Below are 57,671 nucleotides of genomic sequence, written 5' to 3' on the forward strand. Positions count from 1 at the left end.
TGCTTGTTGATAATGACCTTCTTGCAATAATAACTGTGCAACATGCCAGTGATATTTAGCGTCTTTTTTCGCCGCTAAACGCCAAGTGATAATCGCCTTATCCCACTCTTTCGCGCGTTGCCAGTAGATGGCTCGCTCAGTAATAAGCTGCTGATTGCTCTGTGCCTCATCTAGGCTTTCCATCACTTGTGCAGCACGCTCTGGAATGCCATTTTGTGCATAGAGCTGAGCAAGCAAACGCAAATCTTGTTGGTTAAGTGCCACTTTTTGCATCTTCGCCAATGCCAGTGTGCTGAGCGCCTCTTTCTTCTGGCCAACTCGCAGCTCTAGGCTGACTAACTGACGCCACCACTCGGTTTTTTGTGGCTCCAATACCAATAAGCGTTGTAGGGTGAGAATTCCCGGCTTCCACTGTTCCAAATTAAGCTGTGCGCCTAATTGTAACGAAAGTGGCAATACCGCATCCTTGTTTTGGAACTGAGCATACTGTTGCAGCCCATTCAGTACTGCCTTCCACTCTTGCATTTGGAAGTGCAACTGACTAATGCGCAACCAGAGCTCATCCCCTTTTTGATCGGCGGGAATGGCTTGCGCTAGCGTGTGGTAATGTTTGAGTGCAGAACGATACTCTTGTTGGCTTATCAAAAGATCCGCCAACATTTTGCGTGTTGTCCACGCTTGATCATCTTGTAACTCGTTGCTCTCTACCGCCAACTTCAAGGATGCTATCGCCGCAGGGATTTGCTCATTCTGCCAATAAAACACCCCAAGCATACGCGCCACATAAGCGCGATCATAACTGCGGCTGAGTTCTGCTTGTTTTAGGATCTGAATCGCTTCTTTCACCTTATTCTCTTGTGCTAGCTGATTCGCTTTCACCACTTTACTGGCCGTGTACGGTGTCAGCTCCGCGGCGTAAGTCGTCACGGATAGGCAAGAGAGCAAGAGATAACTTAAGATTCGTCGTTTCATTTGTTCAGTTTAAACTCCAGTCGAACCGTTTGTCCTGGTTGGCTCACGGGTTGACCATCCACTATCTTAGGCTGGTATTTCCAGTTACGCAGAGCCAGCATCGCCTCACGCTCAAAATAGCGTTTCGGGTTAGCATCCACCACTTCGATATCGCGCGTTTTTCCCAACTCATCGATGGTAAAACGCAAGATAACGTAACCTTCCACTCCCCGTTGCAGAGCTTTCGCTGGATAGTTGGGCTCAACCCTGTGTAGCGGCATCACCTGCTGGTTAACCGCGAAATCACCAAACTGAGGTGCGTTAACGGCGACCCCTTCCATAGCGGTACTGAGGTTTAAGTCCATCACCGGATTGAGGTCTGAAACATCCAGTGCCGCCGTTTGTTCCGCTTTTGCAGGCGCTTGTGTCGGCACCTGCGGGACTTGTGGCTGCTCTGGTACACTACGTTGTCTGCGTTGTACATCTTGCTCCTGCTCAGCCATGACCATAGTAAAGCTGAGCGCAGCGGTCGGTTTAGGAATGCTCTTTCCGCCGTTATCCACCATCCAAGCCATCAAGCTAAACAGTGCCAGTGTCACTAACAACGCAATCGGACTGGCTAAGATCAAGCGTCCCATTAGGGTTTCTCCGCCGCTAATGCAATGCTTTTAACTCCAGCGCCTTTCGCCGCATCCATTACTTTGACCACGGTGCCGTTAAAGGCATGCTCATCAGCTTGAATCACTAAGGAAGCATCCGGTTGGTCTAACAACAGATGCTCTAAAGTCGCTTGCACACGCTCCACGTCTACCTGACGCTTATCAATGTAGATGTCATTGGCCGCGGTAATCGCCACAAAAATCCCAGCCTGTTTTTGGCTTACTGCATGCGCTGCTGTCGGGCGATTGACTTCCACACCCGATTCGCGCACAAAGGAGCTGGTCACAATGAAGAAAATTAACATGATAAAGACGATGTCGAGCATCGAAGTCAGATCGATCTGCGCTTCTTCTTGCTTTGACGTTCTGCGCCCTAGCCTCATGATTGGCTCCTTAACGCTTGTTCTAATTTCATTTCAAGTCCACGACAGGTTTTGCTCAAACGTGCGTGGACGAAGAGTCCCGCTAATGCGGCCACCATGCCCGCCATGGTGGGTAAGGTGGCGAGTGAAATGCCCGAAGCCATCAACTTTGGATCACTGCTGCCTTGTGTGGCCATCACATCAAACACGGAAATCATTCCGGTGACGGTTCCAAGTAAGCCAAGCATAGGACAAATGGCCACCAGAACCTTAATTAAGTTGAGATTCTGATTGAGCGCATTGTGCGCTTCGCCCAGCCATTGTTCACGAATGGAGCGAGCAAACCAGCTGTGTTGATCAACACGTTGCAACCAGAGGTCAACCCAATGTCGGCGCTGTTTAGGAAACGTCACGCTCAAAAACAACAGACGCTCAATCACTAACAGCCAACAGAGTAAAACAACCACCGCTAACCACCAGAGCACAGCGCCGCCTTGAGCCATAAACTCATCCAGCGGTTGCCAGTAATCCAGTAGGAAAGAGAATGCTGAATTCATCACTCGCCCTTATGCTGCTTGTTCAACACGAGATTGAGTAGCCGCGGCACCACAATCACGTTCTGCTTGCTGTGCCACAAGACCAATCCCTTGTTTCTCGAGGATGTTGCGAATCGCTTCCGCTTGCGCGCTCAAAATATTATGCGCCAGTAGCAATGGGATCGCCGCAATCAAGCCTTCCACTGTAGTGACCAGGGCCATCGAGATCCCGCCTGCCATCACTTTCGGGTCGCCATTACCAAACTGGGTGATCACCTGGAAGGTTTCAATCATCCCGGTCACGGTGCCGAGTAATCCAAGCATAGGAGCCAGCGCGGCCAGCAATTTCAGCATCGACAGGCCAGTCTCAAGATGATTTTGCTCATCCACAACAGCTTCCAGCAAACGCAGCTCAAGCGCTTCGACACTGCGTTGCTGCTCTTTGTTGTAAACCGCCAAAATGCGTCCGAGTGGGTTATCCCCCGGCTGCTCTGGATTTTTGAGTTGCGCTTTGATCTTTTGACGCAGAGTGGCCAATATCGCGCCACGGTACAAAGCAATAATTAATCCCACGCCCAGTAACACGAGGATCACGTTACCAATCACACCACCCGCTTGTAGGCGTTGGCTAAGTGTTGGGGTAAGCGCCAGTTGCTCGAGCAACACACCGCGTGATGGGTCGACTTTCATAGTGACAACGTCACCATCAACTAAAGTACGAATATGACTGAAGGTTGGGAAATCGGATGGTAACTGCTGATAGCTCAATGCTTGCTGACGTGCATTATCCCACTTCACATAGCCTTGCTCGGAAATTAATCCAAGGGAACCTAAACGTAACGCAGGTACGGTCTGCGTTTCACCCTGCCCGTTGAGCCACTGAATTTCGGTGGTTTGGACTTGTCCACTCGCACGGATCTCTTCACTCATGGCTTGCCATAAACCGCGCAGTTGAGCCATTGACGGTAAGGTTTTGGCGGCCACCACGTCATCAATGCTCTGCTGATAAGCACGAGGCTCAACGCCAGTCACTGATTGATCCAGTTCACTTTGTAGCTCTTTCGCGTTTTGACGTACTACGCCAAACATCTCACCTAAGCTACCGGTTTCCAAACGCAGTGTTTCTTCAAGACGCGCGAGCGTATTTTCGTTATCACTGAACTGGCTAGATAGCTGATCCGCCTCTTTCTGTAAGCGATTACGCTCAGCCAGTAACTCGGCTTTCGCGGCTTGTAATTCTTGCGCCGTTTGTACAAAACCCGCTTCACGCTGCTGGTTGTGTTGTTGCTGTTGCGCTTTTTCCTGCGTCGCTTGTTGGACGAGGCTATTTGATGCGTTAGCAACACTTGCAAAGGCGAATGGCAGACTTAATGCCAGTGCTAAGGTGGTCTTTTTAAGTGTCATTATTTAGCCTCCGCAGCGGTCAACGAAACAGGCAAGTTCAACAGTGTCGGCGCAATCTGTTGCTGAGCCAATTGGTAAGCGGCTGTAAGATCGCTTTTGTTGGCATCCGTGATTGCTTGCCATGCGTTCTGCTTGGAATTCCAAGTCCAGAACTGCTCGCCATCCAAACTGCGTGCTAATAGCGACAGACGACCTAAATAAAGCACATCTGCTTCCACTTCTTGTGCAGATGGAAGAGTGATTTTGGCTTGATAAGTGCCAAGCTTATTGCCGTAGTCGAGTTCAATCTGATATGCCTCAAGAATACGGCGGTACTTTTCAGCATCACTGACATCTGCCCGAGGCATCAGTTCTTTGAGTTTCTCAATGCGTTCTTGACGTGCCGCAAGACGAATCGGCTTATCTTGCGCAACCCACTCCTCCAGTCCCTCAATCATGTCATACATCAAAGGAACTATGCCTTGGCGCGTGCGTTTGATCTCTTCGGTTTGCTGTTCAAGACTGGCCATCTCTTGCTGTTGATTGGCCACCAAAGATTGTAAGTGATTACGGTAGACCTGAAGATTTTTGACTTCTTCGTTCAACTGTTCGATTTCCGCACGCAGTAACAAACTCTGCTCGGCACTGCGGTCAATTTTTTGCTGGCTCTGTGCAGAAGATTGGTTGGTACTGTTTTGAATCGCTTGCGCTTGATCGAGCGAAGCGGCATGCGCAGGCAAAAGTGCCGATACGCAAAGAAGTGAGAGACATCTTTTCATGAGTTGTGATTAGCCGTTTAAGGAATGGTTGGGATTCTATTGAGAAACGCTCTCATTATCAACCAAGTTCAACCATTGTTTTCCATTCATACCGTTTTAATTCGCGCTTCGTAACCGTCTTAAGTCTATTCTGGCGGCCAAATCGCGCACGCCATCGTCTTATTCGCGGTGAAATGCCCCCGTGTATCTGTCATACCTTTTCCATAAATCTTTCATATTTTTGCCATTTTTCAGCCACGGCGCTGTAACTTTTGCTCGCCACTATACCTTCTAACGAAACACAAATAGTCTCGTTCGAAACTTACAAGGAATGAATCAATGAATAAGGTATGGTTAACCGGTTTGCTGACAGCAACCGCTTCTGGCGTTTTTTCAGCCTCAACATTAGCGGCAACCGAAATTACTTGGTGGCATGCCATGGGTGGTCAACTGGGTGAAACGGTCAATCAGTTGGCAACTGACTTTAATGCCTCACAAAGCGACTATAAGCTCACTCCCGTTTATAAAGGTTCGTACACAGAAACACTGACCGCAGGTATTGCGGCGTTTCGTGCTGGCCAAGCACCCAATATTTTGCAAGTGTTTGATGCCGGTGCCGCCACCATTATGAGCAGCAAAGGCGTTGCCAAACCCGTGCAAGATCTGATGATCGAGTCAGGCTATCCGTTCACCGCGCAAGATTACATTGCTGGGGTACGTAACTTTTATGCCGATAACACGGGAAAAATGGTCGGCATGCCATTCAACAGCTCAACGCCTGTGCTGTACTACAACAAAGACATGTTGGCTTCCGTTAACGCGCAAGCGCCACAAACTTATGAGCAGCTAGAACAAGTTGCTGCTAAGTTAGCCGAAAAAGGTCAAGCGGGATTTGCCCAATCCTTAACACCGTGGATCATGTTTGAGAACTTCAAATCTCGCCACAACCTACCGCTTTCTGATAAGCAAAATGGCTATCAAGATCTCTCGACGAAAATCATGTTTAACTCTGACGATATGCTGATGCATGTGAAAAAACTCAAAGAGTGGTCAGATAAAGGTTATTACAAGTATTACGGCAGTGATTGGGATGCCAACCAAACTCCATTCGAGCGTGGTGAAGTGGCAATGTGGATGGGCTCATCTGGCTCATTCGGTGGCCTACGTAACCGCGTGAAATTCAATCTCGGTACGACCTACCTGCCTTACTGGGAATCAGTCACCAAAAACCCAACCCATACCTTTATTGGTGGTGCGGCGCTGTTTGCACTGCAGGGTCACACTCCAGCGCAGGATAAAGGTGTCGCGGCCTTCTTCGCTTACCTGACCAAGCCAGAAACGCAAATGAGCTGGCATAAAACCACAGGTTATGTGCCCGTCACTAATGCAGCCTACGACCTGACCAAGCAATCGGGCTACTACCAAGAAAACCCGGATGCAGAAGTAGGCGTAAAACAGCTTAGTTTACCTGAGGGTGAATGGACAAAAGGCTATCGCCTCGGTTACTACCCACAAGTGCGTGAGGTGATGCATCGCGAGTTCGATAACATTTTCTCTGGCCGCTCAACCGTCGAGAGCAGCTTGAACAAAGTGGAAGATGAAAGCGCTAGGTTACTGAATCGCTTTGCTCGTACCGTGCAATAACCCCAAACGCCGCCAGCATTATCCTGAGATCTTGCTGGCGGCTTGTTATTTTTACTGTCTAATTTGAGTTTTCCTGTGCAACGTCGACAACATTTCGCTCACACTCCGCTGCCCTATTTGCTGCTTGCGCCGCAAATCGTGATCATCGCAGTGTTCTTTATTTATCCTGCCGCACAAGCGATTTATCTCTCTTTTATGTTGGAAGATCCTTGGGGGCTCTCCTCGACTTTTGTTTGGTTTGAAAACTATCAGGTGCTGTTTAGCTCAGCCGACTATCTTGACTCACTGGGCTTTACTCTGCTGTTTTCGGTGATTGTCTCTTTTCTTTCGCTGGCGCTCGCGCTGTTACTCGCGGTAAAAGCCGACAACATCATTCATGGCCAAGGTTCGTATCGTGTCACGTTGACCTGGGTGTATGCCGTCGCGCCTGCCGTCGCAGGCATCATTGGCGGTTTTCTGTTTAATCCACACATTGGTGTCCTGACTGACTTTTTCCAATACATCGGCTGGCAATTTAGCTTTCAAACCAACCCTGTGGATGCCACGATTGCGCTGATTTTGGTCTCAGTCTGGAAACAGGTTTCGGTCAACTTCCTCTATTTTCTGGCCGGTTTGCAGTCGATTTCCTACGCGGTACGGGAGGCGGCGCTGCTCGATTGCCAAAGTGACAGCAAACGTTTTTGGAGCATCACCTTTCCACTACTCGCCCCGACGGGATTTTTCCTGCTGGTGATCAACCTCACTTACGCTTTTTTCGACACTTTCGGCGTGATTGACACCATGACCAATGGTGGCCCAGGAGGCAGTACAACCTCACTGGTGTACAAGGTGTATCGCGATGGTTTTGTTGGTGCAGATCTTGGCGGCAGCTCGGCGCAATCGGTGGTGTTACTCGTGTTGGTGCTGGCGCTGACTTGGTTGCAGTTCCGTTTTGTTGAAAAACGTGTTCATTACTAAGGAGTTACGATGAAAAGTAATCGACTCTCCGATCATTTGATCCTTATCGCTGGCGCACTGTTTATGCTAGTGCCGCTATGGCTAATTTTCGCAAGCTCAACCCATCAGCCAAACACCATTGTCTCGGAAGGTTTGCAATGGACTCTTGGTGATAACCTGAGCGCTGTTTATCGCGAAGCATGGAATAAAAGCCTCGGTTTCTCAGGTCATGTCACCGCGCAAACCATGATCGTTAACTCGATGATCATGGGCTTGGGTTTTGCGATTGGCAAAATCGTGATTTCGATGATCGCCGCTTACGCTTTGGTCTACTTTCGTTTGCCTTATGCCAGCGCTTGGTTTTGGCTGATTTTCATCACTCTACTGCTGCCACTGGAAGTGCGGATTATTCCCTCTTATGAAGTGGTGTCCAATTTAGGCATGCTCAATAGCTACACCGGCTTAGTGCTGCCACTGATCGCCTCCGCTACCGCGACGTTTTTCTTCCGTCAGTTTTTTAAAACCATACCGGATGAACTGTTGGAAGCGGCTCAGCTTGATAACGCAGGCCCTATACGTTTTTTTATCGATATTTTATTTCCCCTCTCGAAAACCATGATGGCCGCGATTTTCATCATCATGTTTGTGGTGGGTTGGAACCAATACCTGTGGCCGATCATGATGACCACGGATGAGCAGTACAACACCATAGTGATGGGCATAAAACAGATTCTCAATAACATCAATGAAACCAGCTTGCCGCGTTATGACTACGCGTTTGCCATGGTGATCCTCGCCATGCTGCCACCGGTTTTAGTAGTAGTGATTTTCCAACGTTGGTTTGTAAAAGGATTAGTCGAAAGTGAAAAATAACCAGAACTCCAATATTCATCTGCTACGCAGCGCCAAACACGCGGAGCCTGTTATGTTAGACATCAAACAGCTAGTCAAAACTTACGATAACGGCCATCAAGCGGTGAAAGGCGTGGATCTGTCGATTCATCAAGGGGAATTTATCGTTTTAGTCGGCCCATCGGGCTGCGGAAAATCCTCCATTCTGCGCTCCATCGCAGGCTTAGAGAGCATTACTTCCGGGGAAATTCATCTGGCGGGACGCCGCGTCGATAACGAAAAGCCGGCCAATCGCGACATCGCTATGGTGTTCCAAAACTATGCGCTCTATCCGCATATGAGTGTCTACGATAACCTCGCCTACGGCCTTAAAAATCGTGGTGTGGATAAACAAACCATCGCAGCAAAAATTGCTAAGGTCGCGAAAACCCTAAAAATTGAAGAGTACTTAGACCGAAAACCGGCCAAGCTTTCCGGCGGACAACGCCAGCGCGTGGCGATGGGACGAGCGATTGTGCGCGATCCGCAACTTTTTTTATTTGATGAGCCGCTCTCGAACTTGGATGCGGCACTGCGTGCGCACATGCGCTTAGAAATCAAAAAACTACAGCGTGAACTTGGCGTAACCAGTGTTTACGTAACCCATGATCAGGTGGAGGCGATGACGCTTGCGGACCGAATTGTCGTGGTTAAACAGGGCGAAATTGAGCAAGTCGGCACACCCGCCGAAGTTTACCATCAGCCAGCCAGTACCTTTGTCGCGAGCTTTATCGGTAGCCCTGCCATGAATTTCCTCCCAGCGTCCATCAAACAAGGACAACTGCAGATTGCAGGTAAATCCTGCTCGTTACCTCAGCTTGTATCGGAAGACCATCACACCATCACGTTAGGTATTCGCCCTGAACATGCCTCGCTGCAACCGCTAGCCAATGCCATTGAGTTAAAACTGGATATTCAAGTGGTAGAGCCGCTAGGCCCGAATCAGCTCGTGCATGGCAAGATTTTAGGCCTAGAGAGCGAGCAGGATTTCATCGCGGTGACCGCAGAAATTCCGCTCGATGTGCATCAAACATTGCCGATTTGGGTTGCCTTTGATCAGCTGCATCTTTTTGATCAACAAGGAAAAAGGCTTGCTACTCAGCCACACGCTTGTTCTTTAAACAGCAAAATCGCTACACGCTAATTGCGACAATAAGGAACCTTGTGAGCCTATTATCCTCTCGCCAAAAACAGATCTTGGAATATTTGCAACAGACCCACGGGGTGCTTTCGAGCGCCCTACTTTCGGAACGCTTTGAGGTGTCGGTACAAACCATTCGCAAAGACATGAACGATCTGAGCGACAAAGGTATGGTACGCCGCGTACATGGCGGCATTTCTCTGCCCAGTCCGAATGACAATTTATCGTTCAGTAATCGCGATCTGATCAATCTCTCCGCAAAACAGCGAATCGCGCAGAGGGTGGCGCAAGAATTACCGGAAGGATGCAGTATCTTTCTGGGTATCGGGACAACCCCAAAACAAGTGGCGCAAGCGCTGCTCGATCATCCCGGCTTGACTGTGGTGACCAACAACCTCAATGCCGCGCTGACCTTAAGCCGTAATCCCAACATCAATTTGCACCTCGCGGGCGGGCTGGTTCGCCATTCCGATGAAGATACCGTCGGCGAAGCGACAACCCGCTTTTATCGTAGCTTTAATATTAAGGTTGGAATTTTTGGTGTGGGCGGACTCAATTCACGTGGTCAATTGCTTGATTTTACGCCAGAAGAAGCCAATTTAACCCGCGCCATCATAGAACATAGCGAACAGTGTTGGTTAGTTGCAGACAAAAGCAAATTAGAGCGTTATGCTCCCGTGGTCAGTGGTGAACTGTCTGAAATGCATCGCCTCTTCGTCGATAAAAGTACGCCTGCTTTTCAACAGTTGTCCCTTTTGCACCACGTCGAACTTATTGAATCGTGATTTGAGTGTGATTCTCACTAAGGAAGCATGATGCCTTCAATCATCGTCGGCCACCGTGGGGTGGCTGGAACGTATCCAGAAAATACCCGTGTCAGTGTACAAGCCGCTATCAACCTTGGTTTATCTTGGGTGGAAGTGGATGTGCAGCCGACCAAAGACAATGTATTGGTTGTGTGTCACGACCATACGATTGACCGTTGCAGTAATGGCAAAGGTCGCATTGATGAGTACACACTCGCAGAACTCAAGCAACTTGATTTCGGTGCTTGGTTTGATCCTCGTTTTACGGGCGAATCCATCATGACGCTGGAAGAGCTGCTGGGGCTCGCCGCCGAGCATGATTTAGGACTCAATATTGAAGTCAAAGTCGATAAGCATGATGTGGCCAGTGTTGTACAACAGTTGAAAGCACAACTTGACCATAGCCCTCTGGTTGCCGACAAAATCTTACTGTCGAGCTTTAGCCACGACATTATTTTGCAACTGCACCAGCATTGCCCGGGTTATAAATTGGGGATTTTGAGTGAGCGTTTGACTCAACGGGATCGCCAAGTGCTTAAACAGGTGAATGCGTTTAGCTGTAACCTCAACTACCGCTGGATCACAGAAAAACACATCCGCGATTTGAAAAATGGTGGCTATCAGATTTGGTGTTACACCCTCAATCAAGTGGATAAATTCCGCTATTTAGACAAAGTCGATGCCATTTTCTCCGACTTCCCCGAGCGCTTTATCAACTAGTTTCTGCTTTCGGACTTCAGCAAAACGCCCATACAAATGGGCGTTTTTCATGGTTTCACTTCAGCGACTCAGTTTTTACTCAAAGAAAGCTTTATCAACCTTGATCACCACTTTACGTACAGGCTCACCCTCACCTTCTACCGCAATCAAAGGACGATGAGGTTGACCGGGATAGAACACAATGAAATCTCCCGCCGCCAAATCGACAAAACGCTCTTCGACCAGTTGTGCACTGAACGCCACATCACGTGTTGCCAGCAAATCTTCGTCCAAGCCATTGAACGGCGCGAGACTGTAACCAAAGCGCTCACGCCCTTGCAGTAAAATCTGCACATCCAAATAACGAGCATGGCACTCGCTACGACGCAGAGCGAGCGGTTGGGTATGATCTTCCATCACCAAAAAAAACGCCGAATCACCCTGCAACTCGTGTTTACCCGTCGGTAGCGGTGTCGCTATACGCTCTAATACTTCATCAATCAGCCGTTGCAACTGAGGTGACAATGCAGCGCAAAACTGGCGCTGCGTGATACGACCAATAAACATCGGTGTTTCCTTACTGATACTGCTCGCCCGCAGCCACTACAAAAGCCATTTCCACTTTATAATCTGGGTCAGCCAGCTCCGCTTTCACGCACGCTCGGCTTGGGGCGCAGCCTTCTGGGAACCAAGCATCCCAAATTTGGTTAAGCACTGGGAGGTCGGCAAAATCCGTCACATAAATCGTCACCGATAAAATACGTGAACGATCGCTGCCAATCTTCGCCAATTGGCGTTCTGCTTGCGCGAGAACCTGCTCAACTTGGCCTTGCATATCGGCCGACGTGTCGCTATCGGCGACTTCAACAAAATGGGCAATGCCATTAAACACGGTGATGTCAGACCAACGAGTGCCTGGATTAATACGATGTATTGTCATGGTGTTCTCTTTTTCTGTTATTCGCTAAGAAGCATGCCGCTTCTTCACTTATTAATATCGGGGAGCAGGATAGCCAAGATGAAGCGTAAAATCGCACTCTGTCCCCGCAATTTTACTGACACGTTGCTGTTTTACTCATAGTTTGAGCGCTATGGTGGATTCACGGGCGATCAAACTCCCTTGATAGAGCCTGTGCTGTGCATCTTGTGGTTTTTTATTAGCAATCTCGACAGCCAAACTCATTGCTTGCTGAGTTAACTCGCCGATCGGTAGACTCACGCTCGATAAACTCGGGATAGCAAAAGCCGCTGCGGGTTCATTATCAATCCCGATTAAGGAAACTTGCTTGGGAACATTAATGCCATGTTCATGCATGGCACGCATCGCACCGAGCGCCATATCATCGTTACAGGCAAAAACCGCCGACATAGAAATGCCTTGTTGCAGCAGTTGTTGCATTGCCTGATAACCACCAAGCAGCGTGTTATCCCCTTCGATGACCAAGGACGAGTTCAACTCAACCCCTTGCTCATGTAACGCTTGTTGATACACCTGATAGCGAATTTTTCCCGTCTCGCTCACCAACGGCGATGTAATGCAGGCAATTTGACGATGCCCTAAATTCAACAAATGCTGCATCGCTAACTGAGAAATTTGCGTTTGATCGAGACCAAAGCTGTGCAATTGCGGATGATGTAAACGGCGATTGAGGATCACTAAGGGCGACGGATATTGCTGCTGTAATTCAAGTAATTGCACTTCACTCAAATGACGACTGTACAGCAAGATCGCATCACAACGCTGCGCCGCTAATGTGGCGACCGCTTCTTTTTCGCCTTGCTCACTGTTTTTGCTGTTCACGACCAGCAGTTTTTTTCCAGCTTTCTGCGCGCCTTGTTCCGCTTCAAACAAAATCGAACCAAAATAGCTGCTCTCAAAATGCGGCAACACCAAACCAATCGAGTTTGTGGTATTGGTGGCGAGCGCCTGCGCCAAACTGTTGGGCTGATAACCGAGCTGCTGCATAGCGGCAAGTACCGCTTCACGCGTTTGTGCTTTGACTTGGCCTGTCTCATTCAGCACTCGTGATACCGTGGCTTTGGAGACACCCGCCAATTTACACACATCGTTTATGGTTGCCATCAACAATCCTTCAAACTGAATCCGCAAAAATTAAGCGGCGACCCAAAGGCCGCCGACACGATTTAAAGCTTTTCACCGTTACTGGCGATCACTTGTTGATACCAGTAGAAGCTCTTTTTCTTAGCGCGCGCCATGGTGCCACTGCCATCATCGTGCTTATCCACATAGATAAAGCCGTAGCGTTTTTTATACTCACCAGTGGTGAACGATACACAATCGATACAGCCCCAAGGGGTGTAACCCATCACGTCAACACCGTCATAGTCGATCGCTTGCTTGACTGCCGCGATATGCTCAGAGAGGTAGCGAATTCGGTAATCATCGTTGATTGAACCATCCGCTTCGACGGTGTCCAGCGCGCCGAGGCCATTTTCTACCACAAAAATCGGTTTTTGGTAACGCTCATACAGCTCAGAAAGCGCATAACGCAGACCTTGTGGATCAATCTGCCATCCCCAATCGGACGCAGGAAGATACGGGTTTAAGCGGCTGGTTTCGAATAAAGAGGTGGTTTCGCCCTCTTGCTCTGGCGCGGCAGAGACAATGTTGGTCATGTAGTAACTGATGGCGAGATAATCGGCGCAGCCTTGACGCAGGATCTGCTCATCCCCGGCTTGCATCTCAATCTCGATGCCTTTACGTTGCCACTCTTTGCACAGATAACTGGGGTAATAGCCACGAACCTGTACATCACTGAACAGATATTTCTCACGCATCAACTCTTGTGCCAACAATACATCTTCCGGACGTGAGGTGGCAGGATACAGCGGCATCATGTGGATCATGCTGCCAATTTTAAAATCCGGATTGATCTCGTGCCCCAGTTTCACCACTAATGCGCTGGCAATAAATTGGTGATGGAGCACTTGGTACATGGCTTGTTCTGGGTGGGATTGCTCAGCGTAAAGCATGCCTGAGTTGCAATAACCAAAGATCGGCAGCTTCCAGTTGCGTTGGTTATTGATTTCATTAAAGGTGATCCAGTATTTCACCTTATGCTGGTAACGGGTCATCACCACTTGCGCAAATTTGGTGAAGTGATCAATCAAGTCGCGGTTGAGCCAACTGCCATACTGCTTCACCAAATGCAGTGGCATTTCAAAGTGTGACAACGTAATGACAGGTTCAATCTTATGCTTTAACAGCTCATCAAACAGATCATCATAAAACTGCAGACCTGCTTCATTAGGCAGTGCTTCATCGCCATTCGGGAAAATCCGTGTCCAAGCAATAGACGTGCGGAAACACTTAAAACCCATTTCAGCAAATAGCGCGATATCTTCTTTATAGTGATGATAAAAATCGACCGCTTGATGGTTTGGGTAAAATTCGCCTTCCATAACCCCATCGGTAATACGGCGTGGTACTTCATGCGCACCGCGAGTCAGCACATCAACAATGCTCACACCTTTACCACCTTGATCCCAACCGCCTTCCACTTGATGCGCCGCTACCGCACCACCCCACAAAAAATCGTTAGGAAAAATAGACTTAGCCATAGATGACCTCTCTCACAAAATTGGCAATTCATTATTAGCCAGTTCAAACTGCTGACACTATAACTTAAACTTTTTTACAATGTAACCGGTTTCCGAAACCGGTTACAGCAAGAAATATCCATAATATGACAATGGTCAATGTTACCTATCACAAGTATCGGCAATTCTAATTGGTCTTAGTGGGGATCCGTGTCTAGACTCTAAACGTCAACACAGTATCTTAACTCATTCGAATACAAGCTGATTTTCTGCTTTCGAATGATGAAATTCATCAAAGAATCCCCAGATACTTGGGGTTGCCGCAAAATGGTAAACGGTGTGCCTACATCAATATGAATGCGGGTCTCGTGAAAATGGCCAATACGCAGCAACTTTCAACGGAAAGGGAATAATGCGAAGCAAGGAGTAATCAATGGAGCACAATAAAGCGGGTTCAAGCGGTCAATGCCCTGTCATGCACGGTGGCTTGACTTCGGCGAGCATGTCCAACATGGACTGGTGGCCGAAAGCGCTAAACTTAGACATCCTTCATCAGCATGACAGCAAAACCAATCCACTTGGTGCTGATTTTAATTATCGCGAAGAGCTGAAAAAGCTTGATGTAGAAGCGCTAAAGCGCGATCTGAAAGCGTTAATGACCAATAGCCAAGAGTGGTGGCCAGCCGACTGGGGACACTACGGCGGTTTGATGATTCGTATGGCATGGCACTCTGCGGGTACTTACCGTATTGCCGATGGTCGCGGCGGCGGCGGTACCGGCAACCAACGTTTTGCTCCACTGAACTCATGGCCCGATAACGCCAACTTAGATAAAGCCCGCCGTTTGCTGTGGCCTATCAAACAAAAGTACGGTAACAAAATCAGCTGGGCGGATTTAATGATCCTCGCGGGGAACATGGCTTATGAATCGATGGGCCTCAAAACCTTTGGTTTTGCTTTTGGCCGCGAAGACATCTGGCATCCAGAAAAAGATATTTACTGGGGCTCGGAAAAAGAGTGGCTTGCCAAATCTGGCGGTGAAAATAGCCGTTATTCCGGCCAGCGCGATCTCGAAAACCCACTCGCGGCCGTCATGATGGGGCTTATCTACGTCAACCCTGAAGGTGTTGATGGTAATCCAGATCCACTCAAAACGGCGCACGACATGCGTGTCACTTTTGCTCGTATGGCAATGAATGACGAAGAGACCGTTGCTCTGACGGCTGGTGGTCATACCGTCGGTAAAGCGCACGGTAATGGCAAAGCCTCTAACCTTGGCCCAGATCCAGAAGCTGCTGATCTGCATGAGCAAGGCTTAGGTTGGAATAACCACACCAGCCGTGGCGTTGGCCGTAATACCGTCACCAGTGGTATTGAAGGTGCGTGGACCACTCACCCAACCCGTTGGGATAACGAATATTTTTACTTGCTGCTCAGCTATGAATGGCAGCTCACTAAGAGCCCAGCCGGCGCATGGCAATGGGAACCTGTCAACATCAAAGAGGAAGACAAGCCGGTTGATGTGGAAGACCCAAGTATTCGCTACAACCCAATGATGACCGATGCCGATATGGCCCTGAAAATCGATCCTGAATATCGCAAGATTTCAGAGCGCTTCTACCAAGATCCCGCTTACTTCTCAGAAGTATTTGCGCGAGCTTGGTTTAAGCTGACTCACCGCGATATGGGACCGAAAGCGCGCTACTTTGGCCCAGATGTTCCAACAGAAGAGTTGATCTGGCAAGACCCTGTTCCAGCAGGTCGTAAAGACTATGATGTCAATGCGGTGAAAGCAAAAATCGCGGCAAGCGGTCTAAGCATCAGTGAAATGGTCAGCACCGCTTGGGATAGCGCTCGTACTTTCCGTGGTTCTGATAAACGTGGTGGTGCCAACGGGGCGCGTATTCGCCTCGCTCCACAAAAAGATTGGGAAGGCAACGAACCTGCGCGTCTTGGTAAAGTGCTGGCGGTATTAGAGAAAATTGCCGCTGAATCTGGCATCAGTATCGCAGATACGATTGTTCTAGCCGGTAACCTAGGTATCGAACAAGCGGCTAAAGCCGCGGGCGTAAATGTGACCGTACCGTTCGCACCGGGACGCGGCGATGCGACAATCGAACAAACCGATGTTGAGTCCTTTGAAGTGCTTGAGCCTCTCGCGGATGGTTTCCGTAACTGGCAGAAAAAGCATTATGTGGTCACACCGGAAGAAATGTTGCTCGACAAAGCGCAACTGCTGCGCCTCACCGCTCCAGAAATGACGGTGTTAATTGGTGGCATGCGTGTGCTTGGCACTAATTACGGTGGCAGCCAACACGGCGTGTTTACCGACCGCGTGGGTGCGTTGACCAACGATTTCTTCGTTAACCTCACCGACATGAGTTACACCTGGAAACCAACTGGTCGCAACTCTTACGAGATTGTTGAACGTAAGAGCGGCAAAGTGAAGTGGACAGCCACTCGAGTGGATCTGGTGTTTGGTTCTAACTCCATCCTACGTGCTTATGCGGAAGTGTACGCACAGGACGACAACAAAGAAAAATTCGTCAAAGACTTTGTTGCCGCATGGACCAAAGTGATGAACGCCGATAGATTTGATCTGGCTTAATCAACCTTATCCCCTTTCAAGGCTGCCATTTGGCAGCCTTTTTAATACAAAAAAAGCCCGCAAAAACTGCGGGCTAAATAAAAGGCATGGGTAAAGCTAATTAAAAGAAGTATTTAATACGTAAACGAGCACCAAGATCTTTGTCTTCTGTATCACTTACTTTTGAGTAGTAAGTACCCAAGTAAAGATTAAGCGCATCCACATCCCATACGTTCGCAATCTCATAAGAGGCATAGGTTGTATTTTGTTTTGTTTTGTCATTCATCAGTTCATGCTGAGAATAAATATGACCTAAGCCAAAACCGTTGAACAGCAAGTTAGCGCCAACCGTGCTGTCTTCCTTTGTCTCAGTCGTATCAAAATCACGGAAAGCGTAATTCAGATTGAGGCTCAACGCATCCGCCGAGTAGTTTGCAGTCACGCCATAACCGATAAAGTCGTTAGCTGCATCTTTCTTGTCAGCAGTGACATTCGCTTCTACACCACCTGCGATACGGAAAGATTCCGTCGCTTGGAAAGCAATCACTGGACGCAAGAATACCGCGTTTTGATCTGCCGCTGACTCATTTTTAAATAGAGAAGAGGCTTCAAGGTACACATTACCGAGCTGCTTAGAGAAAGCTAGCTGACCATTATCACCACGGCCACGCGCTGCATTAGCACGGTATGGTTCAGCACCCGCATAAGCTAACATGGTATCTTGGCCAACTGGGAACAGGTCAAAAGCTTCAAAGCGTCCAACTTTAAGTTGCCAATCCGCTTTTTTACCCATAGCAAACCAAGCATCATCAAGATCAACATCGCCATTGGTTTTCAGCAGAGGTTGGGCTTGCATACCAATATAACGATCCCCCGATACGTTATGTTCAGCTGCAAACTGTACTAAGACGCGTCCACCTTGTTTGAACTCTTGCTTATCTGTCTTGTTTTTGTCTGTGAAGTCGATGTCAAACTCCACATCACCACTCACACTAAACTTACCCAGTTCATTCTCTGTCGTGATGCCAGCTTGTGCACTGAGTGCCGCAGAAACCAAAAGAGAAGCAAGCGCTAATTTGTAGGTATTTTTCATTATTGTCTCCGTTGACATTTTGTCATTGATTTTTATAAGTTTTCCATTTTTAAGCTTGATGCTTAATCCCTCCGTTTGTTCGAAAACAAAAAGGATACTTAATGGTGACCACTGCACTCGTCCATAAGCCGCACCCCAAGTGAAGCGCATAATACATTCACTTTTTTTATGTTTTAAGTGATGAAGATCTCAGGTGGGAACGTTCCATAGCGATAACATTCATAGATAATGAAGAAAATCACGATTATGAAAATATTTTGAAAGGTAAAATAAATATTGGCATGAATATTGAGTTAATTTTTATAGAAAATTACTCATAAATTAAACATACCGCTAACATCCATAGCTGGGTTCCAGTTCAAAAATAAGCGCTTCACATCTATTCCCTTCCTACTCATACAATGTCACGTTGCAGCGTATCCGTCCCATGATCCCACGGGGCGATATTGTTAGTGTTTGAAGTTCCAAGGCAGGAGTGCATCGATATCAGGTTCAGCTTTCGCTAACTCCTGCATGCACTTGACCATGTAGTTGTAAAGGATAAGGCCGTTGGCTTTCGCGGTCTCGACGATACTGTAAAGCATCGCACTCGCTTCAGCTCCATTGGGATTGGTCGAGAAGAGCCAGTTTTTTCTCCCAATAACCAGCGGTTTTATTGCGCGTTCAGCACGGTTATTGTCTATCGATAAGTGACCGTCATCGATATAACGAATGAGCTTTGACCATTGGCCGAGCGTGTATTTTATCGCCTTACCCAGCGGGCTAGACTCAAGCATCTGTTGAGTCGTCATCCATTCGTATAACTCATCCAGTATCGGTTTGGCATGCTGCTGGCGTTCTGCTTTTCGTTTTTCCGCAGACTCACATTTTAAGCGTGATTCTATCCCATAAAGCTTTTGGATTTTGGCAAGCGCTTTATCCGCTTTACCTGACTTACCTTTGCCTTGAAGCTTTTTCGCGTCCATGAACTTGCGCCGAGCATGCGCGAAGCAACCGACATTGGTGACTCGATGAAGCCCATCATAAGCACCATAGCCATCGGTTTGCAGATAACCATCATAGTTGCCCAAGAAGGCAACAGGACACGACCTCGCGCGACTGTTTTGGTAGTCATACAAGACGATGTGTTTCACATTAGGGAGTGCGGCATCTGGCGAGTCCGCGCCAGAGCAGTAGAGCCACATGTAGCATTGCTTGTCTTCCTTGAGCACATTGAGCGGCGTTTCATCCGCCTGAACCACCACTTGTTCAAGTAGGTGTTCTTTCAGCGCGCCGTAGAGTGGTGCGCACTGCTCACTGACTTGGATAATCCACCTTGCCATGGTGGTGCGTATAACTCAATACCCGACTGGGTAAACAGCGATTCTTGGCGATACAGTGGCATCGCGTATCGGTATTTGCCGAGGATGATATTGGCCAGTAAGCTTTCTGTGGCGAAGCTTTTAGGGATAATGCCGTTGTTGAGCGATTCTTTGGCAGCTTAAAACACGATTGGATTTTTAAAGTTAATCAACCAACAAGGGAGTTTATGAAGCAAGATGTGACTGCTTACATGAAATATTACAACTTGGAGCGGCTGCATTCTGCTAATGACGATCTGTCACCGGTAGAGTTTGAAAATTCTCAAGTAAAAGTGTCCAGTTTGGGTTGACCAGTACAGACCAGTACATTCATACCACTTAAATGTTCTAGAAACTTACTTTAAATCTTTCGCATACCAATAAAATTCTTTACAAAACCAATTAATAATTTAGCTCAATCTTATTTATCTCATTCTAAAGCATTGTGACTCTCTTCCATAAATAGAGACAATATTATCAGCGAGAATTAGTGGAAGTTTAATAGCGATCAAATTACATCTCATATACTTATTTTTCTAATTAACTTTAAATATTCACAAAAGTAATTTGAAAGACAAGAAAGTTAACAAAACAAATGAATCAGCATTGTAAGAATAACAAAAAGCTCATTAACAATAGAGCTTGAACTCTAAATTAAATTTATAGCAATCACATTAACACTAAATAAAAAACACAAAAACACATAGCCTCAGTTTTAATTTAAATAATTATTGAGTTTTATTTATTAAAGGCCCACATAATGGAAGAGTTTAAACTATATCCATCCATCGATATTGTTGGTGGAAAAGCTTTAACATCACGATCAGCTATAGATATAACTTTAGGAATAACTGAAGAAAAAACATATCTTGGTGAAGTATTCGAGGTGGCTGAACTGCACTTCCAATCTGGAGCTAAGTGGATACATATTGTCGATCTTGATGCAGCATCCGGCGTCGGGAGCAATCAAAGATTAATAATGGATTTAGTTAAGCACTTTAGTGAAAAAGTACAGACTCAGGTCTGTGGTGGAATACGAAGTAATGAAATTTTAGAACAATACATCCTTGCTGGATGCTCTCGCGTCAACATCAGCTCTATGGTATTCGACAAGCCCAAACTTTGTGAAAAATTATTAAAAAAGTATGGTGAAAAAATTGCTATTGCTCTCGATGTCAAATTGGTAAACCAAGAATACAAGTTAGCCACTCGGGGTTGGAATACTCTTCAAGGCAATTTATGGACAACTCTAGACTGGTTAGATAATTCTGGATGCCAACGCTACGTTTTGACAGACGTAGACCGTGGAGGCTCACTAAATCACCCAAATTTTTCTCTGTTAGAGCAAGTCCTAACAAAAACATCAACTCCTATCATCTCTGGTGGTGGCCTTTGCTCTCTAGATGATATTGATCGTTTATATCAGATTGGCATTGAGGGAGCAGTCTTAGGACAGCTTATTCATACTCAACAACATCAACTCAAGAGGTTTCTTCAGTATGTACAACAAAACTATAAAGATGAGCCAACTTCGAATGAAGTTATCTGATGTTGGGTTATTGGGTGAAGTTTATATCCCCCCCCATCACTTACCACCTTGTGATTTAGCTTGCATTGAAGATCTTCATTTACCCACTCAAAATAAGAATTACCTCTCAAGAGGAAAAAAATACTATGAAGAATCAACATGCTTTCAATTGATTCTTGATATTTTTGATTATCATAACCGATTAAGAATCACCACCAATCCTTATGTCAGTTACATTCTGATGGATCATATATTGAACGGATTACTTCGTCTTTTAGATAGCTTAATTGCACATGATCAGCCAGAGTTTGTTAATTACTATATCCAAAAATCTAAAGAGATGGCGCAAGGTATTATCGATTTCTTTATGGGAAAAACTCACTTTACTGTGAGCAGTTATATAATCAGTTTTCCCCATCATATAGCAAAGTTAAAACCACGAGTTTATCTTGAAGGTGATAATCATCTATTAACTCTCATCTCTGTCATGCAGATGCCCCGTTCTGATGTATGTGTGGGAATATTACTTGGTGGTGCAGCCAGTGCTGCTATTTATTCCGCCTATCATGAGTCACAACTCAATTATCTAAAAATTTCTCGTTATGATGACACAAAAAAATGTAATGAATTTCTTTGGGGAAATCCAATAGATCTGCGTCCATCCGTATTGATTCTGGATGATAATTGTGGCACGGGGAAAACCCTACATTTAGCCAAATCTATCCTAAAAAATCACTATCAAATTGATGCAAAAATTGCCGCCATTGAACTTCATTGGGAAAAATTATTGCGCGTCAAAGGTTATTACCACCAAGACTCTGTATTTGATCTCTCATCTTTAGATTATTTAACACCATGGAATGTTCGTCATCATCATTTACTCAAGCAATTAGTACAGCAACCATCAACTACTCAAAACCATACCACCAATATTATGGAATGGTTAGTGTACTCAAAAAGTGTACTTAACCTTTTATCTAACTTGGGAACCCAGACTCAAGCATTTGATTCTTTAAGAAATTATTGTTTAAAACTTGAATGTTATAGCGCTTAAATACGATCATTTTTCGCCCGGCAAGGAGGCAATATGCAAGCACATATTATTTGGGATTGGAATGGAACTTTGCTCGATGATTTTCATATCTCACTCAAAGCGACCAACACTGCGTTGATGGGAATTGATGTACTTCCATTGAGTTCGGAAGAGTACCGTTCTCTTTACTGTGTACCTGTACAAGATTTCTATCATCAAGTTTTAGGGCGTAAACCTACTCTGCTTGAATGGTCAAAAATTGGCAAAAAGTTTAGTCAAATTTATAAACAGGAGGTACTTGATGCACCTTTAGCTCAAGATGCAGCCCGTCTACTGAATGAACGCCAAAGCCATTCCGTCTGTTCTCTGATGGAACACAATCTGTTAATTAAAATGCTTTCTGCTTTTGGAATCAAAGGGCATTTTTCAGAAGTTAATGGACGAACAGAGCCACTGAATCAAGAAGGCAAATCTGCCTATCTTAAAAAGCACTTGAGCCAGCTTATTACTCGCCAAGGAATCAATAAAAATGAGATTGTCCTCATCGGTGATACCCAAGACGATGCAGATGCGGCGCATGCGCTCGGTCTCTCCTCCATTCTTTATTCTGGTGGTGCGTTTAGTCATCAGCGCTTAGCGGCCACAGGAAACCCTGTTGTCAATACCCTAGCAGAAGCCGTTGTTCTTGCCGATCAGCTCGTACAGGAAAGAGCCAAATGATAAAAGCGATTGTAGGCCTACAAATGGGCGACGAAGGTAAAGGTAAGTTTGTCGACTTACTGGCTCAGCAATACCGACATATTGTTCGATTTAATGGTGGAGCGAACGCTGGCCATTCTGTTGTCTTTAATGAGCAACGCATGGCTTTTTCTCAAATTCCAGCAACTATTAGGAATGGGAAATGCCTTTATATCTCGCAAGGCGCCTTGATCAGCTTGGAGAGGCTACTCCAAGAAATAGAGTTCATCAAAGATCATTGTCCTGACACTCAACTATTCATCGATCCCCGCTGCCATATTGTTTTACCAATTCACGCCGCACTTAACCAAGCTTCTGAGCAATACAAAGGGGTTCATAAAATCGGCTCCGTTGGTGTGGGAGTTGGGGCGTGCTATGAAGACAAATCCAATCGTTTAGGTATTCGATTGCAAGATACGCTCAATGAGTCTGTATTACGTCATAAGCTCACTCTGCTTTGGGAAATTCGAGAAAAGCAAATTGAATCCGTCTTTGAAGGGCAGCTTCACCTCAATTTTGAACAACAAGTGCAATACATACTCAGGCTCGGTAAACAACTAGAACCCTATTTTTGCTTCACTAATCAAGTGATATCACGCTTACTTCAACGTGGCGAAAGCATGTTATTGGAATCCTCTCAGGCCACTTTTCTTGATAACAGTTTCGGAACTTACCCTTACACAGTGGCCTACTCCACCTTAATTCAGAGCTGCTTTGCTTCAATAGGCATTCCAGCTCAAACGTTACAAGTATTAGGAGTAATGAAGGCGTACATGATCCGAGTTGGCAATGGTCCATTTCCGACAGAACTTGATGGTGACATTGCACAGTACATTCGAGTGAAGGGCAATGAGTTTGGTACGGTATCGCAAAGACCAAGGCGCTGTGGCTGGTTAGATCTTGCTTTGGTTGAACAAGCGATTCATCTCAATGGCGTCAAAGAAGTGGCGATCACGAATCTTGATGTTCTCGGTGGCATGGATGAAGTTTGGGTATGTAATGGATATTTATTACACGGAAAAAAAGTGTGCACTGATGAAGCTCTTCTTCATTTTGATCAAGTCGAGCCTATTTACACAAAATTCCAAGGTTGGCCAAGACTCCCTAATGGCATTCTAAAATTATCCGATTTACCCAAAGAACTACTTCATTATCTTGCTTATATTCAATCCTATATCAGTGCACCGATTCGATATATTTCCTATGGTGCAGAACGCGAATACACAATTCATATCGAACCTAACGGATTCAGCCAAATTATCCTTGCAGTGTCTGAGGAATATGCATGATCAATTATGTTACTGGGTTTATGTTCTCTCAAGAACTATTAAACGTCGGATTAATCAAAAAATTAAAACCTAAATGGCAGAATGGATTATATAACGGTATCGGAGGAAAGATTGAACATGATGAATCCCCCTATGAAGCCATCGCGAGGGAATTTCAAGAAGAGACTGGCGTCGAGACAAAGCCAGATGAATGGAAGTTGTATGTGACCTTAACTAGGCCAGATATTTATCGAGTTTATTTCCTTTGCATGATTAGTGACAAAGTCCATAACATTCGAACAACGGAAGAAGAAATTGTGAAATTATTACCTTGCGATGCATTACCTAAAAATGTCATTCATAATTTACGGTGGTTAATTCCCCTTGCCCTTGATAAATCATTAGCGATGACGACACCCATTTGCATTGAAGAAATTAAAAACCCATAAATACCAATCCAAAATCCATCACACTCAACCTATAAAGTTAATTCTTTATTTAAAATTACTGTAGCGCAGTAAAATATCAAAAAGAGCTTAAATAATATGAAAAAACACATGCCATTTATTATTAATGGAAGAGTGACTGATTGTTCAAAAAAATCAGAATCAGAACAAAAAAGCATTTGTTTTCGCGAAAACAGTCTCAACCTAGATGTTTTAACCGATCACATCTCAGATGAAATAACAAGTTATAAAAACAGTCTGGAATTAACACTCAACAATATTGTTAATTTCCTTTATACCGTAGGTCAACGTTGGAAAAATGAAGAATACACAAGAAGACGTAGCTATATTCGGGATTTGAAAAACTTCTTGGGTTATTCCGAGGAAATGGCCAAATTGGAAGCCAATTGGATCGCCATGATTCTGTGCTCTAAAAGCGCGCTATATGACATTGTACAAACTGAGCTAGGTTCACGTCATATATTGGATGAATGGATCGCACAAGATGAGTGCTATGTTAAGGCCTTGCCTAAAGGCCGTACACTGCATTTATTAGCGGGCAATGTGCCTCTTTCAGGCGTTACCTCTATTTTGCGCGCCATTCTGACCAAGAATCAGATAATCGTAAAAATGTCGTCGAATGATCCGTTCACCCCTCATGCATTAGCGATGAGTTTTATCGATGTCGATCCAAATCATCCCATTACCCAATCCATTTCCATTATTTACTGGCCTCATAGGCAATGCACTCAGGTAGCCCAACGTTTAATGCAAAAGATGGATGTGGTCGTCGCTTGGGGCGGTTCAGAAGCAATACGTTGGGCCGTAGAGCATACCCCCCCGCATGCTGAGCTCATTAAGTTTGGCCCGAAAAAAAGCCTCACCATCATCAATGATCCTGAGAATTTGATCGAAGCGGCCGAAGGAGCCGCTCACGACATCTGTTTTTATGACCAACAAGCCTGCTTTTCAACGCAAAATCTTTTTTATATCGGCTCTCGTTTTCCTGAATTTAAGCAAGCGTTAAGAGAGCAATTACAGCGCTATGCTCGAATTTTGCCAAAGTCGCAATCCAGTATTGATGAGCAAGCCGACTTCTCCTTAACTCTGCGTGAATGCCAATTTGCAGGGTTTACCGCCGAAATGGGTAATCAACAAGATTGGATGATGATTGAATCTCCAGCCGGCGTAGAGCTGAATCATCCATTAGGGCGCTGTATTTATCTGCATCAAATGGCTTCATTTGAGGAAGTGCTGCCCTTTGTCATTAAAGGACAAACTCAAACGGTTTCCCTCTTCCCTTGGTCCTGTTCATTGCAATATCGCGATCAACTCGCTGCTCACGGCGCTGAGCGTATCGTTGAATCGGGGATGAATAATATTTTCCGCGTCGGTGGTGCCCATGATGCCATGCGTCCATTGCAGCGCTTAGTGCGTTTTATTTCCCACGAACGCCCTAGCCGTTTCACAACCAAAGATGTCGCCGTCGCTATTGAGCAGACACGCTATCTGGAAGAAGACAAATTCTTAGTCTTTGTACCTTAGTTACCCAAAAACAACATCATAAAGGAGAAATGAATGTCTCACTCATCACATTGGGAAGTGGATGACCCCTGCACCATTGATCATGTGATTTCTTTATCTGGAAATCAGCAAATTCATGTTTGGGAAACCCCTCCAACACTTAAATTTAATTCAATGCCAACGCGGCGGAATAGCATTTTAATCGCATCTGGCTTTGCTCGTCGGATGGATCATTTCGCAGGTCTAGCGCGCTATTTGTCCGCCAACGGATTTCATGTTTATCGCTATGATTCACTTCATCATGTTGGATTAAGCTCCGGCACGATCGATCAATACACGATGAGTATTGGCAAGCAGAGTCTGGAAATCGTGATGGCTTGGCTTCATAACCGCGGAGTAACAGGCATTGGAGTGATTGCAGCAAGCTTATCCGCCCGAATTGCTTACGCTAGCGTAAATGAACTCGACCTATCCTTCTTGATCACCGCGGTTGGGGTGGTGAATCTGCGCGATACCTTAGAAAAAGCCCTTGGTTTTGATTACCTCAGCCTCCCTATTCAAACTTTGCCAAACGATCTGGATTTTGAAGGGCATAAATTAGGTGCGGAAGTCTTTGTTCGTGATTGTTTTGCAAATCACTGGGATAGCTTTTCATCCACGGTAGAACAAATTCGCCATCTCTCGATCCCTTTCATTGCGTTTACCGCCAATGGAGATGATTGGGTCAAGCAAGACGAAGTTATTGAGATGCTTTCCCATATTCCTAGTGGTCAAAGCAAGCTGTATTCCCTACTTGGAAGCTCGCATGATCTCGGTGAGAACTTAGTGGTACTCCGTAACTTCTACCAATCAGTGACTAAAGCAGCAATCGCTCTCGATTCCAATAGTTTCGATATCAACATCCCTTTTGTGGAGCCCACATTTGAGCAATTGACTATCGCAACCGTCAACGAGCGCCGAATGAAAAATCAAATTGAAACAGAAACGATGATGCAGGCATAAGCCTACTCATACCTTACCTACCTTAATCAAGGACATATTATGAAATTTGGAAATTTCTTACTGACCTACCAACCACCTGAGTTATCACAAACAGAAGTGATGCAACGCTTAGTGAATCTTGGGCGAGCTTCAGAATCATGCGGTTTCGAAGCGGTTTGGTTGCTAGAACATCATTTCACTGAGTTTGGTTTACTCGGTAATCCTTATGTTGCCGCCGCAAACCTCTTGGGAGCCACAAAACATCTTCATGTCGGTACGGCGGCGATCGTACTGCCGACCGCTCACCCCATTCGACAGCTTGAAGATGTAAACTTACTCGATCAATTGTCGAAAGGACGTTTTCTTTTCGGCATTTGTCGTGGGCTCTATGACAAAGATTTTCGAGTGTTTGGCACTGACATGAACAACAGCCGCGCGTTGATGGATTGCTGGTACGACTTAATCACGACAGGCATGACACAAGGCTCTGTCTCTGCGGACAACGAGCATATCCATTTCCCTGAAGTGAAAGTCCAACCTGCCCCCTATCATCGTAGTGGTGCTCCTGTCTATGTGGTCGCTGAGTCTGCTTCAACCACTGAGTGGGCAGCAAAGCGGGGTTTACCCATGATTCTGAGCTGGATTATCAACACTCATGAGAAAAAAGCGCAACTTGACCTTTATAACGAGATCGCGTTAGAGCATGGACACGATATCCAGAATATTGATCACTGCCTCTCCTACATCACCTCTGTGGATCATGATTCACAACGCGCAAAAGACATCTGTCGCCAATTTCTTGCCCACTGGTATGACTCCTACGTCAATGCTACCCGCATTTTTGATGATTCAGACCAAACTAAAGGCTATGACTTTAATAAAGGGCAATGGCGAGATTTTGTTCTAAAAGGACATCGCGATACCAATCGTCGTATTGATTACAGCTACGAAATCAACCCAGTAGGAACACCAGAAGAATGTATTCGAATTATTCAGCAGGATATTGATGCAACGGGGATTACTAATATTTGCTGTGGATTTGAAGCCAACGGTTCAGAACAAGAAATTATCGCCTCAATGAAGCTCTTTCAAGCTGAAGTGATGCCTCACCTCAAATCCACAAACTAACGCCAACTATTTTCAAAGGAAGAACCTATGAAATTCGGATTATTTTTCTTAAATTTCCTTCATTCTGGCCAATCATGCACAGAGGTTTTCGATGCCATGATCGATAGTGTGAATTACGCGGAAAAAGGACACTTTGATCGACTGTTTATTTATGAGAACCATTTTAGTGATCACGGCATTGTAGGTGCCCCACTGACTGTAGCCAGCTTTTTATTGGGCATGACCGAGCGTATCAAGGTTGGTTCACTCAATCATATTTTGACCACTCACCATCCAGTCCGAACGGCTGAAGAAACTGGGCTACTCGACCAAATGAGTCAAGGCCGTTTCATTTTAGGTTTCAGTGATTGTGAAAACCGCGACGAGATGAACTTTTTTAACCGCCCTTTAGGTTCTCAGCAGCCAATATTCGAAGCTTGTTATCAGATTATTAATGACGCTCTAACCACAGGTTATTGCCATCCAAATAATGACTTTTATAGTTTCCCCAAAATTTCTGTTAATCCACATTGTTTTACTCAAGGGGGGCCGCAACAGTACGTTTATGCCTCTAGTACACAGGTCGTGGAATGGGCAGCTAAACGGGCATTGCCGTTGACCTTTAAATGGGATGATAGTAATGCAACTCGGCAAGAATATGCGCAACGTTATCAAGAGACAGCAAGAAAACATGGGGTTGATGTTCAAGCCGTACGCCATCAACTCGCGTTATTGGTCAATCAAAATGATGATGGCGATATCGCGCGTGCAGAGGTTGGTCAATACCTATCCCAATACCTCACGGAACGCTATCCCAGCGATGAAGTTGAGGTCGTCTTAGAACGCATCATCAAAGAAAGTGCCATTGGTACATACGAAGAAAGCACTCATGCCGCACGAGTTGCTATTGAAATGTGTGGTGCTTCTGATCTGCTGCTCTCTGTTGAGTCGATAAAAGAGCCTGTTCACCGCCTGCATGTATTGGATGTGATTAATAGCAACATCGCTAAATACCATCAATAAAAGATTTTTCTTTTTCCCTTGGGCCGCCGCATCCTCCTTCGGTGGCGGCCCTTTTTTAAGGAATACACAATGAATACCACGCTGTCCTTAATTGACACGCCTGCCGTTGAGAAATTTGATATTGAAGCAAGCTCCTACCTTGATGATTTAATCTTCATGAGTGAGCCGAACTCATGGTCATACGAAGAGCAGAAAAACATTCGACATGATGTGATCATGAAAGCCTTTCGTTGGCACTATCAGAACAATGTTGACTATCGTCGTTATTGCCAAACTATCGGTATTGGCCTTGAAATAGAGCATTTGGACGATATCCCCGTTTATCCGACGTCTGTATTTAAAACGATGCGGGTGACCAGCGCAAAACCTCAAGATATCGAGCATTGGTTTACCAGCAGTGGCACACAGGGACAAAAAAGTTATATTCCTCGAGACCGCCTGAGTATTGAGCGTTTATTAGGTTCTGTAAGTTATGGAATGAAATTGGTGGGTACATGGTTTGACCATGAAATGGAGCTTGTTAATTTAGGCCCAGATCGATTTAACGCTCACAACATCTGGTTTAAATATGTGATGAGTCTTGTTGAATTACTCTACCCAACCGCTTTTACCGCAAAAGATGAACGCGTAGATTTTGACCAAACGCTCACGCACTTATACCGAATTCAAAGCTTGGGAAAAACCGCTTGCTTAATTGGCCCTCCCTATTTTGTTTATCTTCTATGTCAGCACATGAAAGCAGAAAAAATCCACTTCCGAGCTGGGCATAAACTTTACATCATCACTGGAGGTGGGTGGAAAACTCACCAAAACTCCGCCTTAAATAGAGATCAATTCAATCAATTGTTAATGGAAACTTTTGGTCTCAACGATATAAGCCAAATACGCGATACATTCAACCAAGTTGAACTCAATACTTGCTTTTTTGAAGATGATCAGCAACGCAAATGTGTTCCACCCTGGGTGTATGCTCGGGCGTTAAATCCCAGAACTCTTCAGCCTTTATCTGATGGGGAAATAGGTTTAATGAGTTATATGGATGCATCCGCGACAAGCTACCCTGCATTTTTAATTACTGATGATCTTGGTTACGTTCATCAGCCCACTGAGGAAATACCTTATACAAGAGTACAAATTGTTCGCCGAATTAATACACGAGCCCAAAAAGGCTGTGCCCTAAAGATGTCACAACATTTTTCATTACCCCACATCACACGATAAGAAGAATAGGAACAAGAAAATGAAATTTTTATGCCACGTTCACACAGTTCAGCGCCTAGCCCCTGGGATCTACCAAGTCATTTTAGCGCCACACTACCCCTTGGATTTTAAAGCTGGACAATATTTGAAGCTCACATTGGCGGGGAAAGATCGCTACTTTTCTATTGCTAGTTGCCCTTCACAGCCAGGGCTTATCGAACTGCATATTGGAGCATCAAAGACTGATGAAGGCGTTCTTAGTGCTATTGCAGCCTTACATGAATTTAAAGAAGCAGAATTATCACTAGAGATTGAAGGGCCATTGGGTGATGCATGGCTTCGAAAAGAGAGTACTAACCCTATATTATTGATTGCCGGAGGAACGGGAATATCCTACATCATGAGCTTACTTAGAAATGCCCTCCACCATAAACTGAAGCAGAATATTTATCTTTACTGGGGCGTTAAAGGCATTAACCAACTCTATCTTCAGCAAGAATTATTAATGCTTTCAGAACAATATCCAAACTTACATTATGTCTTTTCATTAGAGGAGCCCAACGAGCCCATCATATGCAGAGAAGGATTAGTGATTGATGCAATATTAAATGACTTTTCAAATTTGCATGATTTCGACATCTATTTATGTGGACCAATAAATATGATTAAAGAAGGGAAGACACGTTTACTTGAAAAATGCAGTGCAACTTCAGGCAATATGTATGGTGATGGATTAACCTACGTTTAATCGGCCTTTTTAATAGAGCATTCAATTTGTCCTCTGCTTAGTAATGTCTGATTACTTACCAAAGATCGTTGAGCCGCCGCATTACAATGAAAAAAACGACCTATACTATACCCAGACAAACTGAGGTCGTGTTACCACGCACCTCTCTGTAAGTCCCATTCTTCATGGATATGGGTATCAGTGCTGTAAGCAGCAATTTATTCGGCACTATAAAATCTTGCATTGAAAAATGGCTAAACCGTCTGAAATGGAGACCCTAATGATGCGCTATTTTAATAACACCCTACTGAGCTGCTTGGCGCTTCTCTTTACGCCGATAGCGTTAGCACAAACGTTAACCGCTGACTTTAGACATCGGCCACCAGAAATGGTGTTAGATGAAGCAACAAACTCAATGACTGGACCACTCAAAGATATCGTTGAGCAAGCGACACAAAAGCTGGGCTATTCTATTGAGTGGCGCAGCCGCCCTTTTGCACGCAGCTTAGCCGATCTGGAGACCAATCAAGTCGATATTGTTCCTCGCGTGATTAAAACCTCAGAGCGAGAAGCCTTCGTCCGCTTTGTTGGCCCAATCAGCGAACAGACGAAAAACATTCTCTTCATTACTCATGGAGAAGGAATGCCAATCAAGGAGTACCAAGATTTAACTAAACTGAATGTTGGCGTAAAGCGAGGTACGGCTTATTTTGAGCAATTTGACAATGACAATAATATCCGTAAAACCGTCGTTGCCGATGATTACAACTTAGCTCGAATGCTAGAAGCAAAGCGCATTGATGCAATCATTGTTCTTGATGAAGCGGCGATTGAACAAGAGCTGAAAAACATCAGTTTTACCAATTACAAGACGGCCGATTACTTCTTCCCCAATGTGATAGGTAACTACTACGGTATGCCTAAAAATCATCCGCTGGCAGACAAACTTGCCGACGTACTGCAACAAATGGTGCAAAATGGTGAGGTTAACGTCATTTACCAAAAATACGGATTAACCCCTAACTAACTCACATCAAAGGCTTTGAGGTTACAGCAGGTAATGATCCCTAAGCTCCTTTAGGGATCATTACCTGATTCATAGAGTCTATCTATGCTCATGGGGATAAACTGACTTACCGCCTATCTGCAACATAAAGTCGTTTGGGTATACAAAGTCTCTGTTTAAGGTTGTGTTTAGCTCATTCGGCATGTTAAAAAACAACGTTTTTTTGAACTTTCCTTATCATCCTTAGTCTGAATCCCGTCTCTAATTGATTGATGAAATAAATGAGTTTTTTATGACAAAACGTTGGACACTTCTTGCAACCTTAGTAGGTGTTGGCTTGGCAGGCGGTTATTACACTCTCGCTTATACCCCTGAGTCTTCATCCCCATTACCGACCCTCAATGTCAGCCGGGGAACAATAGAGAAACAGGCGGTCGCCGTTGGTCAAATCATGCCTTCACATTCGGTGGCAATTAAATCGCAAATCAACGGTATTGTCGGTGAAATTTATGTGCGTGAGGGGCAACATGTTGAGCAAGGACAACCCTTGATTAAGGTTCGTCCGAATCCGACACCACAGGCGTTGACCGATGCCTCCACAGAGCTGATGCAAAGTGAGGCGAATCTTGAATCAGACTTACAACGCTTAGCCAACCTTGAGCGCTTAGTGAAACAGCAAATCATTCCTGCCAATTATGATGATTACGTCCGCGCGAAAGCCGACGTCAAAGCTAAACAAGCCGAAGTGCAGCAAAAACGCCAAAACCTAGAGTTGATTCGCAGCGGTGAAGCTTCGATTGGCCAAGCCAAGCTCTCCTCTACTTTATATGCCCCGATCAGTGGCACGATTTTAAATATCAAAGTCGAGGTCGGAGAGCCGATCATCTCTACCGAGTCGAGCCAGGCGGCAACAGAAATGATCCAGTTAGCGGATATGAAAAATATCGTGTTCAAAGGCAGTGTCAGTGAACATGATGCTGCGCAGCTGAATGCCGGCATGCCCGCCAATATTACCGTTGCCCCCTACCCTGAGCAGGTGATCAATGGTCAGTTGACCAAAGTGGCGATTCAATCGGAGCGCTTAAATAATCCGGAAAACAAAGATGGCAAAAGTTTTGATAACGGATTTCAAGTCGAAATCGGACAATTAGACATCCCTGAAAACATGACATTACGTTCTGGATTCTCGGCCAGCGCAAAAATCACCTTACAACGTGCCGCGGATGTCCTTACCCTTCCGGAGCGCGCATTACAGTTTGAGGGCGAAACCCCCATGGTGCTGATTGCGGATGGCTCTGCACAAGGTTATACCGCTCATCCGGTCAAGCTTGGGCTTTCTGACGGCGTACAGGTTGAGATCTTAGAAGGCGTAGCCGAAAAAGACAGCATAGTGGATAACAGCATGCTGGGAGGCCAGCATGAATAAGGGCTTTCTCTCCGCATGTGTACTGACTAGCCTGATGGCATCTTCTTCTGCTTTAGCGCTCTCCATCGAGCAAGCGTGGCAGCAAGCCAAACAACAGTCACCCGATGCACACATTGCCGAACTCTCGGTGCAGCTCAGCGTGCAAGATAAGTATCTCGCCAAAAGCGATCTCCTTCCTTCACTCTCAGGCAGTGCCGGAATGAACTGGTCAGAAAGCCAAAATGGATCGAGCAGTTATGGTGCCACCATTGAGCAAACCTTGTGGGATAGCCGAAAATGGAGTGCGTTGGATAAAGCCGATGCGGATTGGGTGTTGGCCCAACTTGAACGTAACCAAGCTTATAACCAACTCGCTCATCAGTTACTCAGCGCTTATTTTTCCTTAGCGGAAGCGCAAAGTAATTTGACTCTTGCCCAGCAAAAACAAGCGGATGGCGCACAATTATTAGCCATCGCTGAACAGCGTTATCTGGCGGGTAAAATAAAATCTGTGGAGTTGGAAGAGCTACGTGTCAACCAACTTGATGAAGAGTCAACCATTCTCAATGCGAAGGCGGAGCTCGAAACCAAACGCAGCCAACTCTCAATACTGATCAATGCCTCAGCCCCGCAAGTGGATGAAGTGGATACCCACACGCCAACACCGAGTTGGCCATTCAGTGCTGAACTGGATGACTGGCTTACAGCCGCCAAAGATCACAGCCCTGAGCTCTTGATTGCTATCCAAAAAGTGGCGATCAGCCAAATTGCTAAGCAGCAGAGTCAAAGTGGGTATTATCCGAGTTTGCGCGCCTCTGCAGGCTATCAAGACGGCGATCAACGAAACGGTGAATTCAATGCCGGTCTCACGCTCTCCATCCCGATTGATTTAAATGGAGCAACCCGCAGTGATAACGAAAAAGCTCATCTCAACTGGTTGATGGCTCAGCAACAGCAACGCAAAGTCGAGATCGGATTAGATCAAAATTTGCGTCAACAAATTCAGCAGGTTGAGATTGAATGGCAGCAAATTACCATGGCGGATCAGCAAGTGACCCATCGCGATAAAGTGCTGCGCAGTAAACAGCAACTGTTTGATGCTGGCTTAGCCGAAGCCTCCGATTTAATCGATGCGCACAACAGCCTATTTCGAGCCAAACATAATCTGGCCAGTCGTTGGTATAGCTATTGGCGTCAGCGCATTGAGCTACTCAAATTAACAGGTCAGTTGAACGATAATGCCATCGCTCAGCTTTCAGGAGCCTTTCGTTAATGCGCCTCTTGTTACAGCAATCTTGGCAAACTTTGCTCGCTCATCGCCTGAAAAGCGTATTGGCGATCACCGCGATTAGCTGGGGGGTGATTTCTGTGGTGATCTTGATGGCGCTCGGCGAAGGGTTTTATCGTGCTCAAACCGAATCCTTTCGCTTTCTGTTGCAAGAAACACAAATGGTCGCCTCCGGTCAGACCAGCGAAGTGTGGCAAGGCATGCCTGCGAGACGCCCGATTCAACTGACCGAATCGTTAATGCGTGAAGTCGCACAACGTCCGGAGATCCAGCGTTACTCCATCGTCTATGAGAATCGGGAAGTCTCCATCACCCAACAGCGAGGGACAGCGATTGGCAGTATGGTCAGTGGTGTGGATAGAGGGTATTTCTCTCTTGCTGGATTAAAACTCACCTTAGGCTCACGAGATTTCAGCCTTCATGATCAACACAACCACCGCCGTGTGGCAATTCTTGGCGATCACGTTGCTGCCACCAGCCAGCTTAAGATTGGAGATGAATTCAAAATTCGTGGCATCGCTTTTCGAGTGATTGGCATTATGGATGATGAAAGCAGCCGCTTTTCATTTGGTGATAACCAAAAAGTGTTTATTCCAAGCTCCACATTTAAAGACATTTGGGATACCCAACCGAACATGATGTTGGTACTGCCCGCTCAAGGTGTTTCAAGCTGGGCGTTACGCGAGCAGTTACGTCACACTTTTGCTCAGAGGTTACATTTCTCACCTGAGGATCAAGAGGCGGTCTTTCTCCCCGATTTCGGCAGTGGTGTTGCGGTGATCACTGCCATTTTACGAGGAATTCAAGCCTTTCTCGCCGCCAGTGGCATGATGACTATGGCTGTCGGCATCTTAGGCGTTGCCAATATGATGTTTTTAGCGGTGACCGAGCGTACGCGAGAAATCGGAGTGCGTTTAGCCATTGGTGCTACACCGCAACGAATTCAACAGCAGTTTTTATTAGAAGGATTGCTGCTGGTGGTCATCGGGGCGTTAGCAGGCTTACTGCTGGCCTACTTTGGCGTGTTGCTGCTTAATCACCTTGGCCTACCCACGTGGCTTGGCGAGCCGGTGATCACTTCGACCACCGTCTGGCTTTCTATGTTGGTGACCAGCATTTTAGCCTTAGCGGCGGCCTACTTCCCAGCTCGCAGAGCGGCGCAGTTAGAGCCCGTCATTGCGCTCAGTAGTCGGAGTTAATGCATGTTGCCAATAAGACAAATTATGCAGGAAATGGCGGCCGAAAAGCTCAGATTGAGCCTCACTATTTTGGCCGTTGCGTGGTCAACCTTATGTATCGCAGGGCTACTTGCGGTCGGTGAAGGGCTCCGCAGTGGAATTGTACGCACCATCCAAAATGGCAATGGTAACCTGATTCATGTCAGCGGCGGTTATGCCACACAAACCCATGGCCGTTTTCATGAGGGGCAAGCGCTTTCTCTCACCGAGCAAGATAGCCAAGTCTTGGCCGCTCTGCCTATGGTCAAACACGCACTTCCTTCGGCCGAGTGGCAAGAGCTGATCACGTTTGCAGATAAGCGTTCATGGATGATGCCTTACGCGGTCAAAAGTGAGTATCAGGCGATGAATAAACTGCGCTTGTTACCCGGCGGGCGCTGGTTTAATCCCGTTGATGAAACACAGCAACGTAAAGTGGTCGTCCTCGGCTATCAACTCGCGGTACAACTGTTTAATCAGCAAGAGGGCGACTGGTTTAGCGGCGGCGAATTAGAGCAAGATCCTGTCGGTCAGATTGCCAAAATAGGCGCACACGAATTTACGGTGATCGGAGTGCTGGCTAAAAACAGCGGCAACATTGAGCAGGGTTCGCCCATTGATTACAGCGGTTTTACGCCATTCAGTACTTGGCAGCGTTTTCACCCCAACCAAGCGATCAGCGGAATTAACCTTGAACCGAGGGTGGGCAGTGACCGTCAAGCGTTAGCAGCCACGGTACAGCAAGTGTTAAAACGCAAATACGCCGCGAGCTTGCAAGATCAGCAAATTGTCATGGTGCAAGACCACTTTTTGAGCCAGAAAAGTATGCAGCAGTTTCTGCTGAGACTACAAAGCTTCCTTGGCATTATTGGGTTTATCACTTTGGCCGTGGCAAGTTTAGGCATTACCAATGTGATGTTTGCTACCGTGAAGCGGGCCACACGCGACATTGGCGTACGCATGGCCGTAGGCGCTACCCCCAATACCATTCGCTGCCACTATTTGGCTCAATCTTTGATCACGATGGGATTGGGAGGAATTGCCGGCTTAGGTGTCACATTTGCGATGGTTCGCCTACTCGCCGCTATTCCTTTACAGGGCAATCCGATTTATGACCACTTAGGCCAACCGGTTCCTGAGCTGTCGCTCAGCGTCATTGCGATAGTGATTGTCACCCTTACCGTGATGGGCATTGTTGCAGCGTGGTTGCCAGCCAATCACGCAGCAAAAGTGACACCGTTACAAGCATTACAGAGTGAATAATGAAGTCTTTATCTCCTGCTCCTTTGGTGGAGCTACAGCAAATTTGTAAACATTACACCAGTGGGCAAAACGTGGTTAAAGCGCTTGATGGCGTCGACTTAACCATTCGTCACGGTGAATTCTTGGCAATTCTCGGACCTTCGGGATCGGGCAAATCAACCCTGATGAACGTACTGGGCTGCTTGGATAAACCTACCGCGGGCCGCTATCAATTGGACGGACATCCGGTCGATAGCCTAAGCACCCAGCAACTGGCTGCGATCCGCAATCAAAAGATTGGCTTTGTGTTCCAAAGCTTCAACCTTTTGGAATACGCCAGCGCGCTGGATAACGTCGCCCTTCCTTTGGTGTATGCGGGAGTGAAAGCCAAAGATCGTCGCCAACGCGCCACGGAACTCTTGACTCGAGTTGGCCTTGCCGATCGCTTAGATCACAAACCCAATCAGTTGTCAGGCGGACAAAAACAGCGCGTTGCGATTGCGCGCGCGCTGATCAATCAGCCACAAATTCTGCTGGCAGATGAGCCAACTGGTGCGCTGGATTCAAAATCCGGCGCCGAAATTGAAGCGCTGTTCAATGAACTGCACCACGAAGGTCGCACCATTATCGTCGTCACTCATGATAATGAGCTAGCCAAACGTACTAAGCGAATTGTGACTATTCGGGATGGGCAAGTCGTCAGTGATGAGCCCACGGCTTAACTACCACCTAATGGTGCGGATAAAACAAACGGCGCGTGATGCGCCGTTTGTTTGGATTCAAGTGTAATAAAGGTCACAGATAGCTTAGATCGGTCGCTTTGCCTTTGAAAATCCGATACACAAAAAAGGTGTACAGCAGAATGGTTGGCATGACGATCACCACACCAATCCCCACCACCATCAAGGTTTCAGGTGATGACGCAGCCTGCTGCGCAGTCATGATTCCGGGGACGATCTCAGGAAAGAAGCTGTACGCGAGCCCGAGGAAACTCAATCCAAAAATCAGCACCACACCAAAGAAAGGCCATTGCACACCCGCATCATTTACCGTCGGTACGCGTTTGAGATAGCGATCCACCACTAAAATCGTGGCAAAAACGATAATAGGGATCGGCGCAAGCAGGATCACCTCAGGAAAACTAAACCAACGTTCTGCGACTGCAGAATTCACCCATGGATTGACCAAACTCACCGACAGCACCCCTAACGCCGCCAGCCATCCCGCTTTACGCGACCAACGCGCGGCACGCACTTGCAGCTCCCCTTCGGTTTTGAGCACCAACCAAGCGCCACCAATATACACATAGGCGGCAGCCACACAGAGCGCACTCAGCACCGCAAAAGCATAAGCTTCAGGTGCAGATTCAAATCCGACGACATAGCGGCCAATCATATAGCCTTGGGTAAGCGCGGCCAGCAGAGAGCCGATTTTAAAGCACAAATCCCAATGATCTTTGTGGTCGGCTTTGGCTTTTGCTCGAAAATCAAACGCGACTCCACGCATGATAAGCGCAATCAGCATCAACGCGGTCGGCAGATAAAGCTCAGTAAATATCAGGCTATGTGCCGTAGGAAAGGCAATCAGCAAGATACCGACCGCCAACACTAACCAAGTTTCATTGGCATCCCAAAATGGGCCAATCGAGGCGATCATTCGATCGCGCTGCGCCACATCATTACGCGGCAGTAAAATGCCCACGCCTAAGTCATAACCATCCAACACCGCGTACATAAACACGGTGAAACCCAACAACAACAAATAAATTTCTGGCAAATACTGCATCATAACGCGGCCTTTGTAGAGCTTGGTGAAACTTGCGGTGCGTGTCCGGTTTTACGCGCAAGGTAAAACAGGGTGTGAACATAAGCGACCAACAACACAACATAAGTGATGAGATAAAGCGTCAGCGAGATCCCAACCGAGCTACTGGCCACGGGGGTCACGGCTTCAGCGGTACGCAATACGCCACTCACCAGCCAAGGCTGGCGACCAATTTCCGTGACATACCAGCCCGCAATCGTGGCAACCCAACCCGAAAAGGTCATGCCGATTAAGGCATACATATAGGGTTTGGGTAGCGGTTTGTTACGCCATACACGCCAAGCGCCAAACCAACTGACCAACAGCATCAGCACGCCCACTCCCACCATAACGCGAAAACCAAAAAACAGCGGTGCGACGGGGGGATGATCTGGCGCGAAGGCATCAAGTCCAACAACTTCTCCGTTCATATCGTGGGTTAAAATCAAGCTGGCCAGATGCGGAATACCAAGAGCAAAATCATTGCTGCGAGTCTCTTCATTTGGCAGAGCAAACAGCAGTAGCGGTGCGCCGCGCTCGGTCTGCCATACACCCTCCATCGCCGCGATTTTCGCTGGTTGATGTTCTAAGGTATTGAGGCCGTGTAAATCCCCCACCAAGATCTGCACAGGAATGGCTAACGCGGCCACACTCACGGCCACTTTTAAGCCCATTTTGGCGGCTTGATGTTTGGCATTACGCAGCACTTGATAAGCACTGATCCCAGCAATCAAAAAACTTGCCGTCAATGCCGATGCCAGCAAAGTATGCGCTAAGCGATATGGCATCGAGGGGTTAAAAATCACTTCCTTCCAACTGGTGACATGCACCACGCCATCAATCACTTCATAACCGGCTGGAGTGTGCATCCAACTGTTGAGCACCAGAATCCAAAACGCAGATAAACTGGTGCCCACAGCCACCAGCACAGTCGATAAGGTATGCAACCATTCCGGTACACGCCCTCGACCAAACAGCATCACGCCAAGAAACGTCGCTTCCATAAAGAAGGCGGTCATCACTTCATAGCCAAGTAAGGGACCTGCCACATTGCCCACCCGCTCCATAAAGCCCGGCCAGTTAGTGCCAAATTGAAAACTCATGGTAATGCCCGACACCACCCCAAGAGCAAAAGTCAGCGCAAACACTTTTACCCAGAAATAGTAGAGATCGAGCCATTCACTGACTTGTGTCCGTAAATAACGCCATTTGAAAAACACCAATATCCAGCCCAACGCAATGGTGATGGTGGGAAACAGTATATGAAAGCTGATATTGGCAGCGAATTGGATCCGCGACAGCATGAGGGTATCTAACATCTCTTTTCCTCAAAAAATGAAACAAACCAGTGATAGGGTTAACACTAACCACCATCTTTAGTGACTCATACGTCATTGGCACTGGATTGGTTTAGTCAGCGCAGCGCAAATTGCCCGTGCCAGACAAATTTGATTTGTATCAATTTTGATGAAGGAAACCGAGAGAAAAGGTGTATCTAAACTCAGAGAAATAATAACAAAACATTACCTGATAAGGATAAGAAATAACGCCTTAAGTGAGCGATAAAACCATCAACGCCATAGACCAAGGATTTTTATACACCCAAACTACTTGGAGTTGCAGGTAGGCGGCAAGTGAGTTCATCCCCATGAGCATAGATACACTATGTGATTGGGGTGAACGAACGTAGCCAACACTGCTGCAGCTTCAAGTAGGAAGGGTATACACGATTCGCCATTCCTATTCGGGTTGGACTGCTTTTTTCGTCCATAAACGCAAAAGTCGGTTGCAATCATCATCAATGTGATAATAATTATCATTTAAATGAAGAAGGGGGGGATATGGAAAATAGAACGTGGTTATACAACGCCTTTTTTAAGGCGCAGGATCGATTTCTAGCGTATGAGGTGGAGAGCGGTTTTGAACCCGAAGTGATCTATGATTACATTCATTGCGCGCGCTTACTCGCCTCACACCATTACCAAGGTGCGAAAGAACAAAACTTCCTGCTGTGTGAACTGTTTCTACGCCAAATCTACTTCCATTTTTTAGATGCCATTCAAGACCCTACACGTAGCCGCATTTTCCGCCGAGTCTGCCTTGATTCCATCTATATCCTCTTGATGGAGCTCAACAAATGTTATCAACAAGTGGATAACGGTGAACTGCGTTTACGCCAACTCAAACAACAATTACAACGAATTCAAGCCCCGCTTGATTAACCAAAAGGATCTGTTATGACTCGCGAATACCGAATTGAAAAAGACAGCATGGGTGAAGTCAAAGTCCCTGCTGATGCGCTTTATCAAGCACAAACTCAACGTGCCGTAGATAACTTTACGTTAAGCCGCTACACCATGCCTAGCGCGTTTATTGCTGCCCTCGCCTACATTAAACAAGCGGCGGCGATGACCAATGCGCAGTTAGGCCATTTAGAAGGGGACATCGCCCAAGCGATTGCCAATGCTTCGCAAGCGGTGATTGATGGTCAGTATGCCGAACAGTTCCCGATTGATGTTTTCCAGACAGGTTCAGGCACCAGTTCCAATATGAACGCCAATGAGGTGATTGCCACCCTCGCCTCGCGTGAGTTGGGCTATGCGGTGAGTCCAAACGATCATGTCAACATGGGACAAAGCAGTAATGATGTGATCCCCACAGCAATCCAAGTCAGTGCGGCCATCAATATTGAGCAGCAACTGCTCCCCGCATTGGCGCATTTAAGTCAAACTCTCGCGGATAAACAGTCAGAGTTGGCTGATGTGGTCAAAACTGGCCGCACCCATTTGATGGATGCGATGCCCGTGACTTTCGCACAAGAACTGGGTGGATGGAAAAGCCAAATCGACCACGCCGCGCAAGGCATCAGCCATGCGCTTTCCCCCATCAAAGCCTTGGCGCAAGGCGGTACTGCGGTCGGCACAGGCATTAATGCGGATCCGCGCTTTGCACGTATTTTTGCCGATAACCTCAGTCAATTGAGTCATGTTGCTTTTCAGCCCAGCGACAATTTTTTCTATAACCTAAGCAGCCAAGACTGCGTAGTCGGCCTTTCTGGTCAGTTGAAAACCGCCGCGGTCGCGCTGATGAAAATCGCTAATGATTTGCGCTGGATGAACTCTGGCCCCTTGGCGGGGTTAGGGGAAATTGAGTTGCAAGGCTTACAACCGGGCTCCTCGATCATGCCAGGGAAAGTAAACCCTGTGATCCCAGAAGCCGTGACTATGGTCGCTGCGCAAGTGATTGGCAATGACACTACGATTACCGTGGCTGGCCAATCCGGTAATTTCCAGCTTAATGTGATGCTGCCGGTGATCGCGCACAACCTACTGGAATCAATAGCATTATTGACCAATGCGTGCCATGCGCTCGCCGATAAAGCCATCGCAACCTTTAAAGTTCGCCATGACAATCTGGAAAAAGCCTTGGCAAAAAACCCGATTCTCGTCACCGCCTTGAATCCTGTCATTGGTTATCTCAAAGCGGCTGATATTGCCAAAAAAGCCTACCAGCAGGGTCGCGCGATTTTGGATGTCGCCGCAGAAGAGACGGACCTTGATCGCGCCACGCTTGAAGCCCTGCTTGACCCGAAAAAGCTCACACAAGGTGGGATTGCCCATTAAACCTTAGCCATAAAGCCCTAGTCATAAAACCTTAGCCATAAAACCTTAGCTATAAAAGAACGCGCCCCTCATTGGAGGGGCGAATTCTAGATATCATTACGGTTTTTATGCCGCTAAACGATCGATAAGAAGCCTAGATCAAGGTTAAGCAAACTTACTGCGAAAGGCGAAATAGACCGCCCCGACCAAACAAAGCCCAGCCCACAAATAATCGAGCTTTAATGGTTCACGCAGATAAAAGACGGAGAAAGGCACAAACACCATTAAGGTGATCACTTCTTGCAAAATTTTAAGTTGCCCAACATTTAGCGCGGTATAGCCAATGCGATTGGCGGGTACTTGCAGTAAGTATTCAAACAGCGCAATGCCCCAGCTCACCAACGCCGCAATAATCCACGGTTTGTTATTCAGCTCTTTAAGATGCGCGTACCAAGCAAAAGTCATAAACACATTGCTGCAAATCAGCAGACCGACACTGACCACAATCGGATTCATTTTTACTCTGTCCTCTTTGGATAACCGTCCCAAACTACGGCGGCGCTAGTCTACAGGAGCGCCATGCCGTTTGCATCTTACCTTTGCGATGCTTTACTGCGGATAATCCGATACATATACAGCACAATAACTAGGTTGATGAGCAGAGCCGCAATACTGAATACACCAGGATGGGTAAACAACTCATACACTTCAAATGGTAGATAGATGGCTCCGCTGAGCAGTGCAAACCACTCCGTCCACAATAAGTTGTGCCAAAGACCATAAGCTTCAATCAAACGGATCGCACCATACACTAGCGCGCCTGCGGCCACCCAGTTCAAATTGAAATGGGTGAGAAGCCCCGCTTGATGCAGTAATTTCTCTGGCCAATAACTGGCAGGATTAAGGTGCAAGTGCTGCAACAGATCTTGCAACAACTGCTGGAGGCTATCGCCGGCAACATGGTGCAGCCCTAACCCCAACAGTAGCGACACAATCCCTTTGGTCGACTCTAAAATCGCGACCACTTTTAAGCCTTGGTGTGTATTCGACATGCTTATTTCACCATGATTCTTGCGTTCCATTACTTCGCTAGTTGATAAGTAATGACATACAGCTCATCGATATTGGGGTAAATCTCTTGGATCAGCGCCTTGAGTTTGGGTAATTCTATCGCTTCTTGCTCAGCGTGAAACTCGTTGATCTCATCAAACTTGAGCGGTTCAACCGCCAGAATATCTATCTCACACACTTTACGCTGGGTTTCTAACGTGAACACTTCAACGCGAGTGCCGGGCACATAATGGCTCTCCGATTTATCACGGATGGTGATGGTCTTCTGGCCAGAGGCCACCAAGGGGGTCAAAAATTCAAAAAAGGTAATTTGAGTTGGGACGGACATATTAAGAGCCTCGATAAATCGCGTATCAGGGGTGCTTTATGAAGCATTCCCCTAATGAGGTCAAGGGATTATCGAGGCTGTTGGTGTGATGAATCAGCGAATCGCGCGTGGCGCTCAATCATCCACATCGACTTCTTAGATACACCGAATTGCTTTTACTTAAAACGCCGATAAAGCCAGATCCACTGCTCGGGATGCGCGGTGATCGCTTGCTGCATCATGTCGGCTAACTGCTGCGCATCCTGCGCAATGTTGCGACTTAAGTCATCGGTTTGGTGCAAGGTAAAGCGCGAAAAATGCAGTCTCTGCATCATCCCCTCACTGAGCGCATAATGAAAATAGATCGGGCATGCGAGTTTATGCGCAAGGAAAAAAGGCGTTGCCGACAATTGTGTGGCTTGCTCAAACCAACGAACAGGCACACCTTCCGTGCGTAGATCCATATGTAAAACCACCCATTCACCTTGTTTGATCCGCTGCGCTAACTCCAACATCAGATTTTGTTTTCGCAGTAAAAAGGGAATACCGGCTAATTTCGCGGCTTGGGTGATCATGGCATTTTCATCCGGACGATCGCCTGAACTGCCCGCCCCAAAAATGGTGACGGCTTTTTTCCCATGCTGATTAAGCCACCAAGTCACCCCATCATAAACGCCCATATGGGGGCAAACGATAATACCGCCGCCTTGCTTATCTAGGATCTCTTGAACCAAGTCAGGCTGTTCAACTTGATATTGGTAACGCTTAAGATGGCAAAACCCGAGTAAATTCTTCAATGATAAGCGAGTAGATTGCTCAACAATCGCCTGCTTTTTTACGTCACTCAAATCAGGTAACGCGTAATTAAGTTGTGTTAAAGCCGCTGCCATTTTTTTCCGACTTATCGGCTTAGCCACGAGGTGGCATAAACCATTTTTTATCGACAGTGGTAAATAAAATAAGCCTGAGGTTAACGCTTTTAACCAAAAAATACGCACGTTATTCCCCTACTTCGCTCACTAACCAATCAATGACTTCATTGACTGACGATTCCATGGTTAATGGCATATCAAATAGATTAATTTGTGCCGAAAACTGGCTTTCTACTTTGGCGACAATATCGATGAAAGAGAAGGAATCAAACTCATCGAAAAATTTATTGGTGAGTATCGATGAAATACCCTCAATACTGGTTTGTAATCGCTCAATAAGAATATTTTCAATGGCTTGTTTCATATGTCTGACTCGCTAATTGTTGTTGTAAAGCTTTAATATCGGTTTTGCCATTGGCATTTCTTGGTAATTGTTCAATGGCATACCAACGCTTAGGCACAAAAGTTGGATTTAATTGTTGTTTGCATTGGCTCAACCACAGATCTGGTTGCCATTGGGTATGGGTATCCACAAACGCCACCGTGCCGCTGGCATAGCCCGACTCACTTAAAGGCCAAGGCACTATCGCCACGCTGTGCGCTTGAGTCACGCGGCGAACAACGGTTTCAATCTCTTCTAATTCCACCCGTTGTCCGGCAATTTTCACTTGGTGATCGCGACGCCCAAGATGAATCAACACGCCATGTGATTTAGTGACAATGTCACCTGAACGATACCAAATACGCCCTTCGTGCTGGAAAAAGGCACTTTGCGTATTCAGCGGATCATTCAGATAACCATTGACTAACTGTTTGCCCGACAGAAGTAATTCTCCGCGATACCCCTCGGGTGCAGATTCAAAGCGCATCAACTCACCTTGTTCGTTGATGATAGCTAAACACTCCTCTTCAAAAGCACGGCCAATCGGCACCGATGCCATACCTGAATGGGCGACAAATCGATGATAGGTAATGGCAATCGTGCACTCTGTTGGACCATACAGATTGATCACCGGCTGCTGGGTGGCCTGTTGCCATTGTTCGGCTAAATCATGCAGCAAGGCTTGTCCGCAGAAAAAACTCAGTCGCAGAGAAGGTAAACTGTGTTGCGTTAAGGTTTGTCTTTGTAGGGCCAACTCAATAACAGTAGGCACAGAAAGCCATACCGTTAATTGATGGTGACGAATAAATTCCACTGGACTTAATTTCGCTAATTCAGGCACAACATATAAACAAGCACCAGAGATCAAACTGTAAAAAATATCATGTACCGAAAGATCAAAAGTCAAATCAGAATATTGTCCCACTCGATCTTGCGCATTGAGTGGAAATAGTTTGTCAATTTGGCTGATATAGCTATGCAAATTACTGTAACTGACCGCAATACGTTTGGGCTTACCAGTCGAACCTGAGGTTTGCATGATATAAGCGTACTCATGTTCATTATCTAAATGGTATTTCGCTACCAGTAATTCCACATCTTGTTCGGTTATTTGCACTGTGTGAAAAGTGTGCTGAGGATATTGCTGACGTAACGGTTCCATATCCACATCAGGCAGCGCATAAATGTGTAATCGGTCTATGCAAGTCTCAAGTAAGGAGGACAAACGACTCAATTGCTGCGCGTCTACCATGATGGAATCACATTGTGTCGCGATCAGCGTCTCTTGGATCTGTTCTGTTGTTGCTCGCGCATTGAGCGGAATATAAGTCATACAGCCCAAATAGCTCGCCCAAATCGCAGAATAAGCCGCGAGATCGCGCACCGAAAGGATCGCAACTCGCTGCACGCCCTGTAAATGCCAATAGTCACTCAATGAGAGTGCTATATCGGTCATCTCTTGATAGGTGTAGGTATTCTGTTTAACCCATAATGCAGGGGCATGTCGGTTAGCCTGAATGGCCGCCAAAATAGAGTGTCTTGTCTCGCAGTACATCGCCATTTTATTGATAAATTGGTTATGCACGACACCATAACCCTCTCTCTGTAACAAATCTGTCGCAGAATTGTATGGCATTGTCAGCTACCGAGCGCCCGGCCTCCTTTCTATGGCGCGAAAGTCTACAACCCATAATCGCAACTAGTTGTCGAGCAACCGATTGACAATAGACATATCAAAATGGCGTTTCGTGGTGATCGCGTAAAAGCTTTCGGTCACCGCGTCCAGTGTTCCGTAATTGCACAGCCGTCCTGTTTCAATTTCATCTTGTACCACGACCTCGGGCACCACAGTGACGCCTTCCACATCGCGCGCCAATAGACGCAACATCGCCATATCATCGACTTCCGCATAGGGCGTTACCGCTAACCCTAACTGTTCACAATACAGATCAAATTGCAGCCGAATTTCACTGCTTGACCCCGGCACCAAGGTTTTCACTTTAGGTAAATCCTGCGGAAATTGATAACGGCGCAAAGTATCGCTCGGCGGTCCGACAAGGCAGACACTTTGCTGTGCAATGCGCTTACAACGCCAAGGCTGCGTTGAGTCACTCGGTACCGGACGATTGGAAAGGATCAGGTCGAGCTTATGCATTTGTAACTGACCTAGAAGATCTTCCAAGGTAGAGGAAGACAAGATAAGCCGCACATCCGATTTACCGAGCACAGGACGTAAAAAGTTTTCCTGAAAGTTTCGCGATAAGGTCGCCACCGAGCCAATCCTTAATTGCTGTACTCGTTGTAATTCACCGCTTTCCATGATCGAAAGCAGCTCACCGCTCAAGTTAAATATGCTTTCGGCATATTCCAGAACCAAATGCCCAACTTCAGTGAGTTGCAAACTGCGCCCTTGGCGCACAAACAGATCATGCCCCAATTGACCTTCTAACTGACGAATTTGTGAAGAAAGCGCCGATTGTGACACATTGAGTTGCTGCGCAGCACGAGTGAGATGCCCCTCTTTAGCCACAGTCCAGAAGTAATGTAAATGGTGAAAATTCAGATGTCGCATCGCTTTGTTCTCTTTTATAGAACGTTTTGTTAATAACAATATATTTTACTTACTCATTCCTTCGCAACCACAATAGCGCCACCGATAACATCTTATTTTTCAATCAGGAGGCCGACCCATGTCGGAACTGTCACCCCAGTGGCTCCTTGTTAGTTTGTATCTTGGTGGCCTTGTCTTGAGCTTATGGTTACCTCAACAGCAGTGGCGTATCGCCAAGTTCGCCACTCTCGCTGGCTTCATCGCCATGCTTGGAAATACCCTTTTTGCGATAGGGCAAGCGAGCATCAACCTAGTCCCTGTCGATGGATTAGGCGTCGTGATGGCGCTACTCGTCTCGCTCCTAGGCTGGGTGATAACCCGCTTCGCCCATCGTTATCTGCAAGGCGAAGCGCAGCAAGCGCGTTTTGTCACCGCCACGCTGTTTACCCTAAGCTGCGTAGCCTTGTTGGTCACCAGTCAGCATCTGCTTGTGATCGTGCTGGCGTGGAGCGGAACCAGCGTTGGCCTACATCGTCTGCTGACCTTTTACCCAGAGCGCAAAGCCGCACGCGTGGTGGCACACAAAAAATTCTTAGTCAGCCGTTTTGCCGAAATCTGTTTGTTGTTAGCGCTCGGTTTGATCTATCTCGATGTCGGTGGCTTGTCGCTACAAGAGATTCACTTCGCGTTAAACGCGCAGGATTCGCTGCCACTTAGCTTAACTGGGGCTGCGTTGTTACTCGCCTTCGCTGCTATCTTAAAAACCGCTCAGTTACCTCTGCACGGCTGGCTGATTCAGGTGATGGAAGCGCCAACGCCAGTCTCGGCGTTATTGCATGCGGGTGTGGTTAACATGGGGGGATTCGTTCTGCTGCGCGTCGCAGAACTGATTGGGCTTGCTCCTTCGGCGCAATGGTTGCTGGTGATCGTCGGTAGCCTCACTGCGGTGCTCGCTGGCATGGTCATGCTGACTCGGATCAGCATTAAAGTGCGTTTAGCTTGGTCAACGTGCGCGCAAATGGGCTTTATGCTGATGGAAATCGGCTTAGGCTTATATGAGCTCGCCCTGCTCCATTTGGTGGCACATTCACTTTATAAAGCTTATGCCTTCCTAAGTTCTGGCGAAGCGGTGGAGCGAGCACGTCTGCATGATTTTCAAGCCCCACAAAGTGTCAATGGTAAAGCCGTGGGGGCTTTGCTCGCGGTAGGGCTCAGCGCAGCGCTTATCCTGATACTGCACCATTTATGGCAATCCTTAACACCCAATTTGCATCTACCCAATGCGGTGGTCGCGATTCTCGCCTTAGGTTTTGCTCCGCTACTTTGGCAAAGTGGACGTTTTACACCAAGTGGCTTGAGCCTCGGTGTGCTGCGGGTTGCCCTACTCACCCAACTCTATTTCGTGTGGCATCTGCTGTTTGCGGGTTTAGCACCCGAGCTGCGCCCCGCTAGCCCACTCGCGCTGAGCTTTGTGATGTTCTGTTTTATCACTTTGTATCTGATGCAAGTGCTGCTCTGCCTCTACCCCAAAAGCCGTTTATCACTGTGGCTCTATCCTTGGGTTTACCATGGTTTTTATCTTGATGAGACTTTTACGCGCCTGACCTTCAAATATTGGCCCGTGCAATTAACTCTGCCTACCGCTCTTTCATCAACTCAAGCGCAACCGACGACAGGAGAACGCGTATGAATGCGCCACGTTCACTCTCAGCTTTAAGCACCGCCGCTAACCCAGCATTATCGACACTTGTCGAACAAGTCTGCGCCTTGATTGCTCCTAACTGGCCGCTGGATCGCATGATTGCGGTGAGCCCTTATTGGAAACGGATTGATAAGCCCTTTGCACAAGCCGCCGCCGAGCTCAAGCAATTGGCCGCCTCCCCCATGACCATGACGCTCAGTGATTACCACCTTCGTTGGCAAAACCAGCAAATCCAATCAGCGGATTTGCAACAAGCCATCGCTGAACAAAACAGTGACCTTAGCGAATCTACCTTGATTGCCGCTTTACAACAGCCCACAGCGCCGAGTCATCCTTGGCCATTGCTGTGCGACACCGTCGATAGCCGGCGTGCTCTTGAGCATCATCCCGCATGGAATGACGCTATCACCCATCAAATTTCGCAATTTTGCGCCGCCTATTTTGACCATCATCAAGCCGATTGGAGCCCAGATCAGCAAACCGGACTCTTTGCCACTTGGCGTGAGGCGATGATCCACGATCGCAGCATTACGCTGCTGCTCAACGTGACAAGCGTAAAACAAAAAGCTACCAAGCTTCCCGAGGATGCCATGGCCGCCATCGAGCAAACTCTAGCGCAACTCGCTATTGCCCCTGCGCAACAAGAAACGTATTTACAAGCCGTGTTAATGCGCATCAGTGGCTGGGCATCCTGGTGTGCTTATCTCGCATGGCAGGCAGGGTTTGAGGGTCGGCACGATGAGCACCTTCGCGATCTGTTGGCGATTCGTCTCTGCTGGGAGAACTTACTTGATGATGGTGAGCGCGGTATGGGCTCTGTGTGGCTACAGTGGCAGCAATCTTGGGCACCGCGCCAATCGTGCGAGGAGGATCGCCCACTACGCATTGCGCTACTGTGGCAACGCAGTGCGGAAATCGCCTATCAGCGCCAGCTCTTTGCTGCGCTGACATCAGTACAAGAGTCGGCTCCCCAATCAAGTTATCCCGAGGTGCAAGCGGCTTTTTGTATCGATGTGCGTTCAGAAGTCATTCGCCGCCACTTAGAAGCGCAATCACCCCATATTCAAACCCTTGGCTTCGCAGGCTTTTTTGGCTTACCGATCCGCTATCAGTTATTGGGCACCGAAGCAAGCCGCCCACAGTTACCGGGCTTATTAGCGCCGAGCTTGATCGTCTCTGACAGCACAGGGGATGAAGATCAAGACGCGAAATTGGCCTTGCGTCGCCGTGCTCGACTCAAGCGACACTTTAGCTGGCGAGCGTTTCATCACCTCCCCGCCTCAACGTTTACTCTGGTGGAAACCACAGGGTTGGCTTATTTAACCAAGCTCCTTAAACGCACCTTATCCTACCCTGCATCAAGCGCATCGGTGGAGCGTTTCGCCTTTACGGAACATGAGTGGCAGAGTGTCAAACCGCAATTCACGCGCGATCCACAGACGTTAGCGCAGCGTGCTCAAATGGCGGCCAACATTCTAAGAGCGTTGGGGATCGCCACCGAGCAAGCACGCTTGGTGCTACTCGTGGGGCACGGCTCACAGACGCAAAATAATCCGCAGCGTGCAGGGCTGGATTGTGGAGCCTGCTGCGGTCAAAGCGGTGAAGTCAACGCTCGCACATTAGCAGCATTGCTAAATGATCAGGCGGTGCGCCAAGCGTTGCCTGAATATGGAATTTCGCTGCGCGATGACGTCTACTTTATCGCGGCGCTACACAACACCACGACAGAAGCGATGACGCTTTTTGATCGCCATGAGATCCCAATAAGCCATCGCGAAGCGCTAGAACAACTTGAGCAGCAGCTCACGGCCGCCAGCCATGGCGCACGTCAAGAACGCGCGCCAAGTCTTGAACTGAATCACAACCACCAAGCGCCTCCAAGCAAGGACAACGCCCTATCTGCCCAGCAGTTGGAGCAAGCGTTTCTGCGTCGAGCCCATGATTGGGCGCAAACTCGCCCTGAGTGGGGTCTGACCAACAATGCCGCTTTTATCATTGCACCGCGGCAACGTTCAAAGCAGGCGAAACTCGATGGCCGAGTGTTTTTGCATGAATACCAACCGGAGCGCGATCCCGAAGGGCAATTACTGACACAAATTATGACGGCCCCGATGTTGGTCACACACTGGATTAACATGCAGTATTTTGCCTCCACCGTCGATAATCGCCGTTTCGGCAGTGGCAATAAAACCTTGCATAATGTGGTGGGAGGAAATATCGGTCTTTTTGAAGGCAACGGAGGCGATCTGCGCTGTGGCTTAGCCCTGCAATCGCTACATGATGGCCAAGGGTGGCGACATGAAGCCTTACGCCTCACTGTGGTGATTGATGCACCACGCGAACGGATTGAGCAAGTGATGGCTTCACACCGCGTGGTTGAACATTTGGTTAAGCATGAATGGCTCTATCTGGCCCGTTTTGCTGATCAAGGGATTGAGATGTATCGCCAAGGCACTTGGCAACGCATCACTCAGCCCAGCTCAGATTCCAGTGCGAGATAAAATATTGTTGGCCATCTAGGATGGCCAACAATATTTAAAGCGTTTTATAAACCAATCACACCACATACGATGCGCGCACCACCGCCACCCAAAGGCATTGGATGGTCGGAATGGTTATCCCCGCCCGCGTGGACCATCAAAGCTTTACCTTTTACCTCTGCCATTTTGAAGCGGGATGCCAAAACGGGTTGATTTGCTTGGCCTTGCGCATCCACGTACAAAGCTGGGAGATCGCCCAAGTGATTGTCGTTGGTCCACGGATAGCCGTGTTTTCCCGTATTTTGCGGATCATAATGCCCACCCGCAGCGCCACCTAATACGGTTTTGCCATCTTTGGACGAGGTTTCACATGAGCCATTCGCGTGTACATGAAAACCGTGCAAACCGGCTGGCAAGCCAGCTAACTGCGGAGTAAAGACCGTACCATACTCGCTATCAGTTAAGGTAACGGTGCCCACGGATTGGCCAGAACTCAAATCCGTCATCACCACGGTCATTTCTTGAGCCAAAACCGAAGAAGAGAAAAACGCGGCGACCGCAAACAAAGTAAATTGATTCATGATGGATATCCTTATTGAGGGTTTGAGAGTAAGACACAGTTAGTTGAGAGGTCGTGATTGAGTGGAAGACGACACAGCCAATTTTTCTTGATGCAGCGCTTTCAACGTCTCAGATTGACCGTACAACTCAGCAAATTCTTGCACCGAGAGTCCCGCTTTATTGCGAAGGTTATCCGCACACTCTGCTTGGTATAAAGCTCTCGCGATTTGGATTTCCCGCTTCAGTAGAGCTCCCATTAAAGCAGTATTACCACGTTTATCTTGCAAACAAGCATTCGCTCCAAAGCGTAGTAAAAGTTCCACGGTTTGTGCGTTGCCTTGGTAGGCAGCAACCATTAATGCGGTATAGCTCTCTGCATTTCGTTGATTAATCGGAAATCCAGCGGAGAGAAATTCATTCACAACTTCGTCATTCCCTGTCCTTGCTGCTGCGAAAAAGAGTGAGATCAGAGACTGATACTCTTGGCTTGTATCTGACCGTGCAGTAAAAGACGGCTCCGAAGCCGCAACACTGAGTCTAAAAGGGAATAGTACTAATAAGCCGATTAAAACGAGCTGCCATAGCCATTTCATCATTCCTCTCCTTTGCCATAGTGAATGCCCCACAAGAGCCCTATTTTCTGGGCAGAAAAGAGCGGATTTATCTCTTGCGGGGCAAATTTTTATCGGTTACATCGCGGCCAGTTTTGCCACCTGTTTCAAGTCGGTATTGGTCGCACGGGCTAAGCGAGTGCCGTAATCCTTATCCGCTCGGTAGAAATGGCTGACCATAGTAGCTTTGATCTCTTTGTCAGTGACTTTGTTTAAGTCGCCCGCCAAGTTGGTGATAAGGTCTTGTTTGTCCTGTTCATTTAAGCTGCGATAGAGCACACCTGCTTGATAAAAGTTACGCGGATTGCTGATCGCTTTTTGCTGAACGCTTCCAACCAACTGCGTTTGTACCGCTTTAAATTGAGGGTCCTCTTTCAATTCAAGCTTACGACTGGGTTGGTAGTTAATGTCTGAAGCCGTTTGTGCACTGTTACTCGCGCCCTCTTGGTTATGGCTGTTCACCTCAACCAACGGGCGGTTAATTGGCAGTTGGAACAAATTGGCACCTAAGCGATAAAGCTGTGTATCGGCATACGCAAATAAACGCCCCTGCAACAGACGGTCTTCCGATGGCTCAATACCAGGAATTAGGTTTGATGGCGCAAATGCCGACTGTTCGGTTTCCAAAAAGAAGTTGTCAGGTACTTTGTTCAAGGTCATCGTACCGACTTTCTTCTCCGGCACATCCAACCATACCTTGGTGGCGTCTAAGCCGTTGTAATCCAGTTTGCTCAGTTGTTCTGGTGTCAACACCTGTACATAAAGATCCCATTTGGGGTGATTACCCGCGTTAATTTGTGTGTAGAGATCATTCGTTAAATGGTTAAAGTCCTGTCCTTGAACTTTGACGACCTCATCAGGGCGCAAACTTTCAATTCCTTGCAGGCTTTTCCAATGGAATTTCACGTAGTTCACATCGCCTTTTTGATTGATCCATTTATAAGCATGAACGCCAAAACCATCCATGGTTCGATAGCTTGCTGGTGTACCTAAGTTGGTATACACCCAAGTCAACATATGTGTAGACCCTGGCTCATGACTGAAAAAATCAAAAAAGCGATTCGGATCCTGAAGATTGGTGACGGGTGATGGTTTCAGCGAGTGAACCATATCCGGAAACTTGATCGAATCACGAATGAAGAACACAGGCAGGTTGTTCCCTACCAAATCCCAGTTGCCTTGTTCGGTATAAAATTTGGTCGCAAAACCTCGCGGATCGCGCAGCGTTTCTGGCGAACCTTTTGAGTGAATCACCGTTGAAAAACGCACAAATACCGGCGTGATTTTGCCTTTGCTGGTAAACGGCGCTGAGAGTGTCAGATCACTAAAATCACCGGATGCGACAAACTCACCATGTGCGCCGGTTCCTCTGGCATGCACTACCCGCTCAGGAATACGTTCTCTGGCAAAACGCTGCAATTTTTGTATCAGATGAACATCTTGCAGCAATACACTGCCATGCTCACCTGCCGTGATGGAGTTTTGGTTATCGCCAACTGGCGCACCGTTGTCTCGCGTAAGAGTTTGTGCCTGTACGGATACCGCCACAAAACCCATTGAAATAATTAAAAAGCTTTTTGACATATGCATGGTTGCTCTCCAATGCGACCTGCCATTCTGACCGACGTTGCGGAGAATGAAGAAATCAAAAGCTCTTTTCTGCCCAGCGAGAATATAAGGGTAAATAACCCTTTTCACTAAATGGGAAATAACGATGAATTTAATAGAGAAAATCGATTTAAACGAAAGTTTTAGATGACTTCTCATATTTTTACTTATCAACCGGCATTATTTTAAGCCAATATTTGTGATATTGGTTCACAGAATTATTTATTAGAGATAGTTAAATTAGCTCTCTATTATCGGGCATTTTTTAAGCATGTCGGCTGTTTTTTAAACTGGTTATAACTCATGTCCAAATACGATATAAAAGCGTGAATGAATTTTTCAACCTCTCAGGTCATCTCCTTTGAACCAGCAAATGTGAACTCATTTTTGCTCAATAATTCTTTGTATATCTGTTTAAAGGAGCTTTCATGCACGACTCGAAAACGCACAACCTAACAACTCAATACGGCTATCTTATCGGTGTGTTGGGGGTATCACTGATCTTGATTTGGTTGGGGATTTACAAATTTACCCCCACCGAAGCCAAATTAATCGAGCCTTTGGTACTTAACCACCCCTTGATGGGCTGGACTTACCAATTTCTCTCCGTACAAGCGGTTTCTAACCTAATTGGTGCGACAGAAATAATAGTAGGGATTGGTTTATTGATTGGATTACGCTCTTCTAAAGTAGCTTATTACTCTGGCATTGCGAGCGTGGTGATTTTTATTAGCACTTTAAGTTTTCTGATCACAACGCCTGATACTTGGAAGGTATCGGATGGGATTTTGGTTCCAAACTTCTTTTTATTGAAAGATATTCTCTTTTTAGCAGTGGCGATTCACGTTATTGAGAAAAATAAAGTGTAGTCATTAAGTCAATATTCATTGTCCAAGTGTTGATGTAAGCCTATCTATAAAAAAATAGAGCGTCGATTGACGCTCTATTTTTATTCACTCAACCTATTTCTGGCTAATCTGATTAATGTTTAACGGATCTCGGCTCGGTTTAGGGTAGTTTTGTGCTTTAACTAGACTCACCCCTGCCTCGGTCACCCCACCTTCATAGTAGGGTTTTGGATCATTGGGATAGATAAACGCTTTGCTACCCGGATTCCACGTTTGGAAAAACTCGGTGAGATCGGTTTGTGCGGCATAAGAAGCACAAAGCATCAGTTGATCACTTTTACCCAACCCAGAAGGTTGGCATAAGTTTTCTCCTTTCAGTGTCATTACGCCATCGTCTGCATTACGGGTTAAACGGTGCATCAGTTTAAACAGGTTCCAACCTTTCACTCCATCTTCTTGGCTGTAGTAAGTCGGTAGTTCATCTGAATACCAGCGTTCAATTTGGAACTCCGTCTCAGCCCACTCTTTAAGTTGAGCGAACATCACCAAACGCTCACCCGCACCGCCCGCACCCCATGCGTGGCCGCGCTCCATACTCACGAATTCGGGAGCAATACGAATGTCTTGTTCAACACGAGCCATCTTTCCTATGTGACGATCTTGCATGTAAAGCGCCAATAAGTTGTTGACTACCTCCGTAGCACCATCAACGTTGAATGGCGCTTCGGCCGCGTTATGCCCTACTTCATGCCACAATAACCAACTATTTAGTGGATTGGTATTGAGGCTTTTGCTTGTGGCATTAAAACTGGCATTCATTACTGGATAGCCAGAGTGCGCAGCACCAATACTGATCGCCACATCGTTGACAAAGTGATGACGATTGTTCGGATTACTTTCACTGGTGGCTTTTCGGTTGCGCAGTCCATCGACTCCTTCGTCACGCGCATAGAAATCGTTGAGATCAAGAGCGAACCGATCCAAATCTTGGGCAAATTGAGCAATGCCGCCAGTGTAGCCAGAAGCATGTAAGTTCTCTTTTGGCGCAGTAAACACAAAACTGTTGGAAACCACTTCACCGATTGGTGATGGGGAATCTAGCCCATTTTCCCACTTACCCTCTTTATACAATGGGGCATCAATCGTTCCAGTGAAAGTCAGTGTCACTTGCTCACTGTTCCCTCCTTGGGCATAAATCAAACCGCCATAAGGCACAGTAAAATCATGACTCGCGGCGTTTCCACCACCAATCACGAAGGATTTGGTCATTCTTGGTGGACGCTTTAAGCCAAGCTCATGCTTCTCACGCCCAGTCAAATCATCAGCCAGTGCAATGGTGATTGTCACAGGAGAATCTTCTCCAGACACGGCCACACTGAACTCTTGCTGCGCTACAGCCCATTGACCCGTTGGCTGACGATTACCCGCAAACCATGCCGTGGTTTGGTTACGCATATCCAAGATTATTGTTCGACCTTGAGAGCCCTTGGCTTCTCCTGGAAAAGCACGTACATCCACTTTGATGTCTAAATCCCAGAATGAGCGTCCCAACATTAAACGAGTCAGAGGTTTTTCCATATAGTTTAATGGGTAACTCGGGTTCATTTGACCGGAATACTCACCTTCACCATACACCATGCCCATTTGATTCAGTTCTAATTTCAAATCTGTTGGGCATTGGGTATTTCCGCCTGCCACATCATTGGTATAGCAGTTTAAGAACTTAGTGAAGCGCTGAAAGCCTAGTTCATCATCATGTCCTGCTTCATAACGATAATCGAGATCGTTCCACAGCCAAACCGTCATGTTTTGATAGATGCGGTTGAGATCGACACTGCTTAAGCGCTCACCCTGCTTACCTTTAGTGCGGAAATAGCGTTCATGTTGATACAAAGCTTCAATGTTAGTGCCTAGATTGGCGGCTTTGATCATCGCTTTGGCTTCTTCATCACCCAGTTTTAGCTCGGTATAAAATGGGACATGCATACCGCCTCCCGTCGGGATACCATTGCCAGGGCGGTATTCCAAACAGTTCACTTCGTAATGGTAGTGGCTATTACTGCATTCTTGATAAGCCAGTTTCCCATCTGAAGTGACGAAAGCATTGAGAATACGCTGCTTGGCAGCCGCTAAACTTGCTTCGTTGAGCACGGGCTTCCCGCTCTCGTTGTAGATGATCTGCCCTTGCTCATT

53 protein-coding genes and 2 pseudogenes (2 of these 55 only partly in view) are annotated in these 57,671 nt (G+C 46.8%); 30 read left to right on the forward strand and 25 right to left on the reverse strand.

The features are described from left to right. The 6 genes in view from R4537_RS12110 to R4537_RS12135 are tightly spaced (at most 9 nt apart) and all read right to left on the reverse strand, a layout consistent with a single transcriptional unit that may run on beyond the window. On the reverse strand, nucleotides 1–972 hold the 5' portion of the coding sequence (locus tag R4537_RS12110) for a tetratricopeptide repeat protein (protein WP_071177964.1). It extends 207 nt beyond the left edge of the window; 972 of the gene's 1,179 nt are visible here — the first part of the coding sequence; it begins with the start codon at nucleotides 970–972; its stop codon lies beyond the left edge, outside the window. Further along, nucleotides 969–1,589 carry an energy transducer TonB gene (locus R4537_RS12115; RefSeq protein ID WP_000533089.1) on the reverse strand — a complete coding sequence of 207 codons (621 nt, stop codon included), beginning with the start codon at nucleotides 1,587–1,589 and terminating at the stop codon, nucleotides 969–971. Before R4537_RS12115 ends, R4537_RS12110 begins: the two co-directional genes overlap by 4 nt. Continuing rightward, nucleotides 1,589–1,993, reverse strand: coding sequence for an ExbD/TolR family protein (locus R4537_RS12120; RefSeq protein ID WP_001236425.1), 405 nt, complete (start codon nucleotides 1,991–1,993; stop codon nucleotides 1,589–1,591). Before R4537_RS12120 ends, R4537_RS12115 begins: the two co-directional genes overlap by 1 nt. Beyond that, complete coding sequence (locus R4537_RS12125) at nucleotides 1,990–2,529, reverse strand: MotA/TolQ/ExbB proton channel family protein (RefSeq protein ID WP_071177965.1); 540 nt, start codon at nucleotides 2,527–2,529, stop codon at nucleotides 1,990–1,992. The genes R4537_RS12120 and R4537_RS12125 overlap by 4 nt, the downstream gene beginning before the upstream one ends. A 9-nt stretch (nucleotides 2,530–2,538) precedes the next feature. Next, nucleotides 2,539–3,912: a MotA/TolQ/ExbB proton channel family protein gene (locus R4537_RS12130; protein WP_071177966.1), complete on the reverse strand. Its 1,374-nt coding sequence runs from the start codon at nucleotides 3,910–3,912 to the stop codon at nucleotides 2,539–2,541. Then, the gene (locus tag R4537_RS12135) at nucleotides 3,912–4,670 is read right to left on the reverse strand and encodes a DUF3450 domain-containing protein (protein WP_071177967.1); all 759 of its coding nucleotides are present in this window, start codon (nucleotides 4,668–4,670) and stop codon (nucleotides 3,912–3,914) included. The genes R4537_RS12130 and R4537_RS12135 overlap by 1 nt, the downstream gene beginning before the upstream one ends. A gap of 318 nt (nucleotides 4,671–4,988) precedes the next feature. On the opposite strand from R4537_RS12135, the gene R4537_RS12140 reads away from it, so the two are divergent. The 6 genes from R4537_RS12140 to R4537_RS12165 all read left to right on the forward strand — a co-directional run bounded on the left by R4537_RS12140 (nucleotide 4,989) and on the right by R4537_RS12165 (nucleotide 10,787). Further along, the gene (locus R4537_RS12140; RefSeq protein ID WP_001045559.1) at nucleotides 4,989–6,293 is read left to right on the forward strand and encodes an extracellular solute-binding protein; all 1,305 of its coding nucleotides are present in this window, start codon (nucleotides 4,989–4,991) and stop codon (nucleotides 6,291–6,293) included. 75 nt (nucleotides 6,294–6,368) lie between these two features. Further along, the gene (locus R4537_RS12145; RefSeq protein WP_071177968.1) at nucleotides 6,369–7,250 is read left to right on the forward strand and encodes an ABC transporter permease subunit; all 882 of its coding nucleotides are present in this window, start codon (nucleotides 6,369–6,371) and stop codon (nucleotides 7,248–7,250) included. A gap of 9 nt (nucleotides 7,251–7,259) precedes the next feature. Beyond that, nucleotides 7,260–8,102, forward strand: coding sequence for a sn-glycerol-3-phosphate ABC transporter permease UgpE (gene ugpE / locus R4537_RS12150; RefSeq protein ID WP_029627533.1), 843 nt, complete (start codon nucleotides 7,260–7,262; stop codon nucleotides 8,100–8,102). After that, a complete protein-coding gene (locus R4537_RS12155; RefSeq protein WP_071177969.1) occupies nucleotides 8,092–9,264 on the forward strand; it encodes a sn-glycerol-3-phosphate import ATP-binding protein UgpC in 1,173 nt (390 codons plus the stop codon). Before ugpE ends, R4537_RS12155 begins: the two co-directional genes overlap by 11 nt. A 20-nt stretch (nucleotides 9,265–9,284) precedes the next feature. Then, nucleotides 9,285–10,046, forward strand: a complete 762-nt coding sequence (locus R4537_RS12160) for a DeoR/GlpR family DNA-binding transcription regulator (RefSeq protein WP_000055357.1) — start codon at nucleotides 9,285–9,287, stop codon at nucleotides 10,044–10,046. A 30-nt stretch (nucleotides 10,047–10,076) separates the two neighbouring features. Beyond that, entirely contained in the window at nucleotides 10,077–10,787 is a 711-nt protein-coding gene (locus R4537_RS12165) for a glycerophosphoryl diester phosphodiesterase (RefSeq protein ID WP_071177970.1), read from the forward strand. Between the two features lie 75 nt (nucleotides 10,788–10,862). Here the strand turns inward: R4537_RS12165 and R4537_RS12170 are convergent, their stop codons facing one another. The 4 genes from R4537_RS12170 to R4537_RS12185 all read right to left on the reverse strand — a co-directional run bounded on the left by R4537_RS12170 (nucleotide 10,863) and on the right by R4537_RS12185 (nucleotide 14,348). Beyond that, nucleotides 10,863–11,333: a NanQ anomerase/TabA/YiaL family protein gene (locus R4537_RS12170; RefSeq protein ID WP_071177971.1), complete on the reverse strand. Its 471-nt coding sequence runs from the start codon at nucleotides 11,331–11,333 to the stop codon at nucleotides 10,863–10,865. 10 nt (nucleotides 11,334–11,343) lie between these two features. Then, complete coding sequence (locus tag R4537_RS12175; protein ID WP_000152369.1) at nucleotides 11,344–11,706, reverse strand: RidA family protein; 363 nt, start codon at nucleotides 11,704–11,706, stop codon at nucleotides 11,344–11,346. Nucleotides 11,707–11,841: 135 nt separating this feature from the next. Next, nucleotides 11,842–12,849, reverse strand: coding sequence for a LacI family DNA-binding transcriptional regulator (locus tag R4537_RS12180; protein WP_000201207.1), 1,008 nt, complete (start codon nucleotides 12,847–12,849; stop codon nucleotides 11,842–11,844). A gap of 62 nt (nucleotides 12,850–12,911) precedes the next feature. After that, nucleotides 12,912–14,348: a 6-phospho-beta-glucosidase gene (locus tag R4537_RS12185; RefSeq protein ID WP_001129894.1), complete on the reverse strand. Its 1,437-nt coding sequence runs from the start codon at nucleotides 14,346–14,348 to the stop codon at nucleotides 12,912–12,914. Between the two features lie 412 nt (nucleotides 14,349–14,760). Between R4537_RS12185 and katG the strand changes: the two genes are divergently transcribed. Then, complete coding sequence (katG, locus tag R4537_RS12190; protein WP_071177972.1) at nucleotides 14,761–16,935, forward strand: catalase/peroxidase HPI; 2,175 nt, start codon at nucleotides 14,761–14,763, stop codon at nucleotides 16,933–16,935. Between the two features lie 100 nt (nucleotides 16,936–17,035). Here katG and R4537_RS12195 read toward each other — a convergent pair whose 3' ends face one another. Both R4537_RS12195 and tnpC read right to left on the reverse strand, forming a co-directional pair. After that, the gene (locus R4537_RS12195) at nucleotides 17,036–18,007 is read right to left on the reverse strand and encodes a carbohydrate porin (RefSeq protein ID WP_057644045.1); all 972 of its coding nucleotides are present in this window, start codon (nucleotides 18,005–18,007) and stop codon (nucleotides 17,036–17,038) included. Nucleotides 18,008–18,456: 449 nt separating this feature from the next. Then, nucleotides 18,457–19,460, reverse strand: a pseudogene (gene tnpC / locus R4537_RS12200) (IS66 family transposase); the annotation flags it as partial. Between tnpC and R4537_RS12205 the strand changes: the two are divergent. The 18 genes and pseudogenes from R4537_RS12205 to R4537_RS12290 all read left to right on the forward strand — a co-directional run. Next, nucleotides 19,455–19,658, forward strand: a pseudogene (locus R4537_RS12205) (IS3 family transposase); the annotation flags it as partial. The pseudogenes tnpC and R4537_RS12205 overlap by 6 nt on opposite strands. Before the next feature lie 449 nt (nucleotides 19,659–20,107). Beyond that, the gene (locus tag R4537_RS12210; protein ID WP_071178226.1) at nucleotides 20,108–20,896 is read left to right on the forward strand and encodes a 1-(5-phosphoribosyl)-5-[(5-phosphoribosylamino)methylideneamino] imidazole-4-carboxamide isomerase; all 789 of its coding nucleotides are present in this window, start codon (nucleotides 20,108–20,110) and stop codon (nucleotides 20,894–20,896) included. Further along, complete coding sequence (locus R4537_RS12215; protein WP_230374485.1) at nucleotides 20,883–21,929, forward strand: phosphoribosyltransferase domain-containing protein; 1,047 nt, start codon at nucleotides 20,883–20,885, stop codon at nucleotides 21,927–21,929. Before R4537_RS12210 ends, R4537_RS12215 begins: the two co-directional genes overlap by 14 nt. Nucleotides 21,930–21,962: 33 nt before the next feature. Continuing rightward, nucleotides 21,963–22,628 carry an HAD family hydrolase gene (locus R4537_RS12220; RefSeq protein WP_069648062.1) on the forward strand — a complete coding sequence of 222 codons (666 nt, stop codon included), beginning with the start codon at nucleotides 21,963–21,965 and terminating at the stop codon, nucleotides 22,626–22,628. Further along, complete coding sequence (locus R4537_RS12225) at nucleotides 22,625–23,935, forward strand: adenylosuccinate synthase (protein WP_071178228.1); 1,311 nt, start codon at nucleotides 22,625–22,627, stop codon at nucleotides 23,933–23,935. Before R4537_RS12220 ends, R4537_RS12225 begins: the two co-directional genes overlap by 4 nt. After that, a complete protein-coding gene (locus R4537_RS12230; RefSeq protein WP_071178229.1) occupies nucleotides 23,932–24,363 on the forward strand; it encodes an NUDIX domain-containing protein in 432 nt (143 codons plus the stop codon). Before R4537_RS12225 ends, R4537_RS12230 begins: the two co-directional genes overlap by 4 nt. A gap of 96 nt (nucleotides 24,364–24,459) precedes the next feature. After that, entirely contained in the window at nucleotides 24,460–25,905 is a 1,446-nt protein-coding gene (luxC, locus tag R4537_RS12235) for a long-chain-fatty-acyl-CoA reductase LuxC (protein ID WP_071178230.1), read from the forward strand. Nucleotides 25,906–25,938: 33 nt separating this feature from the next. Further along, nucleotides 25,939–26,886: a fatty acid reductase transferase subunit LuxD gene (gene luxD, locus R4537_RS12240; RefSeq protein ID WP_071178231.1), complete on the forward strand. Its 948-nt coding sequence runs from the start codon at nucleotides 25,939–25,941 to the stop codon at nucleotides 26,884–26,886. A 39-nt stretch (nucleotides 26,887–26,925) separates the two neighbouring features. Next, nucleotides 26,926–27,993 (forward strand): luciferase subunit alpha, encoded by a 1,068-nt coding sequence (gene luxA, locus R4537_RS12245; RefSeq protein WP_071178232.1) that lies wholly within the window; start codon nucleotides 26,926–26,928, stop codon nucleotides 27,991–27,993. Between the two features lie 27 nt (nucleotides 27,994–28,020). Beyond that, nucleotides 28,021–28,995: a luciferase subunit beta gene (gene luxB, locus R4537_RS12250; protein ID WP_071178233.1), complete on the forward strand. Its 975-nt coding sequence runs from the start codon at nucleotides 28,021–28,023 to the stop codon at nucleotides 28,993–28,995. 69 nt (nucleotides 28,996–29,064) lie between these two features. Next, a complete protein-coding gene (gene luxE / locus R4537_RS12255) occupies nucleotides 29,065–30,216 on the forward strand; it encodes a long-chain-fatty-acid--protein ligase LuxE (protein WP_071178234.1) in 1,152 nt (383 codons plus the stop codon). Between the two features lie 19 nt (nucleotides 30,217–30,235). Then, nucleotides 30,236–30,943, forward strand: a complete 708-nt coding sequence (luxG, locus tag R4537_RS12260) for a flavin mononucleotide reductase LuxG (RefSeq protein ID WP_071178235.1) — start codon at nucleotides 30,236–30,238, stop codon at nucleotides 30,941–30,943. 259 nt (nucleotides 30,944–31,202) lie between these two features. Next, a complete protein-coding gene (locus tag R4537_RS12265) occupies nucleotides 31,203–31,949 on the forward strand; it encodes a substrate-binding periplasmic protein (RefSeq protein ID WP_071178236.1) in 747 nt (248 codons plus the stop codon). A gap of 271 nt (nucleotides 31,950–32,220) precedes the next feature. Continuing rightward, nucleotides 32,221–33,354, forward strand: a complete 1,134-nt coding sequence (locus tag R4537_RS12270; protein ID WP_071178237.1) for an efflux RND transporter periplasmic adaptor subunit — start codon at nucleotides 32,221–32,223, stop codon at nucleotides 33,352–33,354. Continuing rightward, nucleotides 33,347–34,606 carry a TolC family protein gene (locus R4537_RS12275; protein WP_071178238.1) on the forward strand — a complete coding sequence of 420 codons (1,260 nt, stop codon included), beginning with the start codon at nucleotides 33,347–33,349 and terminating at the stop codon, nucleotides 34,604–34,606. The genes R4537_RS12270 and R4537_RS12275 overlap by 8 nt, the downstream gene beginning before the upstream one ends. Continuing rightward, entirely contained in the window at nucleotides 34,606–35,820 is a 1,215-nt protein-coding gene (locus R4537_RS12280; protein ID WP_001238021.1) for an ABC transporter permease, read from the forward strand. Before R4537_RS12275 ends, R4537_RS12280 begins: the two co-directional genes overlap by 1 nt. Nucleotides 35,821–35,823: 3 nt before the next feature. Beyond that, the gene (locus R4537_RS12285) at nucleotides 35,824–37,101 is read left to right on the forward strand and encodes an ABC transporter permease (RefSeq protein WP_071178239.1); all 1,278 of its coding nucleotides are present in this window, start codon (nucleotides 35,824–35,826) and stop codon (nucleotides 37,099–37,101) included. Further along, a complete protein-coding gene (locus R4537_RS12290) occupies nucleotides 37,101–37,802 on the forward strand; it encodes an ABC transporter ATP-binding protein (RefSeq protein WP_071178240.1) in 702 nt (233 codons plus the stop codon). Before R4537_RS12285 ends, R4537_RS12290 begins: the two co-directional genes overlap by 1 nt. Nucleotides 37,803–37,875: 73 nt before the next feature. Here the strand turns inward: R4537_RS12290 and R4537_RS12295 are convergent, their stop codons facing one another. Together R4537_RS12295 and R4537_RS12300 are read right to left on the reverse strand one after the other, a co-directional pair. Continuing rightward, nucleotides 37,876–38,868 (reverse strand): cytochrome d ubiquinol oxidase subunit II, encoded by a 993-nt coding sequence (locus tag R4537_RS12295; RefSeq protein ID WP_000984103.1) that lies wholly within the window; start codon nucleotides 38,866–38,868, stop codon nucleotides 37,876–37,878. Then, nucleotides 38,865–40,202 carry a cytochrome ubiquinol oxidase subunit I gene (locus tag R4537_RS12300; protein WP_071178241.1) on the reverse strand — a complete coding sequence of 446 codons (1,338 nt, stop codon included), beginning with the start codon at nucleotides 40,200–40,202 and terminating at the stop codon, nucleotides 38,865–38,867. The genes R4537_RS12295 and R4537_RS12300 overlap by 4 nt, the downstream gene beginning before the upstream one ends. Nucleotides 40,203–40,724: 522 nt before the next feature. Here R4537_RS12300 and R4537_RS12305 point away from each other — a divergent pair. Both R4537_RS12305 and R4537_RS12310 read left to right on the forward strand, forming a co-directional pair. Next, nucleotides 40,725–41,105, forward strand: coding sequence for a hypothetical protein (locus R4537_RS12305; protein WP_000431622.1), 381 nt, complete (start codon nucleotides 40,725–40,727; stop codon nucleotides 41,103–41,105). A gap of 15 nt (nucleotides 41,106–41,120) precedes the next feature. Next, entirely contained in the window at nucleotides 41,121–42,506 is a 1,386-nt protein-coding gene (locus R4537_RS12310; protein WP_000196491.1) for a class II fumarate hydratase, read from the forward strand. Nucleotides 42,507–42,650: 144 nt separating this feature from the next. On the opposite strand, the gene R4537_RS12315 is transcribed toward R4537_RS12310, so the two are convergent. The 7 genes from R4537_RS12315 to R4537_RS12345 form a co-directional block, all read right to left on the reverse strand. Further along, the gene (locus tag R4537_RS12315; protein WP_001068360.1) at nucleotides 42,651–43,001 is read right to left on the reverse strand and encodes a DMT family protein; all 351 of its coding nucleotides are present in this window, start codon (nucleotides 42,999–43,001) and stop codon (nucleotides 42,651–42,653) included. 77 nt (nucleotides 43,002–43,078) lie between these two features. Beyond that, entirely contained in the window at nucleotides 43,079–43,537 is a 459-nt protein-coding gene (locus tag R4537_RS12320) for a DUF2127 domain-containing protein (protein WP_071178271.1), read from the reverse strand. A 29-nt stretch (nucleotides 43,538–43,566) separates the two neighbouring features. Further along, nucleotides 43,567–43,884, reverse strand: a complete 318-nt coding sequence (gene yqfB, locus R4537_RS12325) for a N(4)-acetylcytidine aminohydrolase (protein ID WP_000115899.1) — start codon at nucleotides 43,882–43,884, stop codon at nucleotides 43,567–43,569. Nucleotides 43,885–44,039: 155 nt separating this feature from the next. Further along, a complete protein-coding gene (gene almG, locus R4537_RS12330; protein ID WP_071178242.1) occupies nucleotides 44,040–44,861 on the reverse strand; it encodes a glycine--lipid A transferase AlmG in 822 nt (273 codons plus the stop codon). Nucleotide 44,862: 1 nt separating this feature from the next. Then, on the reverse strand, nucleotides 44,863–45,099 hold the full coding sequence (almF, locus tag R4537_RS12335) for a lipid A modification system glycine carrier protein AlmF (protein ID WP_000806242.1): 237 nt from the start codon (nucleotides 45,097–45,099) through the stop codon (nucleotides 44,863–44,865). Continuing rightward, complete coding sequence (almE, locus tag R4537_RS12340; RefSeq protein ID WP_071178243.1) at nucleotides 45,083–46,753, reverse strand: lipid A modification system glycine--protein ligase AlmE; 1,671 nt, start codon at nucleotides 46,751–46,753, stop codon at nucleotides 45,083–45,085. The genes almF and almE overlap by 17 nt, the downstream gene beginning before the upstream one ends. A gap of 63 nt (nucleotides 46,754–46,816) precedes the next feature. Then, on the reverse strand, nucleotides 46,817–47,689 hold the full coding sequence (locus R4537_RS12345; RefSeq protein WP_001216247.1) for a LysR family transcriptional regulator: 873 nt from the start codon (nucleotides 47,687–47,689) through the stop codon (nucleotides 46,817–46,819). Nucleotides 47,690–47,807: 118 nt separating this feature from the next. Here R4537_RS12345 and R4537_RS12350 point away from each other — a divergent pair, with 118 nt between their 5' ends. Both R4537_RS12350 and R4537_RS12355 read left to right on the forward strand, forming a co-directional pair. Continuing rightward, entirely contained in the window at nucleotides 47,808–49,358 is a 1,551-nt protein-coding gene (locus R4537_RS12350) for an NADH-quinone oxidoreductase subunit L (protein ID WP_071178244.1), read from the forward strand. Further along, on the forward strand, nucleotides 49,355–51,871 hold the full coding sequence (locus tag R4537_RS12355; RefSeq protein WP_071178245.1) for a YbcC family protein: 2,517 nt from the start codon (nucleotides 49,355–49,357) through the stop codon (nucleotides 51,869–51,871). The genes R4537_RS12350 and R4537_RS12355 overlap by 4 nt, the downstream gene beginning before the upstream one ends. A gap of 44 nt (nucleotides 51,872–51,915) precedes the next feature. Here the strand turns inward: R4537_RS12355 and sodC are convergent, their stop codons facing one another. The 3 genes from sodC to katE1 form a co-directional block, all read right to left on the reverse strand. Then, complete coding sequence (gene sodC / locus R4537_RS12360) at nucleotides 51,916–52,431, reverse strand: superoxide dismutase family protein (RefSeq protein ID WP_071178246.1); 516 nt, start codon at nucleotides 52,429–52,431, stop codon at nucleotides 51,916–51,918. 39 nt (nucleotides 52,432–52,470) lie between these two features. Next, entirely contained in the window at nucleotides 52,471–53,007 is a 537-nt protein-coding gene (locus tag R4537_RS12365) for an ankyrin repeat domain-containing protein (RefSeq protein ID WP_071178247.1), read from the reverse strand. Nucleotides 53,008–53,100: 93 nt separating this feature from the next. Beyond that, nucleotides 53,101–54,612, reverse strand: a complete 1,512-nt coding sequence (gene katE1, locus R4537_RS12370) for a catalase KatE1 (RefSeq protein WP_000551118.1) — start codon at nucleotides 54,610–54,612, stop codon at nucleotides 53,101–53,103. Nucleotides 54,613–55,058: 446 nt separating this feature from the next. On the opposite strand from katE1, the gene R4537_RS12375 reads away from it, so the two are divergent. After that, complete coding sequence (locus R4537_RS12375) at nucleotides 55,059–55,499, forward strand: YkgB family protein (protein ID WP_001959968.1); 441 nt, start codon at nucleotides 55,059–55,061, stop codon at nucleotides 55,497–55,499. A 93-nt stretch (nucleotides 55,500–55,592) separates the two neighbouring features. Here the strand turns inward: R4537_RS12375 and R4537_RS12380 are convergent, their stop codons facing one another. After that, nucleotides 55,593–57,671 carry the 3' portion of an SslE/AcfD family lipoprotein zinc metalloprotease gene (locus R4537_RS12380; RefSeq protein ID WP_071178248.1) on the reverse strand. It continues 2,490 nt past the right edge of the window, so 2,079 of the gene's 4,569 nt are visible here — the last part of the coding sequence; its start codon lies off the right edge, out of view; the stop codon is at nucleotides 55,593–55,595.

The organism is Vibrio paracholerae, from assembly GCF_037672085.1.
Classification (GTDB): Bacteria; Pseudomonadota; Gammaproteobacteria; order Enterobacterales; family Vibrionaceae; genus Vibrio; species Vibrio cholerae.

Excerpts from the sequence above, each read along its gene's own strand:
- R4537_RS12170 (WP_071177971.1), bottom strand. The coding sequence starts at position 11,333 with ATGTTTATTGGTCGTATCACGCAGCGCCAGTTTTGCGCTGCATTGTCA.
- R4537_RS12365 (WP_071178247.1), bottom strand. The coding sequence starts at position 53,007 with ATGATGAAATGGCTATGGCAGCTCGTTTTAATCGGCTTATTAGTACTA.
- luxC (WP_071178230.1), top strand. The coding sequence starts at position 24,460 with ATGAAAAAACACATGCCATTTATTATTAATGGAAGAGTGACTGATTGT.
- yqfB (WP_000115899.1), bottom strand. The coding sequence starts at position 43,884 with ATGTCCGTCCCAACTCAAATTACCTTTTTTGAATTTTTGACCCCCTTG.
- R4537_RS12175 (WP_000152369.1), bottom strand. The coding sequence starts at position 11,706 with ATGACAATACATCGTATTAATCCAGGCACTCGTTGGTCTGACATCACC.
- katG (WP_071177972.1), top strand. The coding sequence starts at position 14,761 with ATGGAGCACAATAAAGCGGGTTCAAGCGGTCAATGCCCTGTCATGCAC.
- R4537_RS12285 (WP_071178239.1), top strand. The coding sequence starts at position 35,824 with ATGTTGCCAATAAGACAAATTATGCAGGAAATGGCGGCCGAAAAGCTC.
- R4537_RS12280 (WP_001238021.1), top strand. The coding sequence starts at position 34,606 with ATGCGCCTCTTGTTACAGCAATCTTGGCAAACTTTGCTCGCTCATCGC.
- R4537_RS12320 (WP_071178271.1), bottom strand. The coding sequence starts at position 43,537 with ATGTCGAATACACACCAAGGCTTAAAAGTGGTCGCGATTTTAGAGTCG.
- R4537_RS12350 (WP_071178244.1), top strand. The coding sequence starts at position 47,808 with ATGTCGGAACTGTCACCCCAGTGGCTCCTTGTTAGTTTGTATCTTGGT.
- R4537_RS12265 (WP_071178236.1), top strand. The coding sequence starts at position 31,203 with ATGATGCGCTATTTTAATAACACCCTACTGAGCTGCTTGGCGCTTCTC.
- R4537_RS12120 (WP_001236425.1), bottom strand. The coding sequence starts at position 1,993 with ATGAGGCTAGGGCGCAGAACGTCAAAGCAAGAAGAAGCGCAGATCGAT.
- R4537_RS12375 (WP_001959968.1), top strand. The coding sequence starts at position 55,059 with ATGCACGACTCGAAAACGCACAACCTAACAACTCAATACGGCTATCTT.
- luxE (WP_071178234.1), top strand. The coding sequence starts at position 29,065 with ATGAATACCACGCTGTCCTTAATTGACACGCCTGCCGTTGAGAAATTT.
- R4537_RS12210 (WP_071178226.1), top strand. The coding sequence starts at position 20,108 with ATGGAAGAGTTTAAACTATATCCATCCATCGATATTGTTGGTGGAAAA.
- R4537_RS12275 (WP_071178238.1), top strand. The coding sequence starts at position 33,347 with ATGAATAAGGGCTTTCTCTCCGCATGTGTACTGACTAGCCTGATGGCA.
- almE (WP_071178243.1), bottom strand. The coding sequence starts at position 46,753 with ATGCCATACAATTCTGCGACAGATTTGTTACAGAGAGAGGGTTATGGT.
- R4537_RS12355 (WP_071178245.1), top strand. The coding sequence starts at position 49,355 with ATGAATGCGCCACGTTCACTCTCAGCTTTAAGCACCGCCGCTAACCCA.
- R4537_RS12225 (WP_071178228.1), top strand. The coding sequence starts at position 22,625 with ATGATAAAAGCGATTGTAGGCCTACAAATGGGCGACGAAGGTAAAGGT.
- R4537_RS12130 (WP_071177966.1), bottom strand. The coding sequence starts at position 3,912 with ATGACACTTAAAAAGACCACCTTAGCACTGGCATTAAGTCTGCCATTC.
- almF (WP_000806242.1), bottom strand. The coding sequence starts at position 45,099 with ATGAAACAAGCCATTGAAAATATTCTTATTGAGCGATTACAAACCAGT.
- R4537_RS12270 (WP_071178237.1), top strand. The coding sequence starts at position 32,221 with ATGACAAAACGTTGGACACTTCTTGCAACCTTAGTAGGTGTTGGCTTG.
- R4537_RS12115 (WP_000533089.1), bottom strand. The coding sequence starts at position 1,589 with ATGGGACGCTTGATCTTAGCCAGTCCGATTGCGTTGTTAGTGACACTG.
- sodC (WP_071178246.1), bottom strand. The coding sequence starts at position 52,431 with ATGAATCAATTTACTTTGTTTGCGGTCGCCGCGTTTTTCTCTTCTTCG.
- R4537_RS12125 (WP_071177965.1), bottom strand. The coding sequence starts at position 2,529 with ATGAATTCAGCATTCTCTTTCCTACTGGATTACTGGCAACCGCTGGAT.
- R4537_RS12315 (WP_001068360.1), bottom strand. The coding sequence starts at position 43,001 with ATGAATCCGATTGTGGTCAGTGTCGGTCTGCTGATTTGCAGCAATGTG.
- R4537_RS12230 (WP_071178229.1), top strand. The coding sequence starts at position 23,932 with ATGATCAATTATGTTACTGGGTTTATGTTCTCTCAAGAACTATTAAAC.
- R4537_RS12300 (WP_071178241.1), bottom strand. The coding sequence starts at position 40,202 with ATGTTAGATACCCTCATGCTGTCGCGGATCCAATTCGCTGCCAATATC.
- R4537_RS12305 (WP_000431622.1), top strand. The coding sequence starts at position 40,725 with ATGGAAAATAGAACGTGGTTATACAACGCCTTTTTTAAGGCGCAGGAT.
- luxB (WP_071178233.1), top strand. The coding sequence starts at position 28,021 with ATGAAATTCGGATTATTTTTCTTAAATTTCCTTCATTCTGGCCAATCA.
- R4537_RS12310 (WP_000196491.1), top strand. The coding sequence starts at position 41,121 with ATGACTCGCGAATACCGAATTGAAAAAGACAGCATGGGTGAAGTCAAA.
- R4537_RS12290 (WP_071178240.1), top strand. The coding sequence starts at position 37,101 with ATGAAGTCTTTATCTCCTGCTCCTTTGGTGGAGCTACAGCAAATTTGT.
- R4537_RS12135 (WP_071177967.1), bottom strand. The coding sequence starts at position 4,670 with ATGAAAAGATGTCTCTCACTTCTTTGCGTATCGGCACTTTTGCCTGCG.
- R4537_RS12140 (WP_001045559.1), top strand. The coding sequence starts at position 4,989 with ATGAATAAGGTATGGTTAACCGGTTTGCTGACAGCAACCGCTTCTGGC.
- luxA (WP_071178232.1), top strand. The coding sequence starts at position 26,926 with ATGAAATTTGGAAATTTCTTACTGACCTACCAACCACCTGAGTTATCA.
- R4537_RS12220 (WP_069648062.1), top strand. The coding sequence starts at position 21,963 with ATGCAAGCACATATTATTTGGGATTGGAATGGAACTTTGCTCGATGAT.
- R4537_RS12215 (WP_230374485.1), top strand. The coding sequence starts at position 20,883 with ATGAAGTTATCTGATGTTGGGTTATTGGGTGAAGTTTATATCCCCCCC.
- R4537_RS12345 (WP_001216247.1), bottom strand. The coding sequence starts at position 47,689 with ATGCGACATCTGAATTTTCACCATTTACATTACTTCTGGACTGTGGCT.
- luxD (WP_071178231.1), top strand. The coding sequence starts at position 25,939 with ATGTCTCACTCATCACATTGGGAAGTGGATGACCCCTGCACCATTGAT.
- R4537_RS12165 (WP_071177970.1), top strand. The coding sequence starts at position 10,077 with ATGCCTTCAATCATCGTCGGCCACCGTGGGGTGGCTGGAACGTATCCA.
- R4537_RS12195 (WP_057644045.1), bottom strand. The coding sequence starts at position 18,007 with ATGAAAAATACCTACAAATTAGCGCTTGCTTCTCTTTTGGTTTCTGCG.
- R4537_RS12180 (WP_000201207.1), bottom strand. The coding sequence starts at position 12,849 with ATGGCAACCATAAACGATGTGTGTAAATTGGCGGGTGTCTCCAAAGCC.
- luxG (WP_071178235.1), top strand. The coding sequence starts at position 30,236 with ATGAAATTTTTATGCCACGTTCACACAGTTCAGCGCCTAGCCCCTGGG.
- ugpE (WP_029627533.1), top strand. The coding sequence starts at position 7,260 with ATGAAAAGTAATCGACTCTCCGATCATTTGATCCTTATCGCTGGCGCA.
- katE1 (WP_000551118.1), bottom strand. The coding sequence starts at position 54,612 with ATGCATATGTCAAAAAGCTTTTTAATTATTTCAATGGGTTTTGTGGCG.
- R4537_RS12295 (WP_000984103.1), bottom strand. The coding sequence starts at position 38,868 with ATGATGCAGTATTTGCCAGAAATTTATTTGTTGTTGTTGGGTTTCACC.
- R4537_RS12185 (WP_001129894.1), bottom strand. The coding sequence starts at position 14,348 with ATGGCTAAGTCTATTTTTCCTAACGATTTTTTGTGGGGTGGTGCGGTA.